Annotated in this window: 64 protein-coding genes and 5 riboswitches (1 of these 69 cut by a window edge); of the genes, 53 read left to right on the forward strand and 11 right to left on the reverse strand. The window is 39.6% G+C overall.

The window, feature by feature from the left end:
- The 12 genes from ACFQZ9_RS09295 to ACFQZ9_RS09350 form a co-directional block, all read left to right on the forward strand.
- Positions 1–1,813, forward strand: the end of a protein-coding gene (locus tag ACFQZ9_RS09295) for a phage tail spike protein (RefSeq protein ID WP_498943485.1). Its footprint begins 3,494 nt before the window's first position; only the last 1,813 of its 5,307 coding nucleotides appear in the window; the start codon falls outside the window, past its left edge; the stop codon is at positions 1,811–1,813.
- A gap of 17 nt (positions 1,814–1,830) precedes the next feature.
- Positions 1,831–2,367, forward strand: a complete 537-nt coding sequence (locus tag ACFQZ9_RS09300) for a DUF4376 domain-containing protein (RefSeq protein ID WP_498943487.1) — start codon at positions 1,831–1,833, stop codon at positions 2,365–2,367.
- A complete protein-coding gene (locus ACFQZ9_RS09305; RefSeq protein ID WP_498943488.1) occupies positions 2,361–2,579 on the forward strand; it encodes a hypothetical protein in 219 nt (72 codons plus the stop codon). The genes ACFQZ9_RS09300 and ACFQZ9_RS09305 overlap by 7 nt, the downstream gene beginning before the upstream one ends.
- A 135-nt stretch (positions 2,580–2,714) precedes the next feature.
- A riboswitch (cyclic di-GMP riboswitch) is annotated at positions 2,715–2,801 on the forward strand.
- Positions 2,802–3,053: 252 nt separating this feature from the next.
- Complete coding sequence (locus ACFQZ9_RS09310; RefSeq protein WP_498943490.1) at positions 3,054–3,455, forward strand: phage tail fiber protein; 402 nt, start codon at positions 3,054–3,056, stop codon at positions 3,453–3,455.
- 15 nt (positions 3,456–3,470) lie between these two features.
- On the forward strand, positions 3,471–3,758 hold the full coding sequence (locus tag ACFQZ9_RS09315) for a hypothetical protein (protein WP_498943492.1): 288 nt from the start codon (positions 3,471–3,473) through the stop codon (positions 3,756–3,758).
- Between the two features lie 8 nt (positions 3,759–3,766).
- Positions 3,767–4,582: a hypothetical protein gene (locus ACFQZ9_RS09320; RefSeq protein ID WP_498943494.1), complete on the forward strand. Its 816-nt coding sequence runs from the start codon at positions 3,767–3,769 to the stop codon at positions 4,580–4,582.
- 10 nt (positions 4,583–4,592) lie between these two features.
- Positions 4,593–4,751 carry a hypothetical protein gene (locus ACFQZ9_RS09325; RefSeq protein ID WP_498943495.1) on the forward strand — a complete coding sequence of 53 codons (159 nt, stop codon included), beginning with the start codon at positions 4,593–4,595 and terminating at the stop codon, positions 4,749–4,751.
- A gap of 136 nt (positions 4,752–4,887) precedes the next feature.
- A complete protein-coding gene (locus ACFQZ9_RS09330; RefSeq protein ID WP_498943497.1) occupies positions 4,888–5,664 on the forward strand; it encodes a hypothetical protein in 777 nt (258 codons plus the stop codon).
- Complete coding sequence (locus tag ACFQZ9_RS09335) at positions 5,664–5,987, forward strand: hypothetical protein (protein ID WP_498943499.1); 324 nt, start codon at positions 5,664–5,666, stop codon at positions 5,985–5,987. Before ACFQZ9_RS09330 ends, ACFQZ9_RS09335 begins: the two co-directional genes overlap by 1 nt.
- 50 nt (positions 5,988–6,037) lie before the next feature.
- Entirely contained in the window at positions 6,038–6,334 is a 297-nt protein-coding gene (locus tag ACFQZ9_RS09340) for a hypothetical protein (protein WP_498943501.1), read from the forward strand.
- On the forward strand, positions 6,331–6,513 hold the full coding sequence (locus tag ACFQZ9_RS09345; RefSeq protein WP_498943503.1) for a hypothetical protein: 183 nt from the start codon (positions 6,331–6,333) through the stop codon (positions 6,511–6,513). Before ACFQZ9_RS09340 ends, ACFQZ9_RS09345 begins: the two co-directional genes overlap by 4 nt.
- Entirely contained in the window at positions 6,513–7,235 is a 723-nt protein-coding gene (locus ACFQZ9_RS09350) for an N-acetylmuramoyl-L-alanine amidase (protein ID WP_498943505.1), read from the forward strand. The genes ACFQZ9_RS09345 and ACFQZ9_RS09350 overlap by 1 nt, the downstream gene beginning before the upstream one ends.
- A gap of 64 nt (positions 7,236–7,299) precedes the next feature.
- On the opposite strand, the gene ACFQZ9_RS09355 is transcribed toward ACFQZ9_RS09350, so the two are convergent.
- From ACFQZ9_RS09355 to ACFQZ9_RS09395, 9 genes are all read right to left on the reverse strand, one after another.
- Complete coding sequence (locus tag ACFQZ9_RS09355) at positions 7,300–7,680, reverse strand: hypothetical protein (protein WP_498943507.1); 381 nt, start codon at positions 7,678–7,680, stop codon at positions 7,300–7,302.
- Positions 7,673–8,143, reverse strand: coding sequence for a hypothetical protein (locus ACFQZ9_RS09360; RefSeq protein ID WP_498943508.1), 471 nt, complete (start codon positions 8,141–8,143; stop codon positions 7,673–7,675). The genes ACFQZ9_RS09355 and ACFQZ9_RS09360 overlap by 8 nt, the downstream gene beginning before the upstream one ends.
- Positions 8,130–8,465, reverse strand: coding sequence for a hypothetical protein (locus ACFQZ9_RS09365; protein WP_498943510.1), 336 nt, complete (start codon positions 8,463–8,465; stop codon positions 8,130–8,132). The genes ACFQZ9_RS09360 and ACFQZ9_RS09365 overlap by 14 nt, the downstream gene beginning before the upstream one ends.
- 198 nt (positions 8,466–8,663) lie before the next feature.
- Positions 8,664–8,834 carry a hypothetical protein gene (locus ACFQZ9_RS09370; RefSeq protein ID WP_498943512.1) on the reverse strand — a complete coding sequence of 57 codons (171 nt, stop codon included), beginning with the start codon at positions 8,832–8,834 and terminating at the stop codon, positions 8,664–8,666.
- Between the two features lie 211 nt (positions 8,835–9,045).
- Complete coding sequence (locus tag ACFQZ9_RS09375; RefSeq protein WP_498943514.1) at positions 9,046–9,387, reverse strand: hypothetical protein; 342 nt, start codon at positions 9,385–9,387, stop codon at positions 9,046–9,048.
- Positions 9,388–9,617: 230 nt separating this feature from the next.
- Positions 9,618–10,082, reverse strand: coding sequence for a hypothetical protein (locus tag ACFQZ9_RS09380; protein ID WP_498943515.1), 465 nt, complete (start codon positions 10,080–10,082; stop codon positions 9,618–9,620).
- A gap of 104 nt (positions 10,083–10,186) precedes the next feature.
- The gene (locus tag ACFQZ9_RS09385; RefSeq protein WP_498943516.1) at positions 10,187–10,663 is read right to left on the reverse strand and encodes a hypothetical protein; all 477 of its coding nucleotides are present in this window, start codon (positions 10,661–10,663) and stop codon (positions 10,187–10,189) included.
- Between the two features lie 86 nt (positions 10,664–10,749).
- Positions 10,750–10,971 (reverse strand): hypothetical protein, encoded by a 222-nt coding sequence (locus tag ACFQZ9_RS09390; protein WP_498943518.1) that lies wholly within the window; start codon positions 10,969–10,971, stop codon positions 10,750–10,752.
- A 176-nt stretch (positions 10,972–11,147) separates the two neighbouring features.
- Positions 11,148–11,342: a helix-turn-helix transcriptional regulator gene (locus ACFQZ9_RS09395; RefSeq protein ID WP_498943519.1), complete on the reverse strand. Its 195-nt coding sequence runs from the start codon at positions 11,340–11,342 to the stop codon at positions 11,148–11,150.
- Between the two features lie 158 nt (positions 11,343–11,500).
- On the opposite strand from ACFQZ9_RS09395, the gene ACFQZ9_RS09400 reads away from it, so the two are divergent.
- The 13 genes from ACFQZ9_RS09400 to ACFQZ9_RS09460 all read left to right on the forward strand — a co-directional run bounded on the left by ACFQZ9_RS09400 (position 11,501) and on the right by ACFQZ9_RS09460 (position 25,831).
- Entirely contained in the window at positions 11,501–11,767 is a 267-nt protein-coding gene (locus ACFQZ9_RS09400; RefSeq protein WP_498943520.1) for a hypothetical protein, read from the forward strand.
- Positions 11,768–11,903: 136 nt separating this feature from the next.
- Positions 11,904–12,248, forward strand: a complete 345-nt coding sequence (locus ACFQZ9_RS09405; RefSeq protein WP_498943521.1) for a glycosyltransferase — start codon at positions 11,904–11,906, stop codon at positions 12,246–12,248.
- Positions 12,249–12,378: 130 nt separating this feature from the next.
- Entirely contained in the window at positions 12,379–13,050 is a 672-nt protein-coding gene (locus ACFQZ9_RS09410) for a M23 family metallopeptidase (RefSeq protein ID WP_498943523.1), read from the forward strand.
- The gene (locus ACFQZ9_RS09415; RefSeq protein WP_498943525.1) at positions 13,029–15,704 is read left to right on the forward strand and encodes an ATP-binding protein; all 2,676 of its coding nucleotides are present in this window, start codon (positions 13,029–13,031) and stop codon (positions 15,702–15,704) included. Before ACFQZ9_RS09410 ends, ACFQZ9_RS09415 begins: the two co-directional genes overlap by 22 nt.
- Positions 15,705–15,791: 87 nt before the next feature.
- Positions 15,792–15,937, forward strand: a riboswitch (FMN riboswitch).
- Between the two features lie 128 nt (positions 15,938–16,065).
- Entirely contained in the window at positions 16,066–17,148 is a 1,083-nt protein-coding gene (gene ribD, locus ACFQZ9_RS09420; RefSeq protein WP_198309863.1) for a bifunctional diaminohydroxyphosphoribosylaminopyrimidine deaminase/5-amino-6-(5-phosphoribosylamino)uracil reductase RibD, read from the forward strand.
- A gap of 10 nt (positions 17,149–17,158) precedes the next feature.
- Complete coding sequence (gene ribE / locus ACFQZ9_RS09425; protein ID WP_198309864.1) at positions 17,159–17,818, forward strand: riboflavin synthase; 660 nt, start codon at positions 17,159–17,161, stop codon at positions 17,816–17,818.
- A 23-nt stretch (positions 17,819–17,841) separates the two neighbouring features.
- Positions 17,842–19,035 carry a bifunctional 3,4-dihydroxy-2-butanone-4-phosphate synthase/GTP cyclohydrolase II gene (locus ACFQZ9_RS09430; RefSeq protein WP_498943526.1) on the forward strand — a complete coding sequence of 398 codons (1,194 nt, stop codon included), beginning with the start codon at positions 17,842–17,844 and terminating at the stop codon, positions 19,033–19,035.
- A gap of 36 nt (positions 19,036–19,071) precedes the next feature.
- Positions 19,072–19,542, forward strand: a complete 471-nt coding sequence (gene ribH, locus ACFQZ9_RS09435) for a 6,7-dimethyl-8-ribityllumazine synthase (protein ID WP_498943528.1) — start codon at positions 19,072–19,074, stop codon at positions 19,540–19,542.
- Positions 19,543–19,665: 123 nt separating this feature from the next.
- A riboswitch (cobalamin riboswitch) is annotated at positions 19,666–19,853 on the forward strand.
- A 136-nt stretch (positions 19,854–19,989) separates the two neighbouring features.
- Complete coding sequence (locus ACFQZ9_RS09440; RefSeq protein ID WP_498943530.1) at positions 19,990–21,804, forward strand: DUF4430 domain-containing protein; 1,815 nt, start codon at positions 19,990–19,992, stop codon at positions 21,802–21,804.
- Between the two features lie 58 nt (positions 21,805–21,862).
- On the forward strand, positions 21,863–22,663 hold the full coding sequence (locus ACFQZ9_RS09445; protein ID WP_498943531.1) for a DUF4430 domain-containing protein: 801 nt from the start codon (positions 21,863–21,865) through the stop codon (positions 22,661–22,663).
- On the forward strand, positions 22,660–23,538 hold the full coding sequence (locus ACFQZ9_RS09450) for an energy-coupling factor transporter transmembrane component T (RefSeq protein ID WP_498943533.1): 879 nt from the start codon (positions 22,660–22,662) through the stop codon (positions 23,536–23,538). Before ACFQZ9_RS09445 ends, ACFQZ9_RS09450 begins: the two co-directional genes overlap by 4 nt.
- Entirely contained in the window at positions 23,520–25,160 is a 1,641-nt protein-coding gene (locus ACFQZ9_RS09455; protein ID WP_498943534.1) for an ABC transporter ATP-binding protein, read from the forward strand. Before ACFQZ9_RS09450 ends, ACFQZ9_RS09455 begins: the two co-directional genes overlap by 19 nt.
- Positions 25,139–25,831, forward strand: coding sequence for an ECF transporter S component (locus ACFQZ9_RS09460; RefSeq protein WP_498943535.1), 693 nt, complete (start codon positions 25,139–25,141; stop codon positions 25,829–25,831). Before ACFQZ9_RS09455 ends, ACFQZ9_RS09460 begins: the two co-directional genes overlap by 22 nt.
- Positions 25,832–25,867: 36 nt before the next feature.
- Here the strand turns inward: ACFQZ9_RS09460 and ACFQZ9_RS09465 are convergent, their stop codons facing one another.
- On the reverse strand, positions 25,868–26,557 hold the full coding sequence (locus ACFQZ9_RS09465) for a Dph6-related ATP pyrophosphatase (RefSeq protein WP_498943536.1): 690 nt from the start codon (positions 26,555–26,557) through the stop codon (positions 25,868–25,870).
- A 113-nt stretch (positions 26,558–26,670) separates the two neighbouring features.
- Positions 26,671–26,860: riboswitch (cobalamin riboswitch) on the forward strand.
- Positions 26,861–27,037: 177 nt separating this feature from the next.
- Between ACFQZ9_RS09465 and ACFQZ9_RS09470 the strand changes: the two genes are divergently transcribed.
- The 20 genes from ACFQZ9_RS09470 (at position 27,038) to thiE (ending at position 45,360) form a co-directional block, all read left to right on the forward strand.
- Complete coding sequence (locus tag ACFQZ9_RS09470) at positions 27,038–28,003, forward strand: ABC transporter substrate-binding protein (protein WP_498943537.1); 966 nt, start codon at positions 27,038–27,040, stop codon at positions 28,001–28,003.
- The gene (locus ACFQZ9_RS09475) at positions 27,969–29,030 is read left to right on the forward strand and encodes a FecCD family ABC transporter permease (RefSeq protein WP_198309874.1); all 1,062 of its coding nucleotides are present in this window, start codon (positions 27,969–27,971) and stop codon (positions 29,028–29,030) included. The genes ACFQZ9_RS09470 and ACFQZ9_RS09475 overlap by 35 nt, the downstream gene beginning before the upstream one ends.
- A gap of 4 nt (positions 29,031–29,034) precedes the next feature.
- Positions 29,035–30,501, forward strand: coding sequence for an adenosylcobinamide amidohydrolase (locus tag ACFQZ9_RS09480; protein ID WP_498943619.1), 1,467 nt, complete (start codon positions 29,035–29,037; stop codon positions 30,499–30,501).
- Positions 30,498–31,463: an adenosylcobinamide-phosphate synthase CbiB gene (gene cbiB / locus ACFQZ9_RS09485; RefSeq protein ID WP_498943538.1), complete on the forward strand. Its 966-nt coding sequence runs from the start codon at positions 30,498–30,500 to the stop codon at positions 31,461–31,463. Before ACFQZ9_RS09480 ends, cbiB begins: the two co-directional genes overlap by 4 nt.
- Positions 31,438–32,526 (forward strand): threonine-phosphate decarboxylase CobD, encoded by a 1,089-nt coding sequence (gene cobD, locus ACFQZ9_RS09490; protein ID WP_498943539.1) that lies wholly within the window; start codon positions 31,438–31,440, stop codon positions 32,524–32,526. Before cbiB ends, cobD begins: the two co-directional genes overlap by 26 nt.
- The gene (locus ACFQZ9_RS09495) at positions 32,496–33,068 is read left to right on the forward strand and encodes a bifunctional adenosylcobinamide kinase/adenosylcobinamide-phosphate guanylyltransferase (protein ID WP_498943540.1); all 573 of its coding nucleotides are present in this window, start codon (positions 32,496–32,498) and stop codon (positions 33,066–33,068) included. Before cobD ends, ACFQZ9_RS09495 begins: the two co-directional genes overlap by 31 nt.
- Positions 33,065–34,573, forward strand: coding sequence for a cobyric acid synthase (locus tag ACFQZ9_RS09500; protein ID WP_498943541.1), 1,509 nt, complete (start codon positions 33,065–33,067; stop codon positions 34,571–34,573). Before ACFQZ9_RS09495 ends, ACFQZ9_RS09500 begins: the two co-directional genes overlap by 4 nt.
- Entirely contained in the window at positions 34,570–35,358 is a 789-nt protein-coding gene (gene cobS / locus ACFQZ9_RS09505; protein WP_498943542.1) for an adenosylcobinamide-GDP ribazoletransferase, read from the forward strand. Before ACFQZ9_RS09500 ends, cobS begins: the two co-directional genes overlap by 4 nt.
- Positions 35,316–35,927 (forward strand): histidine phosphatase family protein, encoded by a 612-nt coding sequence (locus ACFQZ9_RS09510; protein ID WP_498943543.1) that lies wholly within the window; start codon positions 35,316–35,318, stop codon positions 35,925–35,927. Before cobS ends, ACFQZ9_RS09510 begins: the two co-directional genes overlap by 43 nt.
- Positions 35,879–36,322, forward strand: coding sequence for a bifunctional adenosylcobinamide kinase/adenosylcobinamide-phosphate guanylyltransferase (locus tag ACFQZ9_RS09515; protein ID WP_498943544.1), 444 nt, complete (start codon positions 35,879–35,881; stop codon positions 36,320–36,322). Before ACFQZ9_RS09510 ends, ACFQZ9_RS09515 begins: the two co-directional genes overlap by 49 nt.
- A 2-nt stretch (positions 36,323–36,324) precedes the next feature.
- Positions 36,325–36,909, forward strand: coding sequence for an ATP:cob(I)alamin adenosyltransferase (locus tag ACFQZ9_RS09520; RefSeq protein WP_498943545.1), 585 nt, complete (start codon positions 36,325–36,327; stop codon positions 36,907–36,909).
- Complete coding sequence (locus tag ACFQZ9_RS09525) at positions 36,899–37,399, forward strand: ECF transporter S component (RefSeq protein ID WP_498943546.1); 501 nt, start codon at positions 36,899–36,901, stop codon at positions 37,397–37,399. Before ACFQZ9_RS09520 ends, ACFQZ9_RS09525 begins: the two co-directional genes overlap by 11 nt.
- Complete coding sequence (locus ACFQZ9_RS09530) at positions 37,396–38,115, forward strand: ATP-binding protein (protein WP_498943547.1); 720 nt, start codon at positions 37,396–37,398, stop codon at positions 38,113–38,115. Before ACFQZ9_RS09525 ends, ACFQZ9_RS09530 begins: the two co-directional genes overlap by 4 nt.
- Positions 38,116–38,169: 54 nt before the next feature.
- Positions 38,170–38,280, forward strand: a riboswitch (TPP riboswitch).
- A 74-nt stretch (positions 38,281–38,354) separates the two neighbouring features.
- The gene (locus ACFQZ9_RS09535; RefSeq protein ID WP_498943548.1) at positions 38,355–39,689 is read left to right on the forward strand and encodes a uracil-xanthine permease family protein; all 1,335 of its coding nucleotides are present in this window, start codon (positions 38,355–38,357) and stop codon (positions 39,687–39,689) included.
- On the forward strand, positions 39,658–40,776 hold the full coding sequence (locus tag ACFQZ9_RS09540) for a long-chain-fatty-acid--protein ligase (RefSeq protein WP_498943549.1): 1,119 nt from the start codon (positions 39,658–39,660) through the stop codon (positions 40,774–40,776). The genes ACFQZ9_RS09535 and ACFQZ9_RS09540 overlap by 32 nt, the downstream gene beginning before the upstream one ends.
- Positions 40,739–42,253, forward strand: coding sequence for an acyl-CoA reductase (locus ACFQZ9_RS09545; protein ID WP_498943550.1), 1,515 nt, complete (start codon positions 40,739–40,741; stop codon positions 42,251–42,253). The genes ACFQZ9_RS09540 and ACFQZ9_RS09545 overlap by 38 nt, the downstream gene beginning before the upstream one ends.
- Before the next feature lie 15 nt (positions 42,254–42,268).
- A complete protein-coding gene (locus ACFQZ9_RS09550; protein ID WP_198309886.1) occupies positions 42,269–43,036 on the forward strand; it encodes a 3-oxoacyl-ACP reductase in 768 nt (255 codons plus the stop codon).
- Between the two features lie 20 nt (positions 43,037–43,056).
- On the forward strand, positions 43,057–43,881 hold the full coding sequence (thiM, locus tag ACFQZ9_RS09555; RefSeq protein ID WP_498943551.1) for a hydroxyethylthiazole kinase: 825 nt from the start codon (positions 43,057–43,059) through the stop codon (positions 43,879–43,881).
- A gap of 5 nt (positions 43,882–43,886) precedes the next feature.
- Complete coding sequence (thiD, locus tag ACFQZ9_RS09560; RefSeq protein WP_498943552.1) at positions 43,887–44,711, forward strand: hydroxymethylpyrimidine/phosphomethylpyrimidine kinase; 825 nt, start codon at positions 43,887–43,889, stop codon at positions 44,709–44,711.
- Positions 44,695–45,360, forward strand: a complete 666-nt coding sequence (thiE, locus tag ACFQZ9_RS09565) for a thiamine phosphate synthase (protein WP_498943553.1) — start codon at positions 44,695–44,697, stop codon at positions 45,358–45,360. Before thiD ends, thiE begins: the two co-directional genes overlap by 17 nt.
- 235 nt (positions 45,361–45,595) lie before the next feature.
- On the opposite strand, the gene ACFQZ9_RS09570 is transcribed toward thiE, so the two are convergent.
- Positions 45,596–47,698: a transglycosylase domain-containing protein gene (locus tag ACFQZ9_RS09570; RefSeq protein WP_498943554.1), complete on the reverse strand. Its 2,103-nt coding sequence runs from the start codon at positions 47,696–47,698 to the stop codon at positions 45,596–45,598.
- Between the two features lie 191 nt (positions 47,699–47,889).
- Between ACFQZ9_RS09570 and ACFQZ9_RS09575 the strand changes: the two genes are divergently transcribed.
- The 8 genes from ACFQZ9_RS09575 (at position 47,890) to ACFQZ9_RS09610 (ending at position 56,125) form a co-directional block, all read left to right on the forward strand.
- On the forward strand, positions 47,890–48,156 hold the full coding sequence (locus ACFQZ9_RS09575) for a phage holin (RefSeq protein ID WP_198309891.1): 267 nt from the start codon (positions 47,890–47,892) through the stop codon (positions 48,154–48,156).
- Between the two features lie 193 nt (positions 48,157–48,349).
- Positions 48,350–49,531 carry a hypothetical protein gene (locus ACFQZ9_RS09580; protein ID WP_498943555.1) on the forward strand — a complete coding sequence of 394 codons (1,182 nt, stop codon included), beginning with the start codon at positions 48,350–48,352 and terminating at the stop codon, positions 49,529–49,531.
- A gap of 77 nt (positions 49,532–49,608) precedes the next feature.
- Positions 49,609–50,583, forward strand: a complete 975-nt coding sequence (locus ACFQZ9_RS09585) for a lysylphosphatidylglycerol synthase transmembrane domain-containing protein (protein ID WP_498943556.1) — start codon at positions 49,609–49,611, stop codon at positions 50,581–50,583.
- A gap of 2 nt (positions 50,584–50,585) precedes the next feature.
- A complete protein-coding gene (locus tag ACFQZ9_RS09590) occupies positions 50,586–52,079 on the forward strand; it encodes an alkaline phosphatase family protein (RefSeq protein ID WP_198309894.1) in 1,494 nt (497 codons plus the stop codon).
- Positions 52,039–52,791, forward strand: coding sequence for a glycosyltransferase family 2 protein (locus tag ACFQZ9_RS09595; RefSeq protein WP_498943557.1), 753 nt, complete (start codon positions 52,039–52,041; stop codon positions 52,789–52,791). The genes ACFQZ9_RS09590 and ACFQZ9_RS09595 overlap by 41 nt, the downstream gene beginning before the upstream one ends.
- A gap of 108 nt (positions 52,792–52,899) precedes the next feature.
- On the forward strand, positions 52,900–53,661 hold the full coding sequence (locus ACFQZ9_RS09600) for a hypothetical protein (RefSeq protein WP_498943558.1): 762 nt from the start codon (positions 52,900–52,902) through the stop codon (positions 53,659–53,661).
- Between the two features lie 33 nt (positions 53,662–53,694).
- Complete coding sequence (locus ACFQZ9_RS09605; RefSeq protein WP_498943559.1) at positions 53,695–54,615, forward strand: FTR1 family iron permease; 921 nt, start codon at positions 53,695–53,697, stop codon at positions 54,613–54,615.
- 61 nt (positions 54,616–54,676) lie between these two features.
- Positions 54,677–56,125, forward strand: a complete 1,449-nt coding sequence (locus tag ACFQZ9_RS09610) for a hypothetical protein (RefSeq protein ID WP_498943560.1) — start codon at positions 54,677–54,679, stop codon at positions 56,123–56,125.
- Positions 56,126–56,167 lie beyond the last annotated feature (42 nt).

Raw genomic sequence — 56,167 nt, forward strand, 5'->3', positions numbered from 1 at the left:
AACCGAGAGTACAACCGCAACCGATTATAGTTGGTCCCCGTTGTATGATAATGTGCAAGTTGGCGGACGGAATTTATTTTTAGGTAGCGGGAGCGCAGTTGTTGGCGGGTTATCATATGCCGCCGGAAGTAATGCGGAATATCAAACGTTAGATATAAAAAATGCCTGGAAAGATAATTGTGTAAGCGGTGATACTGTTACTATATCTTTTGATGTTGTTATGGCTAAGGGTAATTATTTACAAATTTATAATTCTAACAACGCCGGACCATTTACCTTTACAAGCAAATCCTTTAGTAATATAGGGACAACGAAAAAAAGGTTGGCGTTTACAACCACATTGCAATCAAGGGCAAGCCCGACAAAAACAAATGACACCATCGAATTTTATAGCACATACGGAACGTCCGATTGGTTCAAAATAACCAACGTTAAACTCGAAAAAGGAAACATTGCAACCGATTGGAGCCAGGCGCCGGAGGATTTAGTCCAACAAAACACCGACTATAACGGCGTTAATTTTAGCAGCGCAAACGGTATGGTGGTAACGAGCGCCAAAAATAAACTCACATTGAACGCAATAAAAGGCATTGAGATTTTGCGGACGAGTGACAACAAAGTTATGTTTAATGCCGATGCATCAACCGGAAATGTGACATTTGCCGGTGATATAACCGGAGCGAGTGGAACATTTTCCGGCAACATTGACGCGGCAACCATTACCGGGTCAAGCGTTACGATAGATTCATACCAAGATGCGGACACTACCAACACCGTTAAACTAGAAGGGCCAGGGCTAAACGCTTATTCGTTCTACCTAAACCCAACAACGCGGAAAACGACAGTGAGAAATGCTTTAGTACAACAAGGATTATTTTGGACGAAATACACCTTTGGAGGAGTTTTGTATAATGAAATGTTACAGGACGATTTCTCTATTAGGTTTAATAACTATGGCGGGTCCAATGCTAATTTAGCATCATCTGCTATGTGGTTCAACGGGACGACCGGAATAAACTTTGGTAGTTCAAATAGTCCGTCATTATCCCCAGGATTATTTGATGTAACGTTTTCTATGGATGACAAGAAAATAAATGCTTATAAAACATTGGATATGAATAATACCAATATAGAAGGAATTAATCATTTAGTATTTGAAGATCCGGGAGCCGCCGAGGGTATAGAGTGGGCCGGCGGTAATGGTTGGGTAATTTCGGAATCCACCGACGCTAAAGCAAATGGCGCGGGCAATCTTATGTTTTGGACCGGCGGAACATATAACTCGACAACGGGCCTTTATGGAAGTACAACCAATCTATCTAAAGTTGCAGCGTTAACTCCGGGTGGGCAATTGCAATTAGTTAGCGCCGGCGGTAGTTTGTTGAAATTCACAGGCACAACTCATACGTACCAAGAGTTTTATATCGATACCACCCGTTATGGTTGGTTTGGTTATGGGTCCGCCGGGAGTACAACATTCCAAATGAGAAACGAACAAGGTCCGATTGTAATACAAGCTAAAACCGTAAATGATGACGTTAGTATAGTTGGCCAATTAAAAGCGTCAAACCTAGCAGCGGGGCAAGTGACCGTAACACCGGTTGCAAACGCGGTAAAAAGCATTGCTATTTCATTTGGTAAAACGTTTGAGGTTGCACCGATTATATCCGTTGCGGCCAATTCAACCGTTCCTTATTCAGAGGTGAGGATGGTTAGTTTCAGCAACGTCACTACTACAGGATGCACGTTAAATATTTATAGGACCAATACAACCGCAACTGAATTGCATTGGATAGCATACGACCCAACGTAGAAAAAGGGGGATAAAAAATGTTAGTCTATATTATTTGCGATGAAAATAACCGGGTAACAGATGTCGCAACAACGCCAATTGGTGAAAATCCAATCGGGGTTGAGGTTGAAGATAAAGACATATTTACAAACCCATTTAATTTTTTATATGAAAATGGCGATTTAATAAAGGAAAATTCCCAAGAGTTGACGAATAGAAAAATAGAAAAAATGGCAGCAATAGAGGCGTTATGCGACGCCTCTATTATTGCAGGGTTTGACTATGAAATAAACGGAATATCTTATCATTTTTCTAGTTCATTAGCAGCCCAGGCAAATTTCCAGGGAACAGATACGCTATTTAAAGACGGATTAATAAGCGATGTAGAATGGACCGTTACCAACAATGCAACCGGAGCGGTTGAGCGGATTTCATTCGACCAAACGGTTTTTAATCAATTAAAATTACAAGTTTTTATTCATATAAACTCTAATATTAGTAAGTTGCGAAACGAATTGCAGCCGAAAGTTGACGCGGCGCAAAGTCAAACGGAATTGGATTTAATCATATGGTAAAACGATATTTTTGGAATATCGCTATTTCTATTGATCAGTTTTTCAATACCATTTTAGGCGGCTACCCGGATGAAACAATGTCATCCAGGATGGGGAAACATTTAGCTAAACATAATTGCCCGTTTTGTAATTTGATTTGTAAATTTCTCAATTTGTTTGAAAAGGATCATTGTGTTAAATCAATAGAAACGGATGAGGGAGAACCAATGTAAGAGCCTTAGACAATAAAGTTCTTAGGCTTAACCGACTAAACGCCTACTTAATAGGTGTATTTTTTATGTGTAATGTGAAAAAAGCACTTGATAAATGGTTCGTTTATCCTATAATAGTTTTATATTCCATAAATCGTACGATAAAGGCAAAACCATTGAAAGATGGTGACGCAAAGCTATAGGGGCTAAGGTACTTATGCATTAAGCTCGCCAGTTTCCGAATACGGACTCCTACGATTTATGATTCAGTATAGGAGGAAAGTTGGGGATACAATTGTTTTTTTTACAACTTAAGAAGGAATGGCATGCTTTTAGATTGAGATACCATGAAACATTACTTGAAGGTTGTCTAGATACTAAAATTAAGATTAAATTGCAAAAGAGTATTTCTTACCATTTAACGAAATTGAATGATTTTTGATTTTAAGAGTCCTTTTAGGGCTCTTTTTATTTTACTAAAAGGAGAGATGAAAAATGGCGACACTTAGCTTAACGAATTATCTTGAAGGTAAACTAGCGGAGCATGTATTACGGAACGTGGCTTATACACCACCGACCACTTTATTCGTTGCCCTCCACACTGCAGATCCAACAGAAGCCGGAAACGTAGCTGAGGTCACGACTGCTGCTTACACTTCCTATGCTCGTAAGCAAGTAACGTTTAACGCAAATTCAAACGGGATGTGTGCGAGTGCGGCAGACATTAGCTGGAACATTGATGGTGCCGGAGTAACGATTGCACATATTAGTATTTGGGATTCCTTATCTGGTGCGACCAATCCACTGTTCTACGGACCACTAAACGCATCCAAGACCATGGCAAACGGAGAAGTGTTCCGGATTCCTGCTGGAAGTCTTTCTGTAGGATTTGATTGATAGGGGGTGGATTAGATGGCGGCGTTAGATGTTAAAAGCGGGTTACAATCCATTGCCGCCGGTTCTGTTTTAGATATTAGGCCAGGAACCGGGGAAGAATGGGTTATAAACAACCTTTATTATGGAGGTTCGGTAGAAATCAACAGGACCGACGGAACAAACGTTTTAAAATTCGATTCGGATTTGAATTTTGGCGGGCGTATAGGAACGATTTACCGTTGTACTAATTCACAATGGTTACAAATAAAAAATACCGGTACGACATCAATCCTAATCGGATATGATGGCGTTCAAACTAAGTAGGTGAAAAAATGGGCGTTCGCTATTTTGGGGAAACATTCCCGGCGGGGGTTTTCAATGCGCCGGTAAACGAGAGGCAAGTTGCTAGATATATACACACGGCTAATGATGTATTGAATATTGCATCGTTAGATATAACTACCGGGATATTTACAACAAGCAACCCAATTATCGGTACGTATTCAGTTGGAAAAATCATTACAATGATTGTTAACTATAAAAACGCAATTCCGGCTAAACTTTTCGCTGAATGGAACGGTACCAACGAATACGGATTAGAGTATATTGATTCCACGCATTTTTATGTAGTCAATAAATCTAGTTCCAACACAAGGATTACAACATATGCAGCTAACACCGTGGACTTATCACAAATTGTATTTGAATATAATTCTAGTAATAACGGCGGTAATTTACCAAACGTAAGCATAGATTTATCCGGCATAACGTTAGGTAGTTATATCCGAACGGTTTGGACAGGTGTTAGAAATAGGCCGAGTTATTCACGCGTTGATATAAATGGAACGTATGGAGACGCAAATACAGTTTTCAACAATACGGCGGGTATTTCTATGTTAGACGGCAGACATTTCATGATTGGATATGCAGAACAAATTTACCATTATATACAGGAAAGCGGATTGCTATTAGTCCTAGAGGGTAGAAGTGCAAACCAACAATGGTCGGGCGGTACGAGTTGGGCGTTGGCATCAGGCACAGGGGCCGCGCGTGCATTTTGGATAGTGCCGAAATGGAAACCGACATTGGCGGCCTTTCAAGGTAACATGGCAAATGGAAGCACATTAGAAATTTATACAACAATTTAGGGGGATTAATATGGCTAAACAAATTTTATTCAATCCCGCAACCGGCGAAAAAACACTAATTGATGTTGAAGAAACGCCGGCGGAACCGGAGAAAGCACCGGAACCGAGCCAGGAGGAAAGATTAAAAGCCATTGAGGACGCTATTTTAATTTTAATGGGAGGGTTTTAAATGTACGCTTTTATCTTAAATATGTGGGTTATGCGTAGAATTGACGCAGAAAAGGTACAAAGCTATGTGCCAAAATATATAACGCAACAGGAGGCGGACGCAATTTTGGCAACGCCACAAATATAGGGGTGATTAAATGCCAATTACAGAACGCGGGCGAATAGTCACCGGCAATTTAGACGAACGTGGTCGGTTTGTTTTCGGTTCATTGGACGAGAGAGGGCAATTTGTATTTGGCACAACAACTCCACAACCAACAACCAAAGATGCTTCTGCAACTCTGACAGGTATAGGCCCCCTCACAGCAAGTGCAGTTCTTATCCGTGATGCTTCTGCCAGTTTAGTAGGTTCGGGCATCCTAAACGCTTCCCAGCTGGTTATCCGTGACGCGCAAGCCATCTTACAAGGTGTAGGTTTACTCAATGCGGATGCTGGCGGGATTACGGTGGTTACTGCTTCTGCCTATTTAGTAGGACAAGGTAATTTAAATGCAAATGGACAAAGAGAGGTATTATCCGGTGCAACCTTAATCGGTGCAGGGCTTTTTGATGTCAACGTGGGCGATGTAACGGTTATCACTGCTTCAGCAAACCTAGTGGGTACCGGTGCTATTATTGCAGAAGGTATTCGAATAGCAAACGCATATGCCAGCCTAAAAGGCTCAGGTAACCTAACGGTCGATGGACAACGTGAAACGCAATCAGGGGCAAATCTGCAAGGCTCCGGGGCATTGTTCGCAGAAGGTCAGAGGATTGTTATTGCAGAAGCGGAGTTAATCGGTTCAGGCAAGCTGATGGTATTTGACGGTGATCCGATTATTGGAACGATTAAGCTTAAAGGCTCACAAACGTTAAACGTATATCTCAAAGGCAGACAGGATTTAAACGTCTACCTCAAAGGTGGGATAAATTAATGGCGGAAATCAATCAGAATTTTAGTATGTACCAAGGGGAAACGAAGAATATTGTTGTTCCCATCACAAAAGATGATGGCTCTAATGTAGACCTAACGGCAGCGGTTCTAAACTGGTCGGTTCGACAAAGGGAATATTCCACAACTACGGTTCTCGTAAAAGAATCACCTGATATCACTGTGGAAGGTAACACATTAACTATCCATTTAAAACCACCGGACACAGAAACATTATTGGGAACTTATTATCATAAATGCGAAATCGTGGATCAGCAGGCAAATGACAGTGTGCTATTTACGGGGTTCGTAACGGTTAAAGTTTAGAGGGCTCTAATGGGGCTCTCTTTTATTTTGAAAAATGGGGGGGTGGTTGCTTGGAATCCCAGGTACTCATTGGAATTGTATGCACCATTATTGGAGCGATAGTTGGTGTTTTAACCTATAACCGTAATCGAGATAAGGATGTACGGAATGATGCAGCTGATACAGCTGTTATTCGAACTAAATTAGACAATATTAGCTCTGGAATAGATTCAATCAGAATTGATATTAAGGCCAACGAGAAGCGCGTCTCTGAACTATCAGAACGGGTTATTCGGGTGGAGGAAAGCACAAAATCAGCCCACAAGAGGTTAGATGTTTTGGAGAATAAAGGAGGAAGCGGAGAATGAATAAAACAGCTATTTTACCGATTGTAACGATTATCTGTGGAGGTATTTCTGTTATTTCTGGGCATCCAATTGGTAAGGATACGGTGGACATGGTAGCGACTATCGCGGCTACGGTTATTGGTGCCGGTATTTCCATTTGGGGTGTAGTTAAAAATCATCGCAAAGGAGAGGATAAATAATGTTTAAAATTACTTTATCGCCAGGACACGGATTACACACACCAGGCAAACGTTCATGTGACGGAATGCACGAATGGGAGTTTAATAGTGCAGTAGTTTCAAAAATGATTGATTTATTAGCTCATTATAAAGATGTAGCGGTTAAGCGTCTTGATGATTCAACAGGAAAAGTTGATATCCCATTAGAAAAACGCTCGGATGTGTCTAATTCTTGGGGAGCTGATTACCACCTTGATGTACACGCCAATGCCGATGGGGACGGAGTACACTGGAATGACGCTCACGGAATCGAGACTTTTTCATATAATACGAGTGGTGCTTCTTATGAGATTGCAAAGAAACTGCAAAAGGCATTGGTTAAGGCTACTGGATTAGCCGACAGAGGCGTTAAAGATGGCTCATGTCTCTATATGGTTTATTCCACAAAGGCACCAGCTAACCTTGTAGAATGTGGTTTCATGACGAACAAAGATGAGGCTAAATTATTAAAGTCAGATGCTTACCGGGAAACTATGGCAGCGGCACTTGTTGAGACCATTGCGGATCACTTTAAACTTGAGAAGGAAAAACCAAAGGAAACACCTAAACCAGTGGTAAAACCTAAAAATGATGGTAGTATTCACAAGGTTCAAGTTGGTGCATTCTCTGATCCAAAGAATGCGGAAAAATTAGCTGCAGAATTAAAGAAAAAAGGGTATAAGCCGTTTATTACAAAAGAATAATAAAGATACTCCTAAGAACATTAAGAAAAAGCCCCTTACTCGGTTGAGTAGGGGGCAAGATTATTTAAGGTGTTTGATAGACAATTGTACAATGATTTATTAGCTTTTTAGCTTGTGAACCCGTTAATGGAACTCTTTCAGGGGAACTGTGAATTTCAGCATGGTATTCATTGTCATCCTCTGGTTTGTAGACCAAATGGAGGTTATTATCTAAGCAAAAAGAAGCATCTACTAAAACAATCGCTCGAACTTCATCTTCTCCAAAACGATTTATAAAAGAGTTTACAATCATACTTCTATCCCTTTTGCCATCTCTATCCACTGAAACCCCTTTGGAATCCTTAAACAAAGCAGAGGAAGGTCTTCCTTCTTGGGTCTTCCAAAAGTTCGGATTTCTTATGACCATTCTGAAAAGTTTTTCTTCACAGGTAATAATATTATCCATAGAAGCTTAAAACAACCTCATTTATTTTGGTAATATTTAAAGGAAATTCCTCTTCTTTCTCATTGTCATCACTATCTATCATCAACATATTAACTTTATCCTCAAATATTTCAAGCTCTAAGTATTCACCATCGGGCTTCTCATATTCAATTTGAATACTATCTCTTCCAGTTGGAAATAATTCCGGTTGAACAATAATATCGCAAATTAAGTTTTCACAACTTTTTATAAGATTTTTTGAAAAAGGGTTTGCTCCATTGTGATTCCAACCTTCATTCAATTTACCTATTGTGAGCAATTTTTTTACATTCATTATTTTTTTGCTTTCTTCTAATAGCACCGATGTAGAAATATTTGAAGTTGGTGTATTATTTGATGCATATTTAAAAGTAGAGGAAACAAAGCTGTTATTATAATTAGCAATATATCCTGTCGCCTCAGTTGAAAAATTATCTACCATCATCGGGAACACCTCTTTCCATTTGTTGAATGTGTTGTCCTAACCATTCGTGAAAAGATTTTGCCTGCTGAAGGTTCATTACAACACCATTTGATACGTATCTAACAATTCCGATTTCATCTTTTGGAGTTGCAATAATTTCATCTGTAATTTGACCAAACTCATTAACTTTTCGAACTTCATTATATGGAATTGGAGTTCTTTCGAAAAAGAAATTCATAACTAACTCTCCTCGTGGACTTGGTCCACCGAACACCCCATTCGAATAGACAGGATTATAATTTTCTGCAAATTTGTACTTGAAATTAACATTCAGATTGTTCATTTAATTCCCTCCAAGGTATGTAACACAATTATATGTTTAGTTATGTCTCTGTACAATTAAAAAATGATAAAAATCATTCTCTTCTTTTATTATATACATTATTAAAAATTTGACATTAATTCAATTTATCCTTTAATAAAACTTTAAAAAAATTCCATACGGAATAAAGCCCTTCTTATTCGAGAGGGACAAAATTCATTATTTATCACGATAAAGTGCGAAACCATCTTCTTCAAAGACTAATTCTTTTTCTCTTGGTTTTTCGGACATCATCTGATTTAATCTAAATAATGCTATTTCTTTTGCTGCCACTGGGGTGCTTCCGTAACAATTGCAAACGGTCACTATTCCATTTGACGCTTCTGCCATATAGCTATCTCCAAAATTCCATACCCAATATTTCACTTTTCTACGACGATAATACCAAAACCAATTCCAAAACACCCGTATTCTCCACAAAATAATCACCGCCCCTTTCATATTTAAGGTTCGGCATTTTTCATTGTGTTCCTAGTCGAATTTTTGGACATATTGTGGCAAAATAAAAACCCCTTACTCGGTTAAGTAGGGGGTTTTTTTATTATCGCTTTTCGTAACTAATGACATAAGAACCTACTACGCTTTCAACCTTTGTTACCTTTAATATTACTGTATCGCCTTTTTTTACATTAGGATTATCACTTGATACAAAATTTAAATGTTTTCCAGCTTCGATGTTGTAACCAAAGGCGCTATTTGGTACAAGTTTTTCTACTTTAACCGATACAGTCTTTCCCTCCAAGTTATCTCCTTTATTCAATGCCGTTTCGAACTTTTCTGTTGTATAGTCTGCCTTTACAGTTTTGTTGGTTGAGCAACCCGCCAATAAGAACGCAAACATCACGAAACAACTTAATAATACAATCATTTTTTTATACATCATTCTAAAACCCCCAGTTTTGTTTATACCTATCCCATTTTACTACTTTTTCCAATAAAGAAAAGCTCTCTTTTTAAAAGTAGAATACAGGGATGTTAAACTTTTTCATTTCTCTGAATTGATATTTAGAGAAACATAGTGAAGCCCCTTACTCGTTTTGAGTAGGGGGTTAAAATTTTAAACCAATTTTTCTGCTGAAACTTGTGCCGGTATTAAAAAAATTAGTTGTCAATCTATATCGTTTTAGATTCAATGCGACAAATCCATTTATAATAACCTAAAAGAATTAATAATAGTATAGGGTCTAATATTACCGAATATCCCAAATTCCACCATCCAAAATGAAAATATCCCCACGGTTCAGGAAGCAATGCAATTACTTCATAAATTAACATCCCAATTAAAAACACTATGAAGAAAATCACTTTTTTTATTATCCTCTTTTGAAAAGGAAAAAAATTCAAAAATATCATATTAACTGGAGGAACAAGCATAATATTTGTCGGCAACTCTTTCCAGTCTGCATTTTTTGTAAAATACCAGTAACCCTTATATTCCATATCTATATAAAAATCAAAGTTCATTTGAAATGCAATTGTAAACGTCCAAATATGAACAATTTGGTTTGCTGTTAGCCTTGTATTAGTATAAAATGCAATGAAATTTACTATTATAATTGCAATAATAAGTCCAATCATCAACTCACTCCTTTTCCACATTATTTCCATTTTAGATAATTGTTAAAATAGTTTATATAACAAAAAGCCCCTTATCCTTAATCATGGAGAGAGGCTTTTCTTGATCACTTGTTATAAAACTTTTTTGTAATATGACCAACATTAATTATGTATTGAAAACTATAAAGAAGTAATGCCCTTATAAAATCGATTGTTAAATATTGAAGTTTGGTTATTCCATCAATGGAGGCAATTTTATAACGCTTTAAAAATTTTAATCCTCCAAGGTAAATAAAACAAATCTCTAGAATTAGATTAGAAATTATAAACACTGGGAATTTACCATATGTCAATTTTAGCATCCAAAGACATGTAACAAGATATGGACCAAAATTAAAAAAGTTTGCACTCTTAAAAGGCGGTATTCCTACATAAGTTCTCCACCATTTTTTCTTTTCGCCGAATAAATCTAATGCTTTTGTAAAGGTACTCATGAATATTGCAGCAGGAAGATGTTTTTTTAATGAATTTCTACCTAAGAAAAGTACTGTTACCCAGGGGAGAACTAGCAAAGCTATATAAAATAATTTTGAGTTTTTCATTATACCACCTCCTAAGTTTATGGTGTGTACTTTTTTAACAATTTAACCAAAGGACTTACATATTCTTTAATAAGAAAAAACCCTTCTCAATCGAGAGGGGCTTCATCTATTTCCTTCACTAATTCAGTTATATCTTCTTCATTTACCTTTACCTTCACCAATTCTTCATAAAAGGGCATTTCCCTTTTAATCTGTTTCAGCCATTCAAAAGCTACTTCTTCGGGTTTTCTTCTCCTTAACGGGAATTCACCACGCTGCATGACTTTGCTGTCAGCAGCAATGTATTGGATCTCGATTGATACGTTCATTCTTTTATTCCTCAACTATTACATTTTAATTACAATTTACCCGGGATTAGCATTTTTTAAAATACCCCTGCATATGCTTATAGCGAAAGCGAAGACTCGCTAGAAGCTCCTTGGCCCCTTTGCATGCTTTTATAAAAATACAATTTTAAGCCTTTCAGCATAGCTGGAGGGCTTTTTTATTGCTCTTCGTACCATATTTCTTCAACAGTCCTATCTAGTGTTTTTGCGATTTTAAAAGCTAATGGAAGAGCAGGGATACTTTTCTCATTGATAATCGAACTGATTGTAGTCATACTTACCCCGACTTTCTCACTTAACCACTTCTGGGTCCTGCCTTCTTCCTTCATAATAACTTTCAATTTACACTTCATTTTAAAACTCCTTAAAAAATATTTTAAGTGTACTTGCATTATTTTGTAAAAAGCCTAATATCCTTTATCAACAAGTTAATAATTATTTCGCAATTAGTTGGAAAAATCCTGCTAGTTATTAACTAGTTTATAAGCTGTTATTAAGGAGGTTTTAAAAAGTGAGTATAAAAAGAATCCCTTTATGTTTGAATACCGACTATCCGGAGCAGAAAGAACTATTTGATTTCGTAACATTCCTTCCAAACGGAAAGAAACGAAATTCAAGTGCATTTCTCAGGGCGCTTGTGGACCGTGAGTATCAAAAGATAAGAGAGGAATACCTGGCAGAAAAACAAAAATTTAAACAAGAAAAAGAGACGCCAGAAGCGCCTCAAGGGGGAGAGATTAAAACTAAAGGAAGTTTAAAATTTATCGGAAAAAGTTAGGTTAACAAATTCACTAAAAAACCAATTGTTGCGCCAATAGCTCCACCGATTAGAAAGAACATAATTGGTCATCTCCTTAGAAGGTTTACTCCTAGTGTGGACATAAGAACAACAAACTATTCAGGAGGTATGTAAAATGGCACGCACTGAAACGATTGATTTTAGGTCTTTCATTCGGAAAGAAAAAAGAATTACTGAATTAACTACTCTAAAGATTGTAAGCCTGGGCGGAAGTATGTTTGCAGTGATGATTCCCAGGACGGCAATGGCAGCAAGTGGAGCAGATGCAACTTTTGGCTCTATTTGGCCATCAGTTTTAAATATTGTTGACTGGTTATGTGTAGGGGTTTTTGTTTTCGCGGGTGTCAGCTGGATGTTTGGTCACAGGACAAAGGCGTTGGAGCTGATTATCGGCGGAGCGGCAGGTTACATTTTGGCCCGGCATGCGGTTGATATTAAAGACTGGCTGAAAGCAATATAGGAGGTGGTAAAGATGGGAACAAAAACAATCATTATGCTGTGTTTCGTCGGGTACCGTATTTATGCTTACAGGAAAAAGCCTGTTAGGCAGGTAAATTTCTCCTCATTCCTTCAAAAAGGAGGGAAAGTCGATGCGTTTTCGGTTATCAGGTGAATATATGGAATTGTCCGAAGTAAGGAACAACATTCCTCACCATGGAATTGATTTAGCGATGCCCGAAGGAACAGAGCTAAGAAGTGTCATGGATGGAGTGGTTGAAAGAGTTGTTGATTTTGGTGGACAGAATCTAGGAAAGGGAGTTTTTGTTCGAAATGAAGACGGTACACTTTCCATCTATGGTCATATGTCACAAATTAAAGTGAAAGCGGGTGAACATTTACACGCGGGTGAATCACTTGGGTTTTCGGGGAATACTGGTAATTCAACTGGTCCACATCTGCATTATGGAATGAAAGACTCAGCTGGTGATTGGATGGATCCTACTCCAGTAGCTGAAAAAGTTTCAAATATGTCTGGAGATGGATTTCATCCATTTCAGTGGGCTTTGGATAAATACAATGCATTTGCTGATAAAGTGATTGGAGCAGAAATGAATACGTTTGTTAAACCAGCTCAACATACCTTACAAGAATGGCTAATCGCTTTAGGGCATAATCTTACGGATTTCATGCCTGAAATTGGAGCAGCTATTACGGTCCTGGCAGGAGTGGCCATAATGTTAACCGGTAATTTTCCGAAATACATTACCCGATGGGGATTTGGAATGATGGGGGTGATTGCATGGTTAATTTACGCAAAATAAAGGCGATAAAGCTATCGGAGTATTTCACTTTCCAAAATAACAATATGGTTACGTTTAAAATCACGCCTCATTTGTCCGTGACCAATAATCAAAACTCAAAGATGTGGAGGATGCTGCACAAAATTTACGAGGTTTATGAGTCATTTCCGACCCGAATCAAAAGGAATGGTTTTAAATTTGAATATCGTGAAAAGGATACGATTTGGTTTGATGTTGTCTTTAAGCAAGAAAAAGAGAACAGAACCATTGAATTTTTCGTTAGTACTAGCGAGGTTTGGGCAAAAAAGTTTCGAGAGATCCTTGAAAATTACATGCAGGTGACAATAGAAGAAGTGGAAACGGCTGCTCTATCAGTCCCCGAAGGATGCGTAAAGATACGTGAAATGAATTTAGCCAGGCACGATATTTTTAGCCTTCAGGTCAATGCTGCCGAACAAACCTCCCCAGTGGCATCTATAATGGGTGCAATGAATGATATTTCCGATGATGGGGATTTCGCTAGACTATCCATTTGCACTGAAGTATTTAGTCGGAAACAGTGGCTCAAAAATGCATCCTGGGCTCATGAGAAGTTATCGAAAGGGAAAGTACCTCAACGTGCCAAGATAACTCCCGGAAAGGTGGGGGCAGTGCTCAAAATAGGGTTAATCAGCTTTGTTAATGAGGTATATGATTTATTGAATGATACCTTAAATGCCGTTTCAAATACTTTTTTCAAAAGTGAGACTAAATTTGAAAAGAAAAAAGCAATCGATAAAAAAGCAGCACTTTCTTCTGAAATTCACTCCACTAAACTTTCCACTAAATCAGATGACAAAATCAATCAACCTGTCTGGAAAACGTATATTCGCCTAGCAGCTAAAACGAATGAACCCCTGCGCTCTGATTTAATCGTGAATACCATTAGCAGTGCTTTTTCCGAATTAGCTAGAGACAATGAACTAATACCCGTTAAAATTCACTTTAAAAAGCGCCAGAAAGAAATTATTGAGGAGTTGAACACTTTACATCTATCCAGTCGCACAAAAGCGAATGGAGACGTTTCTCTTCTCTCCTGCGATGAGATATCAAAGGTATCCATGCAATTACCTACATCATCGATTCAGCAGAAATACGAGGATGAATTAACTGTCAATAAGAAAGTGGAAACCGATATTTCTTCAATATTTATTCATAAAACGTCCACAGCTCATGTGGACATTGACGGTATAAAGGTAAGCATTGGCAGCAACAACATAAAGCATTTGTGTGAACCGTTAAAAATTAAGGCTCAAATGAGTAATGGTATCCTAGTCGGGCATGCAGAATTGAAAGGAGAAGAATATCCAATAGGCATTCCTCTTAGTAACCCAGAGGAGACCTATAAAGGTTATGTAGCAATGGGAGGAATGGGAAGCGGCAAAGATACATTCATTCAGAATTTTGTTACTGAAGCTTCCCTAAATCATAATATTAGCTTTGTTGTAATAGATCAGGTCAATAAAGATGGAATGCAGGGGATGGCGAACGGGATCCGGGACAGTTTACCACCAGAGAAAATAATTGATATTGATTTATCAGACGAGGATTATTTACCTCCTCTAGATCTAACTGAGGTCATGGAAAAAATAGGTCGTAAGGGTGCAGACCGTTTCGCTAATGAATTAATCGATTTCTTTGGGGATGTTGAATCGATGGGGCAAAGCAGGAAGATTTTAAGGGCGTTTGCACAAGCTTCTAATGGTAGCTTATACAACATCAAGCGGTTGCTTGAGGAAGAATCCTTTAGAGCAGAATCAGCCAAAAAGCTACGCGCAGAGAATAAGCCAAGAATTGCAGAGGAAATTGAAAAATATTTAAGTGAATACGAGTTAGTTGAAAAGAAAAACAACAAAGGAGAAGTGACCTCATCTGATTGGAAATGTACGAAAGATGGCCAGAAATCGCTGGACGGAAAAGCTAATGCTATCCTTAACCGATTAGATGAGTTTATGGGTGATTCGACTTTATTTGAAATCTTTGCCCAGCCACCGAAAAAAGAAATGAACCTGGAGCAATGGATGAGGGAAGGAAAGGTTATTATTTTCAGGGTCCCAGACAGAATCTTATCTACGGTCGCTGTTAGAACTTTGGTCCATTGGATTACGTTAAAAGTATTGATGACTCGAATGTTAATGACTGTGGAAGATCAAGGGAATGGAGCTTTTATTGTTTTCAACGAGCCCCAGACATATCTTTCAGATAATGCTGGCTTAGCGAAATTGTTATCTAGAATCGCGGTTCAAGGAAGGAAGGAACGTCTAGGGAGTATCTTCGCATGTCACCATTTAGGTCAACTAAAAGAAATTTCAGAGGATCTTATATCTGGCGGGGTAAATTGGCTGCTCTTCAAAAACGACAACGAGAATACTTTTAAAAAACTCGAGTCGCAGCTGCATCCTATTCCGATTGAAACCGCACTAAACATCCCAAATACGAAAACAACGAGACATGCTATCTGCATTTTAAACTTTGGAGGAGAGCGGAAGCCAGCTTTCTTGGTAAGGATGCTTAAACCGTCTTATCAAAGATATAAGCCTTATGATAATTCATTCTTAACCAAACGACATTCCAGGCTCTATGGTCGTCACTGGGAAGAGATTGAAAGGATTATTGAGGAAAAAGAGACAGCTTAAAGATTTTTTGTTTGCAACAATCTTTTTTCTGGAGTAAGATAATATACAACAATTGCATAAATATAACAACTATATCGGTTGAGATATGGTTGCCTTCGGGGTCCCGTGAAATTCCTAACCGGCGGTGATGAAGCATTTGCTTCTTAGTCCGTGACCCGGTTAACATTTGTTAAACGGTGGATCTGGTGAAACTCCAGGGCCGACAGTTAAAGTCTGGATGGGAGAAGGAAAAAAATTAGCAGGATTAAAAATTGGTTAAAAAACCCTCTTTTTAAGCCTCAATTTCCTATTGCCTTTATTAGGACCCTGAAGAAATTTTTTCAGGGTCTTTTTATGTTCTGATAGAAGGAGAAACGCCATTATGAATGATACAGACTACATGAGCTTAGCATTGAAATTGGCAAAAAGTACTTTGGGACAGACTGCTCCCAATCCTGTAGTTGGAGCAGTAGTGGTAAAGGACAATCAAATTGTTGGCATGGGTGCCCATTTAAAAGCGGGCGAGCCTCATGCTGAGGTCCATGCCATTGAAATGGCTGGCGAAAAAGCAAAGGATGCAACCATCTATGTCACCTTGGAACCCTGCAGCCATTTTGGTAAAACACCACCATGCTCGGATCTAGTCATTCGTACAGGAATTAAGAAAGTATTTGTTGCAACTACGGACCCTAATCCCCAGGTGGCAGGCAAAGGTATTGCAAGAATAAGAAATGCCGGGATTGAGGTAGAGGTGGGACTGCTTCAGGAAGAGGCCCGTGAGCTGAATAAAATGTTTTTTTACAACATTAGTACTGGTTTGCCGTACGTAACATTAAAAACCGCCAACAGTTTGGACGGGAAAACAGCCACCCCAACAGGCGAAAGCAAATGGATTACCGGAGAGGAGGCAAGGAAGGACGTTCATGTATTCCGCCATCAGCATGACGCCATTCTAGTAGGAGTCAATACGGTCATTAAGGATAATCCCAGCTTGACAACAAGGTTGCCTTCCGGCGGCAAAAATCCAATTCGAATTATCCTTGATACGAATCTTCGGACTCCTTTAACTGCAAACGTTGTAACGGATGGTCAGGCACAGACATGGATTGTTACCTGCTCCGACATTGATGGGAAAAGGGAAAAAGAATACCATGATTTAGGGGTTAAGCTGATTAAATTGCCGGAAAAGCAAATAATCATCCGAGAAATGTTAAAAGTAATAGGAGAAATGGGCATTTCATCATTATTTGTTGAAGGCGGCGCGGAGGTGCATGGAAGCTTTTTAAAGGAACGTGCATTTCAACAAGTGATCACCTATATTGCACCTAAATTGATCGGTGGTAAATTGGCTCCAGCTTCTTTTGGCGGTGAAGGCTTTGAAACAATGGAAGAGGTTGTTTCTTTAAAAATAAAAGAAGTGGGCCGCATCGGCAATGATCTCCGCATAATTGCGGAACCTAAGTGAGGAGAACACTATGTTTACTGGAATTATTGAGGAAATTGGTTTAGTTTCAAATATTCAGCGGACGGGAGAATCTTTCGTCCTTACCGTTGAGGCGAAGAAAATTCTTGATGATGTCCATCTTGGTGACAGTATCGCTGTCAACGGTGTATGCTTAACAGTCACTTCCTTTACCGGAAAACAGTTTACTGTGGATGTTATGCCGGAAACAGTAAAGGCATCCAGTTTAAATTCAGTCAAGCGCGGTTCCAAGGTGAACCTGGAAAGGGCGATGGCAGCCGGGGGCAGATTTGGTGGTCATTTCGTATCCGGCCATATTGATGGGACCGGGGTGATTAAAAGTAAAAAGGCATTTGAAAATGCCATCTATTATGAAATTGAAGCCAATCAAGAGATGTTAAACTACATTATTTTAAAAGGCTCAGTTGCAATTGATGGGACAAGTCTTACCGTTTTTGGCAAATCAGAGCATACCTTTACGATTTCACTCATTCCCCATACATTATCTGAATCGATCTTAGGTCTAAAAGGTTCTGGTGATATTGTCAATTTAGAATGCGATATGATTGGAAAATATGTGGGTCATTTTATAACTGGTATAACAAGTGATCAAGGGAAAAAAGGAGCATCCGGCATAACAGCTCAATTTTTAGCTGATAACGGATTTGCCTAAATAATAGAAAGGAGTGATGATAGATGTTTAATACAATTGAAGAGGCTTTAGAAGATTTAAAACAAGGAAAAGTTGTCATTGTCTGTGATGACGAGGATCGGGAAAATGAAGGTGACTTTATCGCCTTAGCGGAGAAAGCAACACCAGATGTAATAAATTTAATGGCTACCCATGGAAGAGGATTAATATGTGTACCAATTCAAGAGGAATTGGCGCAAAAGCTTGATTTGTTCCCGATGGTATCGGTTAATACGGATTCACATGGTACAGCTTTTACGGTAAGTATCGACCATAAATTTTCAACAACTGGAATTTCTGCGTTCGAGCGTTCCGCAACGGTTTTAAGTTTGCTCGACCCAGAATCAAAACCTTCAGATTTTAAAAGACCTGGGCATGTTTTCCCGTTAATCGCCAAAAAAGGCGGGGTTTTAAGAAGAACTGGGCATACGGAGGCGGCAGTTGATTTAGCAACATTATGTGGGGCAAAGCCGGCAGGTGTGATTTGTGAGATTATGAACGAAGACGGCACAATGGCACGTGTTCCTCAACTACGAAAAATTGCTGATTCGTTAAATGTAAAATTAATTACGATTAAAGACTTGATTGAATATCGCAATAAAAAAGACCAACTTGTCAAACGTGAAGTGGAAATTAATTTGCCAACTGAATTTGGGAACTTTAAAGCGGTTGGTTATTCCAATCTTGTTGATAATAAAGAGCATGTTGCATTAGTAAAAGGGGAAATCGATCCTGAAAAACCGATTCTTGTCAGAGTTCATTCCGAGTGTTTAACGGGGGATGTTTTTGGTTCTTACCGATGTGATTGTGGTCCTCAGCTTCATGCGGCGTTGAGCCAAATTGACAAGGAAGGTAACGGAATCCTGTTATACATGCGTCAGGAAGGCCGCGGCATTGGTTTATTAAATAAACTAAGAGCGTATAAGCTTCAAGAAGAGGGATACGATACCGTTGAGGCAAATGAAAAGCTTGGTTTTGGAGCGGATCTCAGAGAATACGGGATTGGCGCACAAATATTGAGGGACCTTGGGGTTAAACAAATGCGTTTATTAACTAATAACCCTAGAAAAATTAAAGGTTTAAAAGGATATGACCTTGAGGTTGTCGAGCGTGTTCCGCTACAAATGGAAATGAGAAAAGAGAATGCGAACTACCTTCGAACAAAGCACGACAAATTGGGGCATCTTTTACATTATTAAGAAAGAAAAAAATAGGAAACAAATGGAGGAAGCAGCATGGGACATATTTTTGAAGGTAATTTAGTTGGATCAGGATTAAAGGTAGGAATCGTAGTAGGCCGTTTTAATGAGTTCATTACAAGTAAATTATTGGGCGGAGCACAGGATGCCTTGAAAAGACATGGTGTCAGTGAAACAGACGTGGATGTTGCCTGGGTGCCAGGTGCATTTGAAATCACGTTAATTGCGCAAAAAATGGCGGAAAGCAAAAAATACGATGCTGTTATCACACTAGGAACTGTTATTCGTGGTTCTACTCCACATTTTGATTATGTGTGTAACGAAGTGGCAAAGGGTGTTTCTGCTCTCAATTTAAAAACAGGGATTCCAGTTATTTTTGGTGTATTGACAACCGATTCAATTGAACAGGCGATTGAACGTGCCGGAACAAAGGCAGGAAACAAGGGATGGGATGCAGCTTCAGCAGCAATCGAAATGGCCAACCTTTGCAGAACAATTGAACAATAATAATCAAAAAAGGCAAACACACTCGTTTGCCTTTTTCATTTAATTTAAACAAAGGGAATGTTACTCTGTCATTTCAAAAATATATACAAATGATAAAAAATATATAATAATAGATTTATCATAAAAAAATAGAAAAAAACAGGTGCTAAAATTATTAAAAAGTTTAGCTTAAAAGGGAAGTTTGGTGTAAAACCAACGCGGTCCCGCCACTGTATATGGGAGCAACCTATAAAATGTCACTGTCAATGGATGGGAAGGCGTAGGAAGCGATGACCATGAGTCAGGAAACCTGCCTGTTTATACAACACCGGAACCTACGCGGATAGGAGAGTGTTAAGCGTTAAAACGTCTCCTTGCGTTTAAACTTAACATCATCTATATACTCTCCTCCTCAAATAGGGGGATTTTTTTATGGGGATTTAGCTAACTAGAAAGGGAGAGACAAACATGTTTGGCAAACGTAAAAATTTGTGGATGGCGATACTTCTGGTAATTGCCTTATTCACAGTAAACTTTCAAACACCAGTAATGGCTGCAGCAGCCGGAAACCAAGGAAGCATTACCGTCATTGGTACGGATGAGACAAACCCATTATTGGCAGAACAAACCGTTACATACGATGAAAAAGAAACGGCAGCACAAGTTTTAGAAAAGGTCGTTGGTGAAAAGAATGTTGAATATACCCATTATGATTTCGGTGATATGATTACAGGAATTAATGGGTTAAAGGCAGAGGGAACAAATTATTGGGCTTTTTATGTGAATGGAGTAAATGCACAGGTTGGTGCAAGTTCATATGTAGTACATGATGGAGACAAACTAAGTTTCCGATACACAGACTGGAATAAACCATCAAATAATGTAGCTCTTAAAGTAGTAGATAATCAGAAAAAAACAGTAAACGACCTTAAAGCTGTTTCAATTATTGGACAACCAACAGCATTACAGTTGCTGCAAGTGGCTTTGGGAGCTGATAAGGTTGGTTTAAAGGATACAGATTGGGGTAAAATGATTGTTTCTATCAATGGCTTGAAGGCAGAAGACCCTTATTACTGGGCATTTTATGTGAATGGTCAGATGGCTTCAGTTGGTGCTGAATCCTATCAACTTAAAGCAGGAGATCAAATCAGCTTTCAGTTAGAGTCATGGGAGACCCCAACAAATGGCGGGGATCAGGGAGATACCGCTCCGACAGACAAACCTGCTACAGGTGAAAAGAATCCAGTAGTTGGTACAGTTTCGAATGCAACGATCCAAAAAGCTGTTGGTTCGGTTAGTGAATATATTCAAAAACATGAAATAAACGAATGGGAAGCAATTGCCCTTAAACAAGCAGGAAAAACAATCCCTTCAACTTATTTAGATAAAGTAAAAAAAACGGTAAAGGAAGAAAAAGGTAACTTTCGAAGGATTACCGATACAGAAAGATATGTTCTCGGAATCTTAGCGGCCGGTGGAGACCCAACGAATGTAGAGGGCTATAATCTTGTTCAGGCAGTCTATAATGGTAATGTTACAAAACAAGGATTAAATGGTGTTGCGTTTGCACTCCTTTCATTAGATAGCAATCAATTTAAAATCCCAACTTCAGCAAAGTGGACAAGGGAAAAGCTTGTCAACCTTTTACTCCAAAAACAAAACAAAGATGGCGGTTGGGCATGGGATGAAAGCCCAACAAGTGATGTAGATTCAACTGGGATGGTATTGAATGCTCTTGCTCCCTACAAATCAGATAAAATTGTAAAAGAAAAAATTAATTCGGCTGTGAATTATTTATCAAAAGAATTTAAAGACGCTAAAATCGATAATAGTACATCCGCATCCCAAGTGGTGATTGCCTTATCTTCATTGGGAATTGATCCAACCGGGACTCTTTTTTCTACAGACCAAAACAGTCTGATGCAATATTTATTGTCATTCCAAAATAAAGATGGCGGTTTCGGCTGGAAAAAAGGGGATGCAACAGATGCCTATTCCACTGTTCAAGGTTTTCAGGCCGTTGTTGCTTATAAGCTGTATACCCAAGGAAAAGGGTCAATATATCATTTACAATTAATGCCGCAAAAAACTAAAACGGTTAACAAAGAAACCGAAAAAGCTGCAACTGCAGTAGAGCAAACAAAAAGTGTTGCGAACAGAAACAATCAGGGGCACCACCTACCGGATACAGCAACAAATTCAGTAAACATTTTGGTAGCAGGGTTGTTATTGATATTAATCGGCCTTGCACTTTACATGAGGAAAAAGAAAATAAATGCATAATTAATTTTAACCTCCCTCCTGTATTTTACGGGAGGGAGCATTTTAAGAGGGGGATATCATGCAGAAATTGCTAAAATCCACGATACTTATCGTCATTATGCTGTTTACTTTTAGTCTAATCGGATGTGGCATGAATACATCTGCCCCACAAGAATCCAAAAAGGTGGAAACGGCGCCCATAGAAACAACCAAGCAGACGGATAAAGTAACAGAAAAAGCAAAACCAAGTAAAACGGAAGAGAAAAAAATAACGGAAGTAACTGTTAAAAAACAGGAAGACACAAGCAAGAAGGATATTAAACAAGTTCCTAGTAAAAAAACAGTGGAGGTCAATGAGAATCCAAGTACGAATGATAAGGAACAATCGAAAACATCGGAACAAAATTCCAAACCAAATACTAGTACTGCAGTAGTGAAGAAAACAACAACTTCTAGCCCAACTAAAAAAACAAATACATCTACGACCAAAACAGCAGAAAAAACAACAAAACCGTCTTCCCCCAAGCCGGAAGTACAAAAGCCTATTTCGACTGTAACGATGTCTATCGTTGGCCCTAAAGATCGCGGAACCATTATGGCTGCTTCTAAGATAAGCATTAAGGAAGGGGACACGGTATTAAAGGTTTTGTTGTCCGGTGCACAGAATAAGGGCGTTGCTGTAGATTATAAGGGCAGTGGTGCAACGGCATATATTGAAGGAATTGACAATTATTATGAGTTTGATTATGGACCAAAAAGCGGCTGGACTTGTAAGAAGAATGGCATTACGATTCCAAAAAGTGCTGGGGTCATAACCGTAAAAGCTGGCGACCGAATTGACTGGATTTATACAGAAGATTACGCGGAGAAAAATAAATGAGTCATCGTTTTGTGCGATACCATCCACTTGTTTCATTCCTATATTATATAGGTGCTCTATCTCTCTTCATTCTTATGCTCCATCCAATCTTTTTAGGGGCAGCATTATTCGTGGTATTGCTGATAAACTACAGGCATGACCGGTACCAAGGATTGAAACGGTGGTGGATTTTTCTTTTTTCAACGTTTCTATTAATGCTAGTATTAAATCCATTATTTAATGAAAGAGGCCGGCATCTTTTATTTGAAATCCATCACCATCGTGTTACATTAGAAGCGATTAGCTTCGGCGGAATGAATGCCTTATCGATTATCTGTGTGATAGCGATTTTTATTTCTTATAATATTGTCATGACGCCCAATAAGCTTTTGTACTTATTCTCGAAATTTTTACCACAGTTTGCAATTTTGCTCATGCTCACGCTTCGTTTTATTCCGTTAATGAGAAGAAGATTAGAAGAAATCTCCACCATTCAACGAAGTAAAGGGGTTTTGCTGACTACCGGAACGTGGAAATATAGGGTAAAGACAGGCATGCTCTATATTCAAACCTTGCTTACCTTTTCATTAGAAGAAGCGATTCAGACAGCAGATTCAATGGAAGCGCGCGGCTATGGTACACGTTCCCGTTCTTCTTACGAATATTTTACATTTCGAAAAAAGGATTTTTTTGTCCTTTTATTTTTAATTATCCTTTATGCAGTGATTATTTTGGGGCGAATCAGGGGTTATGGATATTTAACCGTTTATCCCATCATGGAGTCTTGGGGCTTATCTCCACTAGATTTCCAAACCCTCATTTTCTATCTATTGTTTTTAAGTTTTCCAATTTGGATTGAAGCAGGTGGAAAGTTCCAATGGCGTTTATCGAATTAAACAAATTAACCTTTACTTACCCGGATTGTATAAACCCTGCCATCAGAAATCTTTCCCTTTCGATTGATAAAGGTCAATTTGTCGTTTTATTTGGCGCTTCAGGGTCTGGAAAAAGCACCCTGTTAAAATTACTAAAGAAAGAAATTCAACCCCATGGAATGCTTGAAGGTGATATTTTCATTAACGGTAAGTTGGTTCAAGAGCCGTCACCTGATACAAAGGAAATTGGCTTTGTCTTTCAAGATCCTGAAAATCAGGTTGTGGCAGATGATGTCCTTCATGAAATGGTTTTCGGTCTCGAAAATATCGGACTGCCGACAAATGAAATGAGAAGCCGTGTTGCGGAGATGGTTCATTTTTTCGGGGCTGAAGCATTATTAGACAAAAAAACGCATGAACTCTCGGGCGGGAAAAAGCAGCAAATTAATCTTGCTTCCGTTCTCCTTATGCAGCCGGATATTTTGCTTTTAGATGAACCGACGGCACAGCTGGACCCGGTCAGTACAAGGGAATTTCTTGATATGATCAAACGGCTGAATGAGGAATTTGGCATGACCATTATTATGGCTGAACACCGTCTGGAGGAAGTGCTGCCGTTAGCGGACCAATTGGTCATGATGGAAAGTGGCGAAATGATTGCGAAGGGGGACCCGAGGGAGGTTCTAACTCAAGTTTGGAACTCAGCTAATAGGACTTACGTGCCGACAATTCCTTCTCTCTTTTTTAATATGAAGGGCACCGGGATGGTCCCTTTAACGGTAAAAGAAGGTAGAAGTTGGGTTCAAAGTGAGACTTTCTTTAAAAACACTATTGTGCCTGTAAAAAATAAGGCAAGCCGAAACGAGTTATTGATTAACGCGAAAAATATTTTATTCCATTATGAAAAGAAAAAAGAATTGATTCTAAATGAACTTGATTTTACCCTTGCAAAAGGGGAATTTTATGCGTTAATGGGTGGGAATGGTTCCGGAAAATCCACCTTATTAAAGCTATTAGCTGGTTTAATCAAACCGGATAGTGGCAAGATTTTTTTCGAAACTAAACCCTTGAAAGCCTGGAAACAGAAAGAGATTTCAAAAAAAATTGGGTATTTACCACAAAATCCGAAGTTATTTTTCCTTCAGGATACAGTTCGGAAAGAAATGAATTACATCTTAGAACAGTGGGGATTCAAACATGATCAAGAAGTGCAGTCACTTTTAGGAGTATTGAAAATCACTGATTTGCTTGACAGTCATCCTTATGATCTAAGCGGTGGTGAGCTTCAAAAAGCAGCGCTCGCCTGTTTATTGTTAAGGAAGCCTGAGGTACTTTTCTTAGACGAACCCACAAAGGGGTTAGACCCGATTTCTAAAGAAAATTTGGCTAAAATCCTTACCGATTTGAATTTGCAAGGAATCACAATTCTAATGTCCACACATGATGTTGAGTTTGCAGCCCAACACGCTACAAAATGCGGAATGATGTTCCAAGGCAAAATTACTGCCGAGGGTACAGCGGAACAATTCTTTAAAGGGAATTTCTTTTATACAACAATGGTGCAAAGGCTGTTTCGCAACCTCCCTAATCAGCATGTGCTCACCATCCAGGAGGCACTGCAATGCGTACTACAAAGGTCTTAGCATTCGGTTCATTCCTGTGTTTCTTTTTTGGACTATTATTTTTAGCAGTAAAGTGGGACGATCATTATTTGGCAATGAGCTTTGCCATCTTACTTCTTTCCTTTGGGTTATTATTATTTCGATTTGAAAGACGAAAAGTGGAACCGAGGGAATTAGTATTGCTATCGGTTTTAGCCTCCATTGCGGCCGTAGGCAGAATTCCATTTGCTTCGATCCCAAGTGTACAGCCAACGACATTTGTGATTATGATGTCAGGCTTTGTTTTCGGCGCTGAAAGCGGCTTTATTATCGGGGCGGTTGCGGCCCTCGCCTCTAACATGATTCTCGGTCAAGGACCCTGGACACCCTGGCAGATGGCTGCATGGGGCCTTGTCGGATTGACGGCCGGACTTTTCCGAAAAACGAAGCTCATGAATTGGAAGTGGGGAAGAGTTTTGTTTGGTGTGGTCTGGGGGTTTTTATTTGGCTGGATTATGAACCTCTGGGGATTTCTCTCCTTTTCTCAATCGGGGACTACAATGACATTGAAGGCATTTCTTACTTATTTCGCTGGAAGTGCACTGTTTGATTTCATGCACGCTGTGTCGAATGTTTTCTTTCTTCTTGTTTTTGGTACTGGGTGGGTAAAAATTTTGCGCAGATTTAAGCGGAAATATGGTCTTCTTGAATAAAATTAATGGGCAAGCGGGTTCCGCTTGCCTTTGCATTTAATAAGGAACTAAATCGATAAAATAAAAACAATTTTGATTCGTATGAGGGTCGGTTTTTTCCGTAATCTCATTGGAAAGTTTAAAGTTAACCGGTTTCGAAAATAATGGTCCGTCAAAAACAAAGGTATGAAATTCTCCATTTTCGCCGCAATGATCCACTCCGTGTGGGAGATCCTGTAAAAATTTCTCGTCGATTACTCTGCCTGTAAAAGATGAATCCAAGCGATTCCCATTAACACAGGTTACAACAGTTTTAAACCCAGAATTTAAAAATTCAGCAATTAACCGTTTAGAATCTTCCCCCCAAACCGGAAAAATTGCATTGAGGGAGTGGTTCCTTACCATTTTTTCACGGTAATCTTTAATATCCTGAAGGTGAATATCCCCAAACATGATATCGGTGATTCCGTCCTTTACGATTTGTTGGAAGGCGTCCCCCATCCTTTGTTGATAGATTTCATTCGTCCGATTCTCGGGAAGATACACTTTTCTAAGCGGCAGCCCAAGAGAAAGTGCTTGCTGCTCTAATAATTTCTCCCGGACGCCATGTGCATTTGTCCGATAATCTTCCTCAGAAATAGTGGTTAATAACGAGTCAATCTCCCATTCGCCTGAACGAATCAAGCGATACAGGGCAAGTGTCGAATCTTTTCCACCACTAAAAGATACTACAATTCTTTTTTTCAAGCTATTTCACCTCTTTACTTAGGATAATAGGAATGTAAGATGAAAACAATGGAGATTTTTCCAAAATTATATACAAACTATTTTGTGATACTATATAATGAATCTATCATAAAAAATATAAAAAAGAATTAGGTGCTAAAATCTTTTAAAGATTTTAAGCTTAAAAGGGAAGTTGGTGCAAAACCAACGCGGTCCCGCCACTGTAAATGAGAGCAACCTATAAAATGTCACTGTCTTATTGATGGGAAGGCATAGGAAGCGATGATCATGAGCCAGGAAACCTGCCTAATTTCGAAGTGCGCCAAAAACCTACGAGGATAGGGAGGTGTGGAAGGATAGACTCCTTTTACTTTTCTAGAGTAATTGAATCTAATCAAACCAACATCTCCATTACAAGTGGGGATGTTTTTTTGTTTGGTGCAAAACCATATTTTTATTGATAAAAGAATCATCACAGACTTAAAAGCAGGAGGAAGAAACATGAAAAAATGGTATTCGCTTTTGTTAGCAATGATGTTAATCATAGGGGTATTAGCAGGTTGCGCTGAAAAACAGGATCAAGGAAAAGAAAACAAGAATGCAGCTGGTGAAAAGCAATCAGAACAAGTCGCTTTCCCGGTCACGATTAAAGATGCATTAGGGGATAAGGTTGTCATTGAAAAGAAGCCCGAAAGAATTGTCTCTCTCATTCCTAGTAATACAGAGATTGTTTATGCTCTAGGACTTGGAAAAGAAGTGGTTGGAGTTTCCGATTTTGATAATTACCCAGAAGAAGTAGCGAAAAAAGAAAAAGTGGGTGGTCAAGAGATAAATGTAGAAAAAATCATCTCTTTAAAGCCGAATTTAGTGTTAGCCCATGAATCCGCAGCAAATATTGAAAAAACAGCGCTGCAGCAATTAAGAGATGCAGGGATTAAGGTTTTAGTTGTAAAAAATGCCGATCATTTTGAGCAAGTGTATGACACCATTGACATGATTGGTAAAGCTACAGGAGAAACCGATAAAGCTCCTGTTTTGATAAAAGGCATGAAGGATAAGCTTGCATCCATTCAATCAAAAACCAAAGAAATTAAAGACAAGAAAAAAGTGCTAATTGAAGTATCACCGGCACCAGAAATCTATACAGCTGGAAAAAACACTTTTATGGATGAAATGCTGGGGATGATTAATGCGGATAATATCGCAAAAGATCAAAATGGCTGGGTGAAAATTGATGAAGAGGCCATGGTTAAACGAAATCCTGATGTGATTGTCACAACATATGGATATTATGTGAAAAATCCAGCTGCTAAAGTTTTAAAGCAAAAAGGCTGGGAAAATGTCAATGCTGTGAAAAATAAACAGGTTTTGGATGTGAATTCTGATAAAGTAAACCGCCCTGGTCCAAGGATTGTTGAAGGAGTAGAGGATCTTGCAAAGGCCATCTATCCGGAAGTTTTTAAATAATAAATATTTTGCCTACTTTACGGCAGGAGTTTTCATGATTTTTGCCGTTTTATTTGGAATTTCGACGGGTACGGTATCCGTTCCGATCCTTTCCATTATTAAAATCATTAGTTCAACACTTTTCGGAATCCATTATTTTGAGCAAGTGGACCCGATGTATCAGAGTATTGTCATGAACATAAGACTGCCCAGGGTAATCTTATCAGGATTAGTAGGAGCAGCACTAGCGATCAGCGGTGCTGCCTTTCAAGGTCTGCTTCGAAACCCATTAGCTGATCCTTATACATTAGGTGTATCATCCGGGGCATCACTTGGTGCCGTTTTGACATTATTTTTTCAATTTTCGCTTCCTGTTTTAGGCACATTCACATTACCAGTCCTAAGCATTCTTTTTTCTTTTTTAACGATTTTTTTGGTGCTGATGTTTGCACGGAAAATTGACCGTTCGATGAGAGTAGAAACAATTATTTTAACGGGGATTATTTTTAGTTCTTTTTTAGGTGCCCTCATCTCGCTGATGATCGCTTTAACGGGTGATGAGCTTAGGGAAATCATCGGCTGGTTGTTGGGGAGTGTTTCGATGAGAGGCTGGGATTACATAAAGCTTATTTTGCCGTTTTTTATGATCGGTGTTGTAATCCTGATTTTTAATGCGAAAGAATTAAATTCTTTTGCCTTCGGGGAAGAAAGAGCACAGCATTTAGGGGTAAATGTTCAACGAAGGAAGTTGATTATCTTAACAGCGGGCTCAATATTAACTGGAGCGGCAGTGGCTGTTTCGGGCACAATTGGCTTTGTTGGACTGGTCATCCCCCATCTATCAAGGTTATTATGGGGACCTGATCATCAGCATCTTCTTCCACTTGCGATTTTAACCGGGAGCGGGTTTCTGATAATAGCCGACCTTGTATCACGAACAATTATTTCTCCTACTGAGCTGCCAATCGGAGTGATTACAGCTTTGATTGGTGCACCTGTATTTGCACTCATTCTCATGCAGAGAAAAAGGAAGGAAAGAAGTGGTTAACAAAATGCTTACCGTTCAACATGTTTCAGGCGGCTACTTAGGTGAACACGTCCTTAAAGATGTTTCGTTTGAAGTGGAAAAAGGTGAACTATTTGGAATTTTAGGACCGAATGGAAGTGGAAAGACGACACTACTAAAAATGATTAGTGGTATCCTACCGATTCAACGGGGAGAAATTTTAATCAAAGGAAAAGACATTACGGAGTATAATCCAAAACAACTTGCACAATTGATTGCCGTTCTTTCACAAAATTCTTCAGAGTCATTTTCCTTTACCGTAAGGGAAACAGTCTCCCTTGGAAGGTATGCCCATCAAAAGGGCTGGTTTCAGACATGGTCAAACGAGGATGAGGAGATCGTTCAACGGGTTATGAACCAGACCGGGGTTTCCATTTTTCAAAATAAAAATATTCAAGAGCTATCCGGCGGCGAAAAACAAAGAGTTTTTTTAGCGCAAGCCTTGGCTCAAGAACCGCAAATTCTTCTTTTGGATGAACCAACGAATCATTTGGATTTATCCTATCAAAAAGAATTACTCGATTTATTAAAGCAGTGGACGAGGGAAAATGGACTAACCGTTTTTTCCATTTTTCACGATTTAAACCTTGCCGGGCTTTATTGTGACCGCTTACTCTTGCTTGAAAAAGGTACAATTAATATTAATCATGTTCCCAATGAAGTGTTAAGGGAAGATAGAATAAGAGAAGTGTATCATACAGAGGTCCTAAAACATCCCCATCCGAAGGTTGCCGTACCGCAAATGTGCTTATTGCCTGAAGGGAATAAAGAAGAATCCCGTTTTAGTGTGGATGAATCAATGTTAACGGTATCGAAGGAGTTTATAATGCTAAAGGCACCTGCCCCACTCCGTACGATGTCCTCCGGTGTGATTGGTTCGGGAACGGGGTGGCATCATACATTCATTAATCGGCATGTTGATAAAACTTATAATTGCAGCGACCATCGCTTAGAAATGGCTTCCTTTTTAAATGCAAATGGTTTTGAGCCTTCTGAAACGGTGGGAATGATGACGGCTGTATTTTTAGAGGATTTGGTGTATCAAAAGGTTGAAGAAAATGACTATTCCCTATTTGTTGTGGTAACGGCGGGGGTTGGAAATGCCGTGGATGCATCAAAAAGCGAATTGCATTCCTTTGAAGCCGTCCCAGGTACAATTAATACCTGGATTTTTGTAAACGGAGAGCTTACAGAGGAAGCGTTCATTCAAAGTATTATGACGGCAACAGAGGCAAAGGTAAAAGCTATCCATGATTTAAACGTAATCGATACCGTAACAGGAACGATTGCGACGGGAACCTCGACCGACAGTATCCTAATTGCTGCAACCCAAACAGGAAGGTCCCTGGAATATGCAGGAACCATCACTCCATTAGGGAAGCTGATTAGTAAAGCGGTTTATCAGTGCACGACCGAAGCGATTCAAAAATCATATAAGAGGAAAAAATCGTGATATTCTATCATTTAATCTCCATTTCTATTGCTTTCATTATTGATTTACTTGTAGGGGACCCGCCCAATTGGCCACATCCTGTTCGCTGGATTGGAGCGTTAATATCTTTCTTTGAAAAGAGCTGGAATCATGGTGAATCGAAAAAGACAAAAGGGGTTTTGATGCTCATTTCTGTTTTGCTCATTGTATTTGTTTCGGTATTCATGATCGTTTTCATAGGGTATCAGATTCATCCGATTGTTGGGATAATCCTTGAGGCAATCCTTATATCAACGACCATTGCGCAAAGGAGCTTGAAGGAAGCAGCACTCGAGGTTTATCAACCATTAAAGGCTGGAACCTTGGGCGAAGCTAGAAGTAAACTTTCTTTTATTGTTGGCAGAGATACCGATTCCTTGGGGGAAGGGGAAATTGTCCGCGGTGCAATCGAAACCGTTGCGGAAAATACAAGTGACGGGGTAACGGCCCCGTTATTTTGGGCCATTATTGGCGGGGCACCTTTGGCAATGGTCTACCGGGCAACGAATACATGTGATTCGATGGTGGGGCATCTAAATGAACGCTATAAAGAGTTTGGCTGGGCGTCTGCAAAATGGGATGATGTGATGAACTGGCTTCCTAGCCGTCTGACTGGATTCATCATGCTTTTGGGAAATCGTCCTGAAAAAATCAAGTATCGTGATGCATGGACAATCTTGTTCCGCGACGCAAAAAAACATCCAAGTCCAAACAGCGGCTGGGGAGAAGCGGCTGTGGCAGCTATTTTAGGAATTCAGCTTGGCGGGATTAACTATTACAAAGGGATCGTATCGAACCGGGCGAAAATGGGGGACCCTCTTTCGCCGATAAAGGCGGAGCATATCCCAAAGGCAAATGCGATTTTAGGAAAAACTGTATTTCTATTTTTATTACTACTATGGGCAGGAGGGATGTTCATTGAATTGGCCATCACATGGTTCTAATCCCCACTATTTATATGAGGCAATGGGGCATACGCTTCCAAAGGAATATATTGATTATAGTGCAAATATAAATCCGCTGGGACCGCCTTCTTCGCTAATGGAAAAATGGATGGATTTTTATCAAGAAATTCATGTCTATCCAGACCCTTTCGCTAAGGGGCTGAAGGAAAGGATTGCAAAAAAGGAACAAATTCCGGTGGATTCCATTTTAATTGGAAATGGCGGCGCCGAGCTAATTGCTTTAACAGCCCGAATGTTCTCAGGTAAAAAGGTAGTCATCATCGAGCCTACTTTTTCAGAATATGAAAAAAACTGCCGGGTCAATAAATGCGATATTGTCTATCATCAATTGAAGGGACCTTCATTTGAATTAAATCCAGCTGATATACAAGATAGTCTAATTGAGGCAGATGCCTTGTTTATCTGTAATCCAAACAATCCAACCGGGATTCAATATCCTGTCTCAACCATTCTTTCAATTCTAGAAGAATGTGAAAAGCACAATTGCTCCGTTATCCTGGACGAGGCATTTTATGATTTTCTTGTAGATTATGAATCCTATCTATCCTACATAAATCAATATTCAAATTTAATTATTATCCGCTCCATGACGAAAATGTTTTCGATACCCGGAATTCGTTTAGGGTATCTAGTGGCTGAGCCATTTGTTATTAAACAACTGAGTGAGCTGCAATCCCATTGGAGCACGAATACCATTGCTTTGGTAGCGGGTGAACTTTGTTTGCAAGATGGATTGTTTATAAAAGAAACACAGGATTATATTTTTCTAGAACGAAAGAGATTATTTCACTTTTTTCAAAACCAAAACTTTGTGGTAACACCTTCTGAGGTTAATTTCTATTTAATGCAAGACCCTTATTTACAAGATCAATTTGAACTCTTTGAATATCTGCTTCATAATGGCTTGATTCCAAGGCACACCTTCAATTTTCCAGGGCTGGAGGGAAAATGGCTTCGTTTTGCCATTAAGAGCAGGGAGGAAAATGACCGGCTGTTGGAGGTGTTAGCGAAGTGGCGTCAGCTCCATCCTTTGTCTTTATAACTGGCGGTGTTCGAAGCGGCAAAAGTAGTTTTGCTGAGAGAATGGCATTGGAAATAGCTGGTATGGGAGGGAATCTTGTATACTTCGCTACAGGTGTTCCCTCAGATTCAGAAATGAGAGAACGAATTGGCAGCCATCAACGTGACCGTGAAACAGGAAAGTATAAATGGAAAACGGTTGAGCAGTCGATTGAAATTGGCAAGCGGGCGGAGGAATTTACGAAGCAGGATATTGTCCTGCTCGATTGCGTAACAACGCTATTGAATAATGAGTTATTTGCTAACGAAAAATCTTGGGATCGTATTTTTCTAGAATCAGTGAAGGAACGAATTCTCAAAGGGATTACTGCGATAAAAAATCATGTGAAAACAATGATTGTCGTTAGTAACGAAGTTGGTTATGAGCCATTAAGCGAAAATGAGCTTGTATTAACATATGGTAGATTGCTGGGAGCTATCCATCGTCAGCTGGTAGAGGCTGCGGATGAGGCTTACTTAGTAGAAGCAGGCATCCCTAACTTAATGAAAGGAATGAAATCATGAAGGGAATCATGATCCAAGGAACTGCCTCAGATGTGGGCAAAAGCCTGGTTGTTACTGCCTTATGCCGAATCTTTTCGAATGAAGGCATTAGGGTGGTACCGTTTAAATCACAAAATATGTCAAATAACTCTTATGTAACAATTGATGGAAAAGAGATTGGCCGAGCTCAGGGAATCCAGGCGGAAGCAGCTAGAGTCGAGGCAACTATTTGGATGAACCCAATCTTGTTAAAGCCGCGCTCAAAGCAGGATGCTGAAGTTGTCTATTTAGGGAAAGCCATCGAAACCTTTTCAGGACGTGAATATCGAGAACAGTTTTATGAAAAAGGGTTAGAAGTGATTCAGGAATCCATTAAACAGCTGTCAAAACAATTTGAAGTCGTTGTTATTGAAGGGGCGGGCAGTCCTGTTGAAATTAATTTAAGAGACCGTGAGTTGGTCAATATGAAGGTAGCAGCTCTTGCAGATGTGCCGGTTGTGCTTGTTGCTGATATAGACCGGGGAGGTGTGTTTGCCAGTATCGTTGGCACGCTTGAACTATTAGAACCGGAGGAAAGAAAACGAGTAGCCGGGATCATCATTAATAAATTCCGCGGGGACATTTCCTTATTTGATGATGGAATTCAATGGATCGAAGAAAAAGCCGGGATTCCTGTTTTAGGGGTATTGCCATATATTGACCATCATATGATTGATGGTGAAGATTCCTTGTCCATTGCCCATCAATTTTCAAATCAAAAACAGGGAAATATTGATATTGCTGTCATCCATCTGCCTTTTATATCAAATTATAGTGATTTTGAGCCTTTTTTATATGAAGAAGATGTTTCGATCCGCTGGGTAAAACGGGGCGATGAATTTGGTAAACCGGATGCTGTCATCATTCCTGGGACAAAAAGTACGATACAAGATTTGAAGTTCATTAGAGAACAAGGACTGGATGTTAAAATCAAAAAACATTTTGAAAGCGGCGGGTTTACAGTCGGGATTTGTGGCGGATACCAAATTCTCGGGGAAGAAATGATTGATGAAGCCGGTACTGATACAGGAATAGCCAACATTATCGTAAAAGGTTTAGGCTTGATTCCGGGAAAAACGATTTTTTATCAAGAGAAAGAAACTACAAGAGCGCAGGCAGCATATCACGAAAATACTGGGTTCCCTGTAACGCTTGCATTAGAAGGTTATGAAATCCACTTGGGAAACACTTTTATCAAACAAAATGGATGTTCATTTTTAAGATTGGCAAATGGAAAAGGAGAAGGTTATTTTCAAAGAAACGGCCAAATCATCGGGACGTATCTCCACCATCTTTTTCATAATGACGAATGGAGAAATCGTTGGATCAATCTCATACGGAAAAAGAAAGGACTGCCACTCCAAGAGATTAGAAAGATCCAAGATTTTAAAGATCAACGATTTGATGCCCTTGCTTTTGAGATGAAACGTCATCTAAAGTGGGAGCAACTAAAAGATATCATGGAAAAATGGAGTCCAAAGGCATGAAGTTCTTTAAAGGGTTTTTTATTGCCCTTCAATTTTTCACAGCAGTTCCGGTTCGTCGAGAACTGCCAATGGATGCGGAACATCTGGGAAAGGCAGTTCAAGCCTTCCCGCTTTTAGGGATGTTTCAAGGCATTATCTATGCTGTTCTTCTCTATTTACTAAAAGAATTTACGCCGTTTTCCCATCTGGCAGTTGCTTTTTTTCTTTGGCTGGTGACGATTCTTCTAACTGGAGGAATCCATCTCGATGGCTGGATCGATGCAAGTGATGCTTATTTTTCCTATGGCAGTAAGGAAAAAAGGCTGGAAATTATGAAGGATCCGAGAACGGGAGCATTTGGTGTTCTTTCGGTTATTGTTTTACTAAGCTGCCGGTTATTTTTTATTTTTGAGATAACCGAGAATTCGTCCTTGTTGACCTTTGTTTTTATTGCTGCAATTCCTTTTTTCAGCAAGTGTGTAATGGGAGTTTTGCTGGTTAAGGTTCCATCCGCTAAAAAGGAAGGAATGGCTGCGATGTTTCAACAAGCCGTGTCACCTAAACTAGTATTAATCTATCCTGTTTTTATCATTCTTTTTATCGCTTTGGTGGTATTTTTAAATGAAAAAGTGATTGGGGTCATAATTTTGTTGTTGGCTGCCGCCGGTTGTTATCTGCTTTGCCGCCGTAAGGCACTGAATTGGTTTGGTGGAATCACGGGGGATGTATTGGGAGCATCAGTAGAAGGGACGGAGATCGTCTTATGGATGACATTGTGGTTATTGCATTATTTCGTCATGGACTGACAGAAGCAAATAAACGAGGAGCCTATTTGGGGTGGAAGGATTCGCCTTTAATCCTAGATGAAATGAAAATACCAATTAATCGTATCTATGGTTGTTATTTTTCCAGCGATTTACATAGATGTATAGAAACTGCAAAGACTTTTTTTCCTGATGAAAGTCCCTATCTATTAAAAGAGCTAAGGGAAATGGATTTCGGTGAATGGGATGGAAAAACGTATGATGAATTGAAGGAAGATCTGCTATACCGGCAGTGGCTGTCTGAACCATTAAAGTATCGTCCGCCGGAAGGGGAATGGTTTCAGCAGTTTCAAGATAGAATTCAAGATGGATGGAGTCAGATTGTGAATAAAATTCTGCTGAATAATCTGCAAAGCTGTGCGGTGATTACCCATGGTGGTGTAGTTCGTCATATCCTGACAAAGTTTTCACCAGAAATAAGAGAATTTTGGGAGTGGCAATCCCCACATCATGAAGGATTCGAATTAATCTTTAACCGTGAAGCGTTAAGGAGGGGTGAGCGGTGCACTTTATTACAGGCGGTGCCTTTAATGGGAAAAGAGAGTGGGTGAGAAAGACCTACAAGGTTCAAATCAAAGCCCAATGGACATCTGCTTATCAGAATGATCCATTCCCTTTTGAACTAGATGAACCTGGAACATTGCTTATTCTCGAAGGAATTGAAATGTGGATAAACGATTTAATGAAAGAATATGAACCTAACAAATGTCGTGAAATATGGAAAAACTGCGTAACCCATTGGATTTCCTGGGAGAGGGCAGAGAGAAATCGAAACCTAGTGGTAATTGGAACAGATATTACAAAAGGAATTGTTCCGTTGGAGAAGGAAAACAGACTTTGGCGCGACCTGACCGGATGGGCCTATCAGGACATTGCAGCAGCAGCAGACAGAGTCGACGTCATTTGGTATGGATTAAATCAAACAATAAAGAGTGGGGGAATGTAAGGATGAGAATATATACAAGAACCGGTGATAAGGGAAAAACAAGTATCATTGGCGGAAGAGTTGATAAAGATGATACTAGAGTAGAAGCGTATGGAACCGTTGATGAGGTAAATTGTTTTGTCGGCCAGGCAATTCAAGAGCTTGATCCGGTCCTTTTCGCAGATGTACTAGCCGACCTTGAAACCATTCAGCACGAATTATTCGATTGTGGCGGAGACCTAGCAAATGTTTCAGAAAAACGTGAAATAAAACTGCATAAAGAGTCGATCGATTATTTGGAAAAGAAAATCGATGAGTATATTGAAGAGGCTCCTGAATTAGAAAGGTTTATTTTACCAGGAGGTACAAAACCGGCTGCCTCGATTCATATTGCGAGGACCGTAACAAGGAGAGCAGAACGCTTGGTGGTAAAATTGATAAAAGCTGACTCAAATGCTCCTGAACTTGCACTGCAATACTTAAACCGTCTATCAGACTATTTCTTTGCCTTAGCAAGGGTAATTAATTATCGCCTGAATGTAAAAGATGTGGAGTATGTAAGGAGTGCAAAAGTGTTCAGAGGTGGGAAGCGGTCGGATGAAAAATAGATTGAAGGGAAAAATGCTAAGCTGGCTTGCGCTTTTCACCGCATTATCTGTAGTGGGGGCTTCCATCAAAATTCCAGCAGTCGTTGGAAGTGTCGCCTTGGATGTGTTCCCAGCACTTCTAGCAGCTGTATTAATCGGGGCTCGACCAGGAGCGATTGTCGCTGCATTTGGCCATTTATTATCTGCCCTATTTGGCGGTTTTCCACTAGGACCAATGCATATTTTAATTGCCGGTGAAATGGCAGTGCTTGTTTGGATTTTCGGGGGTTTGTATAAAAATAAGAGAATCATAGCCAGTGCTCTTTTTGTTTTAGGAAACGCATTTGCCGCACCGCTTCCCTTTATTTTTTTAATGAGTATGGGTTTCTACGTGACACTTGTCCCATCATTATTAATTGGTTCAATGATCAATGTGATAATAGGGTTACTGTTGATTCCGAGACTTTCAGGTCTTTTTAAAACTGCAGGACAGAAAGAAGAACTTAAATGATGAGAGACAGTGTGACCATACCTTTAAACGAAGAGGAATCACTTATCATTTCAAGCGATAATAGCGGTGGGATTGGGATGAAGGAGGGAGACCTGGTTAAAGTATCCTATGAAACGGTTGCCTATTATTCCTTTCGTGTTGCCGCCATGGAATGCATTGCAGGTGGTGGAAAGCCTATTTCTGTGGTACTTCACAATTTTTGCGGCAATGAACCGTGGAAGGAACTCGTCAAAGGTGTTCAAAAGGGAGTAAAGGAACTTGGTTTAAACGAAGTTTCCGTTACGGGAAGTACAGAAAGTAATTTTTCCTTAAAACAATCTGCTGTCGGGATTATCGTAATTGGAAAAAAGGGAGCAGATACAGTAATGGAAGTATCGCCTTCAGACTCTTTAAGAGTTGCGGTTATTGGGATGCCCCTTGTTGGCAATGAGGTGGTGGAGCAATCGGATAGCGTGGTACCATTGGCACTTTTCCAAGAAATATGCACACTAAAAGATGTGGTTGTTTTACCAGTGGGCTCAAAAGGAATCTTATATGAGATGAATCAACTATTTTCAAATATGGTTATAGAAAAAGTAAATCTACTAACGGATGTAGATGTTTTTAAATCATCAGGTCCTTCCACTTGCTTTATTGCCGTTTATTCTGTAGGCCTTGAAGAAAAAATTAAGAGTGCATCTGGTGATTATTTCCACCAGGTGCGTTTAGAATTTTAAAATATTTTGGTTGCTATTCACTTTAATTAGGTATAGGATAAAATTATTAAATTCATAGACTACTAGGGGTGCCCGGATTCGAGGCTGAGAGAAAAACAATTTGTTTTTTAACCCTTTGGACCTGATCTGGATCGTACCAGCGTAGGAAAGTAGTGGAAAAATTAATTTTTTCTATTGCCAATTAAGTCAGGTCCTATTATGGATCTGGCTTTTTTATTTTTTATAAAGGGGAGTACAGCATGAATGAGAACGAAAGTATTGTAATAGGGGTGGAGGAAAAATTACCGCCAGTTAAAAGTTTTTTATATGGATTGCAGCATGTCTTTGTTTCAAATGTCTGGCTGGATCCAATTTTTGTCGCAGCAATGATTGGATTGCCGCTGTCCTTATCAGCTAATATTGTCAACGCCATTTTTATCTCTGCAGGACTGGTAACCTTGATACAAGCAACGAAGCTTGTCAGATTGCCAATTGTTCAAGGACCGTCCGCAGCCTTTGACTCCATCATGATTTCAGCAGGTAAAGCAAATGCGCTTGCGGCTGCAAGTGGCAGTATCTTTTTAAGTGCAATAATTGTTCTTCTTTTATCCATTACCGGTGTAATTGGAAAACTAAAGGCTCTATTTACACCAGTTATTTCCGGAACCGTTATTTTTATCGTCGGAATTTCCTTATCAAGCTTTACGTTATATGAATTTTTAGGCGGAACACCGGGAATGGACAGCTTTGCAAGCTCGAGCACGCTAGTCATGTCCATCCCAACTGCCTTGGTGGTTATTGTATTATCTCTTTTCGGGCGCGGCATATGGAAGTCATTCTCTTTCCTTATTGCCCTGATTGTTGGCGACTTGATTGCCATTTGTATTGGAAAAACAAACTTTTCAATTATTAGTGAAAAAGGCTGGTTTGGCATGCCTCATTTTCTTCCTTATGGAGAATTCACCTTCCATTGGAGTTGGTTTTTGACGTTTTTTGTCGCTTATATTGTAGCGATTATTGAAGCAATGGGTGTTTATCAGGCATCCGCGGAAATGCTTGATATTGATTTAGACCGAAAAAGAATCCGGAACGGTTTTGCAGGTGAGTCTGCCGGTTCACTTATTTCCTCATTAATCGGAGGATTTCCTACTACCGCATATGCACAAAACGTTGGACTGTTAAGATTAACAGGTATAGGGTCACGAAAACCGGTGATCGTTGCTGGGGTAATTTTCTTAGTACTGGGCTTTGTCCCAAAAGCCGGTGCCATTCTAGCATTGACACCGGATGCCGTTGTCGGCGGGATCTTTTTACCTGCCGCAGCCAGCCTAGTTTTTACCGGAATTTCGATTTTGGCTAAAGTGGATAAAAACGAAACAAATTACATGATTATCGGATTATCCATCCTATTAGCGATTAGTCTGCCGACGTATTTTAAAGATGTAAAAGGAACAGTTGGAACGTTCCTCTCCAATAGCATTTTTATTGGTGCGTTTTTCTCTATCATTCTACAGGTTTTATTCGTTAATTTACCAAAATTGTTTAGAAAAGAGGCAGTAAAAAATGAGAGTGGAGTCACAACAGATCACCTGTGAAATCATAGATTTTATTCATCAGTTTCCAGAAGGGCTTCCTCCTGAAGCTGAGACTGACTTTAATAAACTGGCTTTAAAGCTTTTTAACTTTCAATTTAAATTCAATCTACCATACAAGAAGTTTTGCCAATCAAAACGGAAAACACCGTTAACGGTCAAAAATTGGAGGGATATTCCGGCTATTCCAATTCAAGGATTTAAAGAAATGGTTTTATCCTCTGAACCTGTAGAGGAAATTGAGGCTGTCTTTATGACAAGCGGCACGACAAACCCGAATGCTAAGGGGAAAAACTATCATCCAACACTGGCAGTTTGGGATGCTTCCATGAAGGGGCCGTTTAAACAATTTGTATTGCCGGATGTCGAAAAAATCACGATGTTCGTTTTGTCGCCGGGGGCAGATTTGAATCAGAATTCTTCGCTTTCCCGTTATTTAACAAATGCAGTAACCTTTTTAGGTACCGAAAACAGCCGTTTCTTTTTCGATGAAAACGGTCTTGATATGGAAGGGCTGGCAGTGGCATTAAAGGAATCAGAAGAACGGGGGGAGCCGGTTCTCCTGATAGGAGCAACTTTCGCTTATGTGCATGTTTTAGATAATTTAAAAGAAAAGAACGCTAGGTTCAAGCTGGCAAAGGGTAGCCGGATTTTTGATACAGGCGGTTTTAAAGGACAGTCACGGGAAGTAGAAATGAACCGTTTATATTCCATGTTCAATGAGTATTTCCATGTCGATCGTACAATGTGCGTCAATATGTATGGAATGACGGAATTAAGTTCGCAAATCTATGATCAAACCATTCTATCAAACCATCTAACGGGAACAATTGTTTTCGATAAAGCTGGACCAGCCTGGGTGAAAACTATCGTGCTGGATCCAAATACATTAGAGCCTGTAGGTAATGGCGAGACAGGGGTAATCGCGCATTATGACTTAGCTAATTGGAATTCTTGCCAGGCAATTTTGACAGAGGATTTGGGATATAAAACGGAGGAAGGCTTTGTTTTACTTGGAAGAGTAAAGGGATCAGAAGCAAGAGGCTGCTCGATTGCAATTGACCAATTATTGCAGGCAAATGGAAAATGAGGGGATTACGATGGTGGATGATAGTGTAGTAGAAATTCCGGCCTATAAAGTACCAAAGTCAATCCAGCTAACTGGATTTCGTGAGGAATTGTACGAGACAGAAAAGGGCGTTTTTATGCTAAAATATCCGATTCTATCCGCTGGTAACATCGCCGAGATTTCTCGGACTGTTCAGGAAAATAGGGATCGATATTTAGCTGGTCTCTCGATAAGCGATATCGTTGCAAAAATTGACCTGGCTGTTCAGCAATGGCTAAATCCTGATTATCGGTTACGACAAATTGCGGAAATTCTAATTCCTAGAATTACTGGATATGATTCGGAGATGGTCCGGCTAGAATTAAAACGGTACATCAGAATGTTTCGCAAAAAAGAACTCCTGCGCTTTCTAGATGAAGAGTTTGACCAGCCAGCTATGCTTGATGAGTTTCGTCCGAGAAAAACTGGGGGGATGAGCAGAGCGTTTGGACCAAGGTCGATTTTTCATGTCTTCTCAGGAAACGTGCCAGGTGTTCAAATCTGGAGTTTAATCATGGGACTGCTGCTGAAATCCGCGAATATCGGAAAAACCTCTACGGCGGAGCCGTTATTTCCCGTTTTGTTTGCAGAATCATTAGCGGAAGTGGACCCGCTATTAGCCGAATCTATCGCGATTCTTCCCTGGAAAGGCGGGACAAAGGAGCTTGAGGAGCAGGCAATTTCAGCAGCGGAAGCGGTGATTGTTTATGGATCCAATACAACCGTAGAAAAAGTACGTGAACTCGTGCCGTTTGGAAAGAAATTCTTAACCTATGGCCACAAAATTAGTCTCGCTTTGATTGGCAATGAGGCACTTACTTCAGACCATTATTTTGACACGATTCATAAATTGGCGGAGGATGTTTCGGTTTATGATCAACAAAGCTGTTTGTCACCCCAATCAGTATTAGTGGAAAAGGGGGGAGCAGTGAGCCCAATGCAATTTGCTCAATTGCTTGCAGCAGAATTAGAACGTTATCATAAAAAACGTCCGCGGGCCGTGCTTTCCACTGAAGAAGCAATATCCATTCAAAAGGTAAGAAATCACTATCATTTGGAGTCATTGTCAGGGGATGGCGTCAGTGTCTTTGCAAGTCAAAACGATTCTGCTTGGACGGTGATTTATCATCCTGAACCAGGAATGGAAGGGTCTCCGCTGAATCGAACGATTCATGTTTTCAACTCACAAAGCTTAGAGGGTGATTTTGAGAAAATAACGCCATATCAAGACTTTTTACAATCTTGTGGCCTTGCGGTATCACCTGTTCGACTTTTTCAAATCGCTGAATTACTAGGGACAATGGGGGTTAATCGTATCGCTCCGATTGGCGAAATGAATCGGGCGAAGCCGGGCTGGCATCACGATGGCGGTTTTAACTTACTGGATTTAGTAAGGTTTACTGATATTGAACGGAACCTTGAACAAGGTTTGGAACGGTTTGACCCGGATGTCGAGTAGAAGGAAGGTTGTAAAATGATTTTAAAAAATAAAATTGTCCTGGTTACGGGGGCGAGCCGCGGAATTGGTGCCGCCGTTGCTAAGAAAGCAGCATCTGAAGGTGCGTTTGTAATTGTGAATTACTTGAAAAATAATCAGCTTGCTGAGCAAGTAGTCTTGGAAATTGAAGCAACGGGAGGACAGGCTGCCGCAATTCAAGCAGATGTACGGGATGAAGTGGAGGTGGGCGAAATGATGAATCAAATCATTGATTCCTTTGGTGGAATTGATGTGGTCGTCAATAATGCCCTCAACCATTATACGTTTAATCCGAAAACACGAAAGACAGCATGGGAACTGGAGTGGGCGGATTACGACCAGCAAATCGCTGGCAGTCTTCAGGGAGCCTTCCATATTTGTAAAGCGGCAATGCCTTTTATGAAACAGCAAATGTCGGGACGCATCATCAATATTACTAGTAATTTAATAGATTTCCCGGTTGTCCCATACCATGATTATTCGACAGCTAAAATGGGTTTGCTCGGGTATACAAGGAACCTTGCAAAAGAACTGGGTGCCTTTGGGATTACTGTTAATGCGGTTTCCCCGGGGCTTACGTATCCAACCGACTCAAGTTCGGAGACAAAAGAGGATGTACGAGAAATGATTATCGGTTTAACACCAATGCACCGTCTTGCTATGCCGGATGATATTGCTGGAGCTATTCTATTTTTAGCATCTGACTGGGCATCATTTATTACCGGGCAGTGCATAAATGTAGATGGCGGATTAGTGATGAATTAATTAAAGGAGGAAATTCCGTTATGAATAAAGAGTTTATTCACGCAACATTACAAAAGGTGAGAGAAAAAAATCCGTTGGTCCATAACATCACAAACGTCGTGGTGACAAATTTTACCGCAAATGGACTGTTGGCACTTGGTGCTTCACCAGTTATGGCTTATGCTCCCGAGGAAGTAGCAGATATGGCAAAAATAGCAGGAGCGCTTGTACTAAATATTGGGACGTTAAACTCAATAGAGATTGAATCGATGATCATTGCTGGTAAATCAGCAAACGAAAATGGGGTACCAGTTATTTTTGATCCAGTTGGTGCAGGGGCAACCGCTTTCCGGACGGAAACAGCCAAAAAACTTATGAATGAGATACGAATTTCAGTAATTCGCGGGAATGCAGCAGAAATTGCCAATGTTGCTGGGCTTGATTGGGAGATTAAAGGCGTGGATGCAGGACAGTCAAACGGTAATGCAATGGAATTGGCGATTCAAACAGCACAAAAATTGAATACAGTTGTTGTGATAACCGGTAAGGATGATGTCATTTCTGACGGTAAGAAAACCTTTATCGTTCATAACGGTCATCCAATCCTAACAAAAGTGACCGGTACCGGTTGCTTATTAACCTCTGTAATTGGTGCTTTTGCAGCTGTTGAAAAGGATTTGGTCTTAGCCTCCGTTTCAGCATTAGTATTCTATGGATCTGCTGCTGAAATTGCCGCTGAAAAAACAGTATCTATCGGACCGGGCAGTTTTCAATTTGAATTTTTAAATCAACTATATCAAGTTTCCGGGGCGGAAATTGAGAAATATGGTCATTTTACTCAGGCTGTAGAGAGTGAAAGGGAGTGAATACGATGGATGTCAGAAAAGCTTTAACGATTGCAGGCTCTGATTCAGGTGGCGGTGCCGGAATCCAGGCAGATTTAAAAACGTTTCAAGAGTTAGGTGTCTTCGGAATGTCTGCTCTAACGGCAGTTACGGCACAAAATACATTGGGTGTGCAAGCGGTTTATCCGATGACTAAAGAAGCAGTGGCGGCACAAATTGACTCCATAGGAGCTGACATGGGGACAAATGCTGTAAAAACAGGGATGCTTTTTAGTTCAGAGATTATTCGTGCGGTTTCTGAAAAAATTAGTCAAAATCAGTGGGAAAAAGTTATTGTTGATCCGGTGATGATTGCAAAAGGCGGAGCATCTCTGCTTCAAATGGAAGCCATTGAAGCTTTGAAAAAATATCTTTTACCATTGGCATGGGTGGTAACCCCGAATATTCCTGAGGCAGAGGTGTTAACAGGAATGACGATTACTACTATTGATGATCGAAAAGAAGCAGCAGAACGAATCATGGATTTTGGGGCAAAACATGTAGTAGTAAAAGGCGGCCATGATGAGGAAATGGAAGATGCTATTGACCTTCTCTATGATGGAACAGAATTTTACTATTTTGATAGTAAGCGAATTTTAACAAGAAACACCCACGGTACAGGCTGCACCTTTTCAGCGGCGATTACGGCTGAAGTAGCGAAAGGTTCCAATGTTTATGAGGCTGTTGCAACTGCCAAAGAATTTATTCAAGCGGCAATCGAAGCAGATTTGCTCATTGGTGCCGGCCATGGGCCAACGAACCATTGGGCGTACAACCGAAAGCGGGGCATTTTAAATGGAACGAATGAATAAGGAGTCGATCCAGGCAGCTTTAAAAGTTTATTTTATTATGGGGAGTAACAATTGCAATAAAGATCCTGAAACGGTGTTGGAAGAAGCGATAGCTGGAGGAATTACCTTGTTTCAATTTCGAGAAAAAGGAAAAGGTGCTCTTGATGGAGCAGCAAAATATGGTCTAGCAAGAAGGCTCCAACAAATTTGCCAGATGAACGGAATTCCATTCATTGTCAATGATGATGTTGAGTTGGCGCTAGAATTAGATGCGGATGGTATTCATATTGGGCAGGACGATGAACCGGTTGAAACCATTCGTGAAAGGATTGGAAATAAGATTCTGGGGGTTTCTGCTCACACGCTTGAGGAAGCCGAGGTAGCTGTCAGGTGTGGAGCCGATTATCTCGGAATTGGTCCGATTTTTCCAACTAGTACCAAAGAGGATGCGAAAGCTGTACAGGGTACATTGTTAATTGAAAAACTGAAGGCCAACGGTTTTACAATTCCGTTGGTTGGGATTGGCGGCATCAATGCTGGTAATGCTTATGGTGTAATGGAAGCAGGGGCTGACGGGGTGTCTGTTATTACAGCGATTAGCAAAGCCGGGGATATAACTGAGGCTTCAAGACAATTATGGTTTGCGGTTGTTGGGGATAAAAATAGGTAAATGATGTTCGCCTGGTCCCTGACGGGGCTGATAGTGCCCGCGGGAAGGAAAAAAGAGAGCGTCCGGGCGTTGATATAGGTTGATAGTGTCCGCAAAGATAAAATAAGTGAAGCTGTAGGCACTTTTAAAACGCACCACAGGTCTATAAAAATATAGGGCCATATCTTTACTTGTTTTGATAAGACCATAAAATAATAAATGGCCCCCAGCCACTTGGCTGGGGGCTTTTACCATTCTATTGCACAGCTTTGTGAACCTTTTGGATCAAAGAATCCACCGCTCTGCCGACTTTATACAGAACTTTATCCAGATTCTCCTTCCAAACAGGGGCATTTTCCTTAATTGTTTTGCCGATCTTTTGGGCATTCGCATTTAATTCCTTTTTAATTTCTTCTGCCTTTTGTTGCATTTCCTGCCTTGACTGAGTCTTTCCAGCAAGCTGATCATTCACCGAAATCACATCAAAATTCTCACGTGGAACATAGGGTAGCGATGCTCGCATGATCTCCTTGAAAATCGGAACAACTTGGACTGAACTTGCTCCCGTCAAATAATGCTGCCTGTCCGTTTGGTCAAATCCAATCCAGATTGCTCCTACAAGATTTGGGGTATACCCGACCATCCACTGAGCCTTTGTTCCCGAAACACCACTAAAAGGAAGTTGCGTAGAACCTGTCTTTCCGGCTATTTGAACACCCGGAATATGAGCAAGCTTTCCGGTTCCTGATTCCACAACATTTAACAGCATAGAAGTCATCTGATTTGTAACCTTCTTAGACGTTACTTTTGTTGCTTCTGACTTATGTTCCACAATCACATTTCCAGTTGGACCGACAATTTTCGTAATCAGATGGCTGTCATACCGCTTTCCGCCATTTGGAAAAGTTGAAAATGCATCGGCCATTTGCAGAGGGGAAACCCCTTTACTCATTCCGCCAAGCGCGATCGCTAAGTTTTTATCGGCTTTCTGGACAGGGATTCCGAAACGGTTCAAGGAATTAAGACCTTTATTAAGACCGATTTTATCCAATAGCCAAACCGCCGGAATATTCATGGATTCCTCAAGAGCTTTATACATCGGAACCTTCCCGCTATACGTTCTTGAAAAATTCTCCGGCTTATACTTGCCAAATGAAATCGGCTTGTCTACCAGCTCGGAGGAATAATCATATCCCTCTTCAAGTGCAGGCGTATAAACCGCGAGCGGCTTTATCGATGAACCAGGCTGAGCATTTAATTGCGTTGCCCGGTTAAAACCGCGAAATACATGCTCACCTCGGCCGCCCACTAGAGCCCGTACCCCTCCTGAGGCAGGATCCATTAATACGGACCCGCTTTGTGATAGCTTTCCACCCATGCTTCTTGGGAACAAATAATCCTTACTATATACATTTTCCATACCTGCTTGCAAATTCTGATCCATTTCGGTATAAATGCGATAACCGCGCGTTAAAATTTCATCTTGCGTCAAGCCATAACGATAAATCGCTTCATTTAATACGGCATCAACATAGTAAGGGTATTTCCGGTCAACAAAGCTTCCACCGCCATTATCAAGGACAATTTTTTCATTAATCGCTTGTTTATACTGTGAAGCAGTAATGAATTTAAGTTCTTTCATTTTGGCTAAAACCACATTGCGTCGTTTTACGGCCTCATCATAATTTTTATAAGGGTCAAGGTAGTCTGGTGCATGAAGCAGGCCGGCCAAGAGAGCCGCCTCACTAATGGATACATCCTTGATATCCTTATTAAAATACTTCTTTGCCGCATTTCCGATCCCCCATGCACCGCTGCCAAAGTAGACCTGATTCAAATACATCTGCAAAATTTCATTTTTGGTATAAACCTTTTCGATTTTAACGGCTAAAAATAATTCCTCAGCCTTCCGCTTGTAGGTCCGTTCTGGCGAGAGCAAAGCGTTTTTAGCAAGCTGCTGGGTCAAGGTACTTCCACCTGCCGTTACTCTTCCGGATAATAAATTTCCAAAAAACGCTCGGGCAATCCCTCTGATATCGAAGCCGCCATGCTGATAAAAGCGCTCGTCCTCAATCGCAACAACAGCATTCGGAACATATTTTGGAATTTCTTCAATGTTCACGCCTTTTGTCCGATTCGTTAATACATTCGTTGCCACTTTGCCATCTTTATCATAAATAACAGTTGGCTGGTTTAACCCTTGTTTTAACGATTCCACATTTGCTCTAATCGCAATCCAACCAAAATAAAGAATCGTAAATAAAACAACGACCAATAAAATTAATAAGAAAATTTGAGTAAGATGTCTCTTTTTCCAAAAAGATACGATTTTTTCCCAATAGGGCTGCAATTTTTCCATTTTATCTCCTAACTTTCAAAGGAATTTTGCTTTTTTCATTATAAGATTTCTTGTCGAAAAAGACCAATAATACGGTAATTTTTCTAGAAATATACCCATTTTTTTAGAAACAGTTTTTTTTGGACAACCATTTATGTCACAAGCATATGTTATAGAAAAGAAAGATTACAACATATGAAGGGAGTAGAAGCATGATTAACTGGAAAGTCCGCTTAAAAAATAAACATTGGGTGATTGCCTTTGTTTCACAGGTGATGATCGTTCTTCAAATGATTTTATCTGGATTAAATATGTTAGGTTTAATTCATTTTGAATTGACACAAGCGATTCAGAGTTCAGTATTAACCTTTATTAATGCTATATTTGTCATTCTTTCTATGCTAGGTCTCGTTCAAGATCCAACCACAAAGGGATATGGGGATAGTGACCGCGCCTTAAATTATAAAGACCCAAGTTAAGAGAATAATATAATGAAAGAAAACGTCCAAACTTCTAAATGGTTATTCGTTTGGACGTTTTTATTTGTGTCTAATTTGTAACAATTGAAAAAACTCCGTTGACACTGATAATCATTCTCTATTATAATGATAAATGTAAATGATAATCATTATCAAATATAAAAATAAGCTACATACGGGGGAGAAAAGAAGAATGGCAATGAAATTTAAAGTGTTGGCAGCAATGGCCGCATTATCTCTAATACTAGGAGCGTGTGGCAAAGCAGAAGAAAGCGCAAATAAGACAAAGGTAGAAAATAATCAAAAATCAGAAGTAGAGAAAAACGAATCTGCTGAGAAAGAAAAAGTAGAATATGCAGATGTTTTTACAGAAGCAGTGACAGAGCTTGAGAAAGCCAAGGAAGGCAAAGAGGTTGATTTTGATAAAGTAACAAAACTATATAACAACAATTTGAAAGAGTTAGTTCAAAATAGAGATGCAGAATTTGAAGATACCGTTGATGAAAAAATCACGGCTGCATTAACAGCTGGCAAAGACGGATCATTAGACCTGGTTGTGGTAAAACAGGTTTTTGATAAGCTTATGCAAAAGGTATTTTATACATCAATTAAGCATGATTTTACTGAAGTAGCTGATAAATGGGGCAAAACTGAAGAAGTAAACCACGAAATTGAAGAGGCAAAAGAATATTATGCAATTCTAAAAACTACAGTTGAAAAACGCGATGCTGCCTATGGTACCAATCTCGTAAGTGCAATTGATGGCGGTTTTAACGAAATGGAAACAGCAGTTAAAAACAATGATCAATTAGGCTTTAATCTTGGTAAGCAAGTAGTAGACAAAACCTTAATGAAAACCTTCTACTTAGCAACTGGTGCACTACCAAACGGCTATGCTACAAAAGCGGCAAATGAAGCGAAAAAAGATGAAAAAGCAGCAAAAGTAGAACAAGCTGAAGGTTGGGCATTCTTCCAATCTGTTTATACGTACTTAAACAAGCATGCTGCAGATGAAACTGCCCTTATCGAAAAACAATTCAATCTAGAATCAGATGTGAAGGCTCTTGACCCTGCTGCAGTAAATAAAGCATTTGTTCGTGGATTTGCGAAAATTGCTATCAGTGAGTACGGTGAAAGCAAGGAATTACTTGGTAAAGATGATAAAGCGGTAGTAACCGGTTTAGAGGGTGCATTATTTATCGACATCATCGGTGAAGATATCAAATCCTTGCTCGGTGAGGATGCCTACAAGAGCCTGAACGAGAAAGCACAAAAATATGTTGAAACCGCAAGAGCAAAAGATAAAGCTGCCGGTGCGGCGCAATTGAAGGACCTGATCTCCACTCTGAATACAATCGTAGAAAAGGCGAAATAATTTAGTGGAAAAACCTTGTAACAATTGCAAGGTTTTTCCTATTTTTAGGGAATAGTATACATATGGAGCGGATGGAAGTGTACGAGGGTAAATCGAGCAATGTGGCAAAGAAGTCAAGAAGGAATAAAGCTTTGGTACGAACAGGCGGATTTTTATTAATTATTGTCTTTGTTTTTCTCTCTGTCCGTTATTTTCATGCAGAGCAATTTTGGAAGGAAACGAGGAAGTTTTTTGTCGAAAACCCACTAATTCTTTTGATTGTTACTATATGCTATTTTTTATCATTTTGTCTGCGTGCCGAAGCATGGAGAATTTATTTAGGGAAAAAAGTTAGATATTTTAGCTGTCTCCAAGGGCTTCTATTTAGTCTATTCATTAACCATATTACTCCGATTAAGGCAGGGGATGCGGTTAGGATTGGCGTCCTGTCCTGGAGGGAAAAGCATATTTCAGCTGCGATATCTGCTCATTCGGTAGTGGTGTTAAGAGTATTGGATATGTTGATTTTACTGCTATTTTCGTTCATGGGCCTCTTGGCTTTTTCACGCGGTATTCTGTTTAAATCATCCATGATTGTACTTATAGCTGCTTTTGTTTTTATCATCCTTGGTATATGGTTATTGAGGAGATACCTCCCAAAATTTTCCAAAAAGCATCTACATCTATTAAAAAATGGTTTTCAGGCTAAAAATTTTCTGCCTATCTTCACACTAACAGTTTTGAGCTGGGTCCTTGAAGGTGCAGTTGTTTTTGGGGTGACGTCATCAATCGGCCAGTACCTCGGCCCATTTAAAGCCATCTGGGTAAACTCCATAACAGTTGGGGGACAGGTTTTTCAAATTACTCCTGGAGGAATTTCTACATACGAATCAGTAATGACAGCAGCATTAACCAGTTTTCATTATCCAGTAAGAGAAGGCTATATGGTTGCATTAATTAGTCACAGCTATAAATTTATCTTTTCTTATTTTGCAGGATTTTTGCTGCTTTTGAAATCCCCTGCTGTAAAAATGCAACAAATTAAAGCGTTATTACGTTTGAGGAGAGATTAAGGATGAAAAAAGCATCAAAATTTGAAAAGGTTGCGGCAAGATGCTGGAACCTCTTAAATGAAGGAAAGCCGTTTACACCCATTTTTACTGTGGGAACAATGATTCTATACATAATCTTTAGAATTGGTGAATCACCTAATCCTGTTGATTTTTTTGCTGGTTTTCTTTGCATTGTGCCACTATTTATTATTTATTACTTGTTCGACTTTCCATTGTTCCTTCGAAATTATCTCTGGATTCCATTCATTGCTTATTTAATGATATGGAATCAGGTAAACCTTAGTTTGCTGTTGTTTGCAATTGGTCTCTATTTCTTCTTTACTGTTTTTTTCTGGGGCACCTTTTACTATCATTTACGAATCGGCACCTCCTGGCTGAATTTCACCCGGTTTTGGAAGCTGGTTTTAAAAAATAGTGATTCTACAAGTGGAAATGCTCAAGAACAGCTGCCAAAGTTCCTTCTATTATTATCGTTATGGAATTTTGGTACTGAAAGCACAGGATGGACTGGTAATGAATTATCTACGTTGGCAGTTTTTTATACGGGAATTCTTTTATTTACCTGGATTCTACATAAAAATTTATTTGATTGGAAACCGAAAGTAATTCCCACCTATACCGATAATGTTGACCTGCCGGGAATCGCTGTAAATGAGAAAGTCATCGTGATGGTCATCGATGGAATGCGGAAGGAACGTTTTGAAGAAGCACATACACCTTTCCTTGATTATTTGCGAAAAAATGGTACAGAGTATACCCGAATGGAAACGGTATACCCTGCAAGAACGGTTGTGTGTTTCTCTTCCATGTTCACTGGCACCTACCCGTTTGAACATGGTATCAAATCGAATATGGTATGGAAGCTTGGTTTAAAAGTTGAGAGCATTTTTGATTCTTTACGAAAAATCGGGAAAAAGGGATCATTGCTGGGGATTGCCCATCTTGTCGATTCCTTTGGCAAGGATGTCGAAACCGTTACCGCCGTCATGCACAATGATGTTGCCGATCGCAATATTATTGAACGGGCAAAAAAAATTATGGATGAACAAGACCCTGATTTACAAATTGTTCAATTAATAGGAACCGATCAGACGGGACATAGCCGAGGAGTCTTATATGATGACTATATCGAAAAAATCCAGGAAGCAGATGCACTTGTAAAGGAATATTTTGAATGGCTTCAAGAAAAAGGAAAGCTTGAAAACTATACATTCATCGTTTGTGCTGACCACGGCCAAGCGGATGGAATAGGCGGTCACGGACATTTGGACGAAGGGGAAAGGTATGTCCCATTTTTCATGTATGGGCATTCGATTAAGAAGGGAAGACGAGTGGAGGAAAAACATAGTTTAGTATCGCTTGCTTCAACGATTTCTTATTTATTGGGGGCTCCTTACCCGGACCATGCCCGAGGTCCTGTATTAATTGATGCAATCAGGAAGGATGTAGAGTTAAATGAAACAGAAGAAAATTATCGTATTCCTTCCAGCCTATAATGAGGAAGCTTCGATTGCAGAAGTGATTCAAAAAATACCAAGGGAGTTTCATCAGAATATCAATGTTGAGGTTTTAGTCATTAATGATGGTTCAAAAGATAACACAGTAGAGGTCGCAAGAAATGCAGGCGCCAATTATATTCACAGCTTTGCGTTCAATCAGGGATTGGGAGCTGCTGTTCGAAAAGGGTTGGAACTATGCGTTTCATATGGGGCTGACATTGGGGTGATGATTGATGCTGATAACGAATATCCAGCCGACCAAATACCGGATCTGGTCGAACCAATCTTTAATGGCACAGCTGATTATGTAATGGGTTCTCGTTTTCTTGGTACCATTAACGGAATGAAATGGAATCGCAGGTTAGGAAACTATTGTTTCACCTTGCTGCAGGCTCTGTTATTAAGAAGATGGATTTACGATGGCCAATCCGGTATGCGGGCTTTTTCAAGAAATGCCATGAAGGAAGCGGAAATCATTCATGATTATAACTATGCCCAGGTTGTAACGCTTAATCTGATTCGAAAGGGATTCCGAATGAAGGAAATCCCGATTCGTTATCAGGTCCGAAATACAGGGGAGTCGTTTATCAAATTTAAAAAGTATATGACTTCGGTTTTGCCAGCTATTTTAAAAGAAATGAGAAGGCCAGTTAAAAAAGTAAATCAAAACCAACAAGTTGAGATGGTACAGGTAAGCGAAAAAGTATAATAAATAATTCTCTAAGGTAATTATGATAAATATGTGAAAATTATGAAGGTTACATTGACAACGATGATGATAATCATTATCATTAAGAATGTAGGAGGGAACGTTTGGATGAAAAGATTTTCGGTTTTTATATTTTGTTTTGTACTGTTGATTACATGCCTGCCGCAGAAGGGTGTATACGCTTATTCATATGGTGACCCCAATGAGGAAAAGGTTGCAGAAGTTTATAAGCAAATGTTAGTCAAACTCGATGAGAACCCTCCCAACTATGCTTCTGCTAAAAAACTTTATGAAACAGTTAAAGAAGAAGTCGATATGCATATGGGTCCCGAGCCATCTAAGTTGATATTGGCGAACCTTGATGATCAGGATAAAAAAGCAGCGATAAGGAATATGAAAAAGTTGCTTGTGTTAAATATTGCAAGACGGCTTGAGAGTATTGAAAAGAATTTTTCTGAATATGACACAACGAAAAGGCTTCTTGCCAAAGCTCATGCTACATATGATGCCCTCTCTCCAATAGTAGAGGCTGAGCATCCGGAAAATGACAAGAAAATACGAAAAGACTTTGATCAGGCACTCGAATCATTAGGAAATCCAGGATTATTTGGAGTAGGAAAAAAGGAAGCGAGTATTGATTCCTTCAAAAAAAATGAAAACGAAATTTTAAATACCTTAAAAACAGAATTTAAAATAAAAAGTTTAGAAGTAGGACATTTTTCGGAAAGCGCAACAGAAAAAGAATCAGCGGCAGCTAAAAACGATTGGACAGATATTTCCAATATTCGAAATTGGATTCCAATTATCTTAATTGTTGCGGTTTTAATTGTTGTCATCGTTACGGTTATGAGAAGAAGAAAACAAAGATAGAAGAGAATATCGCAAGCTGGAGGAGAATCGGCAATGGAGATACAGTCACTGTTAATTACATTCCGTGAAGTATTAGAGGCTCTGTTAATCGTAGGGATTATTACTACCTATTTAAGCAGGGTAAATCAAAAGAAATATGTAAAATTTGTATGGCTCGGTGCAGGTCTTGCTGTGTTGGCTAGTGTCGGGGTGGCGCTTCTATTCCAGATCGTATTTACCGGATTTGCTGCAATGGGAAGCGAAATGTATTTGAAAATAGGGATTATGCTTGTCTCGACTGTGCTATTAACGCAAATGGTCTTTTGGATGGCGAGCCATAGCCGAAACTTAAAAGGCAACATGGAAGGTAAAATGAATCAATTTATCTCGACAGGGAATGTGGTTGGAATGGTGATTCACTCCTTTCTCGTAGTTCTTCGTGAAGGCATTGAAACCGTATTCTTCTTTGCTGCGATTACGGGGGGAAATATTGGTGCGGCTATGCAGGGCTGGGGTGCCATCACGGGTGTTGTGATTGCAGCGATTGTATCGTATTTCTTCTTCAAAGGAACGATGAGAGTTCCGCTAAGTACCTTTTTTAAATTTACTGGCGGTTTTATTATTCTAATTTCAGCTGGTTTGCTCGTTCAAGCGATTTCAATGATGCAGGATTTAAATATCATTGGCAGTGTAATGCCCCATGTGTATGATTTGACATGGTTATTGCCGGAGCACCCAATTGATGCGAGCCACTACCTTCGTGATACTGGTCATGCACCGCTCTTATCTGGGGATGTAGGTGTTTTCTTGAAGGCATTATTTGGCTATTCCTCTATGCCTTCGATTGAGGAAGTAATTGCGTACATCGGATATTTTGCAGCAATCTATCTGCTGACTTCTTCGAAATCGGTTAAATCGGTGAAAAAGAATGAAGAAGCTGAAAAAGCTAAAATTCTAAAACCGCAAGCTAAATAAGATTGATTATAAAAGTACAAGGCTGTTAGCCTTGTACTTTTTCATGGATAGGCGGTGAAATATGAAAAACTCAATTTTAAAATTGACATTAATAGAGTGGCTGGGGATTGCTTCTATACTTATTGTATTTATCATGCAGTGGGTTAACCTTAATCCGTTCGTTTCTTCCTGGGACCAGGTTGATTTTGCCTTGGCCGTCAAGCGTTTCGATCTGATGGAGATGCAGCCGCATTTTCCGGGCTATCCTTTTTTTATTTTAGGCGGTAAATTGATGCATGTTTTTGTGAGTGAGCCCTCACAGGCACTAACTGCCTTTACCATTCTTTTTTATGCAAGTTCGCTAATCCCGCTGTTTCGAATCATACATAAAAGACTCAAACGTTCCTACGCAATTTTATCAACTGCAATCATTTATACATCTAGCTACACTGTTATTATGGTCAACCAGCCGATGTCAGAGGGGGCCGCACTAGCGGCCCTATGGTGGTATGTATGGGGACTTGAGTTTGCAATTATTTCAAAAAATAACCGGGGTATGTTGGTCCCACTGGTCCTATTAAGTGTTTTACTTGGAATTCGTCTCTCCTACCTGCCCTTTGCAATTGGCATGATCTATTTATTTTATCTAAAGGTAAAAACTAATAATACTCCAATGCGAACCATATTTGTCTACACCATATGGGCCGTCTTATTTCAGCTCATATGGGTAATGGGTCTTGTAATTTCCGAAGGAAGTATAAGAGGATTCATCAAACTTTCATTAGCATTTACAAGCGGGCATTTCACCGATTGGGGAGGGGCTATCGAAACAGATCAAATAGCCTTTTTTCAACGTATGTACCTGTTTATTTGGAAGAATATTTTCTGGACGGGTACTTTTGCTGAATCGCACTTAACTGCAATTCTTTATATTCTTTTATTCTCTTTTCTAATTCGAAAGGTAAAAAAAAGTCAGCCATCAAACATGCTATTTTATTGGTTATTCGCTAGTTATTTCGTCTGGGCGTTACTGGCGCAGAATATTGAAAAAGCAAGACATGTACTGCCGCTGGTTCTTATGCTCCTTCTTTTTGTAATGATTAAGCTTTTTTCGAAAAAGTCATCTGCAATTGTTATGGGAGTGACTGTGGTAATTTTGTTCTGTCAAGTCAATCGTGATGTAAAGCTTTTAAAAATACAAGCAACAGAAAAACCTGCAGTTTACCAAATGAATGAATATATTGGGCAGTTTGATGAGCCTGTCATTCTTTATACATGGGAAGAAACAAGAGTTCTGCAGTACCTAAAAGCACCTTACTTAAACAAAAGAATTGAAACATATCAATTGTTTAGACTCGAGTCAAAGTATTATCACGGGAAGACGATATTGTTGACCGATAAAGTCATCGAAGGATTTAAGTCCCAAGGAATCAACCTTGGTCAAAAAGTGAAAAAACTAAAAAGCTTTCATTCAAATGAGCTATTTGAACCCGTTTATCATGATATTACTTTATATAAATGGATTGAATAATGATAAAAGACCACAAATGGTCTTTTTTTTCTTTACTTTTTG

It is taken from the genome of Neobacillus sp. GCM10027624, assembly GCF_042675345.1.
Lineage (GTDB): Bacteria > Bacillota > Bacilli > Bacillales > Cytobacillaceae > Neobacillus > Neobacillus cucumis_D.

Coding starts and splice junctions, on each gene's coding strand:
- ACFQZ9_RS09375 (WP_498943514.1), bottom strand. CDS start 9,387: ATGATGTATAAAAAAATGATTGTATTATTAAGTTGTTTCGTGATGTTT.
- ACFQZ9_RS09460 (WP_498943535.1), top strand. CDS start 25,139: ATGCGTACTACAAAGGTCTTAGCATTCGGTTCATTCCTGTGTTTCTTT.
- ACFQZ9_RS09415 (WP_498943525.1), top strand. CDS start 13,029: ATGGTTAATTTACGCAAAATAAAGGCGATAAAGCTATCGGAGTATTTC.
- ACFQZ9_RS09550 (WP_198309886.1), top strand. CDS start 42,269: ATGATTTTAAAAAATAAAATTGTCCTGGTTACGGGGGCGAGCCGCGGA.
- ACFQZ9_RS09455 (WP_498943534.1), top strand. CDS start 23,520: ATGGCGTTTATCGAATTAAACAAATTAACCTTTACTTACCCGGATTGT.
- ACFQZ9_RS09595 (WP_498943557.1), top strand. CDS start 52,039: ATGAAACAGAAGAAAATTATCGTATTCCTTCCAGCCTATAATGAGGAA.
- ACFQZ9_RS09335 (WP_498943499.1), top strand. CDS start 5,664: ATGGCGGAAATCAATCAGAATTTTAGTATGTACCAAGGGGAAACGAAG.
- ACFQZ9_RS09530 (WP_498943547.1), top strand. CDS start 37,396: ATGATGAGAGACAGTGTGACCATACCTTTAAACGAAGAGGAATCACTT.
- ribD (WP_198309863.1), top strand. CDS start 16,066: ATGAATGATACAGACTACATGAGCTTAGCATTGAAATTGGCAAAAAGT.
- ACFQZ9_RS09345 (WP_498943503.1), top strand. CDS start 6,331: ATGAATAAAACAGCTATTTTACCGATTGTAACGATTATCTGTGGAGGT.
- ACFQZ9_RS09330 (WP_498943497.1), top strand. CDS start 4,888: ATGCCAATTACAGAACGCGGGCGAATAGTCACCGGCAATTTAGACGAA.
- ACFQZ9_RS09385 (WP_498943516.1), bottom strand. CDS start 10,663: ATGAAAAACTCAAAATTATTTTATATAGCTTTGCTAGTTCTCCCCTGG.
- ACFQZ9_RS09440 (WP_498943530.1), top strand. CDS start 19,990: ATGTTTGGCAAACGTAAAAATTTGTGGATGGCGATACTTCTGGTAATT.
- ACFQZ9_RS09410 (WP_498943523.1), top strand. CDS start 12,379: ATGCGTTTTCGGTTATCAGGTGAATATATGGAATTGTCCGAAGTAAGG.
- ACFQZ9_RS09355 (WP_498943507.1), bottom strand. CDS start 7,680: ATGGATAATATTATTACCTGTGAAGAAAAACTTTTCAGAATGGTCATA.
- ACFQZ9_RS09535 (WP_498943548.1), top strand. CDS start 38,355: ATGAATGAGAACGAAAGTATTGTAATAGGGGTGGAGGAAAAATTACCG.
- ACFQZ9_RS09305 (WP_498943488.1), top strand. CDS start 2,361: ATGGTAAAACGATATTTTTGGAATATCGCTATTTCTATTGATCAGTTT.
- thiE (WP_498943553.1), top strand. CDS start 44,695: ATGGAACGAATGAATAAGGAGTCGATCCAGGCAGCTTTAAAAGTTTAT.
- ACFQZ9_RS09520 (WP_498943545.1), top strand. CDS start 36,325: ATGAGAATATATACAAGAACCGGTGATAAGGGAAAAACAAGTATCATT.
- ACFQZ9_RS09405 (WP_498943521.1), top strand. CDS start 11,904: ATGGCACGCACTGAAACGATTGATTTTAGGTCTTTCATTCGGAAAGAA.
- ACFQZ9_RS09380 (WP_498943515.1), bottom strand. CDS start 10,082: ATGATTGGACTTATTATTGCAATTATAATAGTAAATTTCATTGCATTT.
- ACFQZ9_RS09390 (WP_498943518.1), bottom strand. CDS start 10,971: ATGAACGTATCAATCGAGATCCAATACATTGCTGCTGACAGCAAAGTC.
- ACFQZ9_RS09445 (WP_498943531.1), top strand. CDS start 21,863: ATGCAGAAATTGCTAAAATCCACGATACTTATCGTCATTATGCTGTTT.
- ACFQZ9_RS09430 (WP_498943526.1), top strand. CDS start 17,842: ATGTTTAATACAATTGAAGAGGCTTTAGAAGATTTAAAACAAGGAAAA.
- ACFQZ9_RS09365 (WP_498943510.1), bottom strand. CDS start 8,465: ATGAACAATCTGAATGTTAATTTCAAGTACAAATTTGCAGAAAATTAT.
- ACFQZ9_RS09605 (WP_498943559.1), top strand. CDS start 53,695: ATGGAGATACAGTCACTGTTAATTACATTCCGTGAAGTATTAGAGGCT.
- ACFQZ9_RS09470 (WP_498943537.1), top strand. CDS start 27,038: ATGAAAAAATGGTATTCGCTTTTGTTAGCAATGATGTTAATCATAGGG.
- ACFQZ9_RS09510 (WP_498943543.1), top strand. CDS start 35,316: ATGGATGACATTGTGGTTATTGCATTATTTCGTCATGGACTGACAGAA.
- ACFQZ9_RS09350 (WP_498943505.1), top strand. CDS start 6,513: ATGTTTAAAATTACTTTATCGCCAGGACACGGATTACACACACCAGGC.
- cobS (WP_498943542.1), top strand. CDS start 34,570: ATGAAGTTCTTTAAAGGGTTTTTTATTGCCCTTCAATTTTTCACAGCA.
- ACFQZ9_RS09580 (WP_498943555.1), top strand. CDS start 48,350: ATGGCAATGAAATTTAAAGTGTTGGCAGCAATGGCCGCATTATCTCTA.
- ACFQZ9_RS09310 (WP_498943490.1), top strand. CDS start 3,054: ATGGCGACACTTAGCTTAACGAATTATCTTGAAGGTAAACTAGCGGAG.
- ACFQZ9_RS09600 (WP_498943558.1), top strand. CDS start 52,900: ATGAAAAGATTTTCGGTTTTTATATTTTGTTTTGTACTGTTGATTACA.
- thiM (WP_498943551.1), top strand. CDS start 43,057: ATGAATAAAGAGTTTATTCACGCAACATTACAAAAGGTGAGAGAAAAA.
- ACFQZ9_RS09325 (WP_498943495.1), top strand. CDS start 4,593: ATGGCTAAACAAATTTTATTCAATCCCGCAACCGGCGAAAAAACACTA.
- ACFQZ9_RS09395 (WP_498943519.1), bottom strand. CDS start 11,342: ATGAAGTGTAAATTGAAAGTTATTATGAAGGAAGAAGGCAGGACCCAG.
- ribH (WP_498943528.1), top strand. CDS start 19,072: ATGGGACATATTTTTGAAGGTAATTTAGTTGGATCAGGATTAAAGGTA.
- ACFQZ9_RS09370 (WP_498943512.1), bottom strand. CDS start 8,834: ATGGCAGAAGCGTCAAATGGAATAGTGACCGTTTGCAATTGTTACGGA.
- ACFQZ9_RS09590 (WP_198309894.1), top strand. CDS start 50,586: ATGAAAAAAGCATCAAAATTTGAAAAGGTTGCGGCAAGATGCTGGAAC.
- ACFQZ9_RS09480 (WP_498943619.1), top strand. CDS start 29,035: ATGCTTACCGTTCAACATGTTTCAGGCGGCTACTTAGGTGAACACGTC.
- ACFQZ9_RS09450 (WP_498943533.1), top strand. CDS start 22,660: ATGAGTCATCGTTTTGTGCGATACCATCCACTTGTTTCATTCCTATAT.
- ribE (WP_198309864.1), top strand. CDS start 17,159: ATGTTTACTGGAATTATTGAGGAAATTGGTTTAGTTTCAAATATTCAG.
- thiD (WP_498943552.1), top strand. CDS start 43,887: ATGGATGTCAGAAAAGCTTTAACGATTGCAGGCTCTGATTCAGGTGGC.
- ACFQZ9_RS09300 (WP_498943487.1), top strand. CDS start 1,831: ATGTTAGTCTATATTATTTGCGATGAAAATAACCGGGTAACAGATGTC.
- ACFQZ9_RS09575 (WP_198309891.1), top strand. CDS start 47,890: ATGATTAACTGGAAAGTCCGCTTAAAAAATAAACATTGGGTGATTGCC.
- ACFQZ9_RS09315 (WP_498943492.1), top strand. CDS start 3,471: ATGGCGGCGTTAGATGTTAAAAGCGGGTTACAATCCATTGCCGCCGGT.
- ACFQZ9_RS09525 (WP_498943546.1), top strand. CDS start 36,899: ATGAAAAATAGATTGAAGGGAAAAATGCTAAGCTGGCTTGCGCTTTTC.
- ACFQZ9_RS09540 (WP_498943549.1), top strand. CDS start 39,658: ATGAGAGTGGAGTCACAACAGATCACCTGTGAAATCATAGATTTTATT.
- ACFQZ9_RS09320 (WP_498943494.1), top strand. CDS start 3,767: ATGGGCGTTCGCTATTTTGGGGAAACATTCCCGGCGGGGGTTTTCAAT.
- ACFQZ9_RS09570 (WP_498943554.1), bottom strand. CDS start 47,698: ATGGAAAAATTGCAGCCCTATTGGGAAAAAATCGTATCTTTTTGGAAA.
- ACFQZ9_RS09360 (WP_498943508.1), bottom strand. CDS start 8,143: ATGATGGTAGATAATTTTTCAACTGAGGCGACAGGATATATTGCTAAT.
- ACFQZ9_RS09610 (WP_498943560.1), top strand. CDS start 54,677: ATGAAAAACTCAATTTTAAAATTGACATTAATAGAGTGGCTGGGGATT.
- ACFQZ9_RS09500 (WP_498943541.1), top strand. CDS start 33,065: ATGAAGGGAATCATGATCCAAGGAACTGCCTCAGATGTGGGCAAAAGC.